Genomic DNA, 53,389 nt, shown 5'->3' with positions numbered 1-53,389 from the left:
CCCCCGCTCCCGCTCTTCGGGCGCGTTGTCGATGTCCTCGAATTTCTTTACGTCCGCAAGCCCTTTATTCGACAGGCACCGCGTGATCGCCGATGTCAACGTGGTCTTCCCGTGATCCACGTGTCCAATGGTGCCTACATTTACGTGCGGCTTCGTCCGCTCGAATTTTTGCTTGGCCATGTATTGCCGCCTCCTGTCCTTTCCAAATATCTTCCTTCAGGAAGTTATCCAGTTATCCTCTCGACAATTGAATCAGCCAAGGTTTTGGGCATGATCCCATAGTGAGAGAACTGCATTGTATAGGTTGCCCGTCCTTGTGTTTTCGACCGCAGATCGGTCGCGTACCCGAACATTTCTGCCAGTGGAACGAGGGCGTTCACCAGTTTCGTGTTCCCGCGGGTCTCGATTCCCTCGATGCGCCCCCGTCGGGAGTTTATATCTCCGAGCACGTCGCCCATATAAACTTCGGGCACGACGACTTCGACCTTCATAATCGGTTCGAGCAACTGCGGGTCGGCTTTTGAGCCGGCATCGCGAAAAGCCATTGAGCCGGCGATCCTGAATGCAAGATCGGAGGAATCAACCTCATGATATGACCCATCGAGCAGCGAAACCTTGACGTCCACGACTGGATATCCGGCGATAATACCGTTTTCAAGGGCTTCTTGGACCCCTCGTTCGATCGAAGTGATATATTCTTTGGGAATGGCTCCGCCGATCACGTTATTGATAAACTCGAATCCCTTCCCGCGATCCTGCGGTTCGACCCGCAGTTTGACATGGCCGTACTGTCCGCGCCCGCCGCTTTGCCTGATGAATTTTCCTTCTCCCTGCGCGGCTTTTGTGACGCTCTCTTTATATGCGACCTGGGGTTTTCCGACATTCGCTGTGACCGAGAACTCACGCAGCATGCGGTCGATAATGATTTCCAGATGCAGTTCCCCCATGCCCTCGATAATTGTCTGGCCGGTCTCCGTGTCCACTTTGACTTTAAAAGTGGGATCCTCATCGGCCAACTTCCTCAGGGCCGTCGCCAATTTTTCCTGGTCTGCTTTCGTCTTCGGTTCGATAGCGACCGAGATGACGGGTTGCGGGAATTTCATGCTTTCGAGGACAATCTGATGATTGATATCGCACAGGGTATCCCCGGTAGTGGTGTCTTTAAAGCCGACTGCCGCCACGATATCTCCGGTCCGTACCACCGTCACGTCCTGCCGCTTATTTGCATGCATCAGGAGGAGTCTTCCGATGCGCTCTCTCCCTCTGCGAACGGGGTTATAAATCATCTGACCCGTTTTCGCGGTTCCGGAGTAGACACGGAAGTAAGTCAACTTTCCGACAAACGGGTCGTTCATAACCTTGAATGCGAGAGCGGCGAAAGGTTCGTCATCGCTCGGGTGCCGGAGTTCATCCTTCTTCTTTGTGGGAGAAAATCCTTGCACCGGTAATACGTCTATCGGGGCCGGCAGATATTTTATGATGGCGTCGAGAAGAATTTGGATGCCTTTGTTCCGGAAGGCGGCTCCGCACAGGACGGGGAACAGTTTTCCGGCAAGCGTGCAGCGTCTGAGGGCGGCCTCGATCTCCTCCTGGGGTATTGTTTTTCCTTCGAGGTACTTTTCGGTGATTTCGTCATCTTCTTCGGCCAGTATCTCTATGATGGCGTGGTGTCCGGCCTCGGCTGCAGCCGCAAGCTCGGCGGGCACAGGGATTTCATCATATGTTGCGCCGAGACTCTCATCATCGTAATGATAAGCTTTCATAGAGACGAGGTCGACCATCCCGGAGAAGCTTTCCTCGCGGCCCACCGGCATCTGTATGGCGACGGGTTTGGCGCCCAGGCGGGTACGCATCGATTTGACGCACATGTCCATGTCTGCGCCGACGCGGTCCATTTTGTTGACGAATGCGATGCGGGGAACCCGGTATTTATCGGCCTGCCGCCATACTGTTTCCGTTTGCGGTTCGACTCCGGCAACGCCGTCAAAGACGGCAATGGCGCCATCGAGCACTCTCAGAGACCGTTCGACTTCGACCGTGAAATCGACGTGGCCGGGCGTATCGATGATATTGATGCGGTGGTTTTTCCAATAGCAGGTGGTCGCAGCGGAAGTGATGGTGATACCCCGCTCCTTTTCCTGTTCCATCCAGTCCATCTCTGCGGCGCCTTCGTGCACCTCGCCCATCTTGTACGTGCGGCCGGTATAGTAGAGGATCCGTTCGGTGATCGTTGTCTTGCCGGCGTCGATGTGAGCCATGATTCCGATATTGCGCGTGTGTGACAGAGGATGGCGCCGATCCATTTTATCTCGTGAAGGCATACCAGACTGCGTGCGCCCACGGCCGACCGTTGGCGTATTTCCTTTGCCGTTTATTTTTCCTGCTGCTGCGTTATCCATAATTAATATCTGTCAAAGCCGATTACCAGCGATAATGGGCAAATGCCTTGTTCGCTTCGGCCATCCTGTGGGTATCCTCTTTTTTCTTAATTGATGATCCTTCGCCCTTATAGGCGTCCATAAACTCGCCTGCCAATTTTTCCTGCATGGTCTTCTCATTTCGCTGGCGCGCGAAGCTGATGATCCAGCGCATGGCGAGGCTGGTTCGCCGTTCCGATCTCACTTCGACGGGCACCTGATAGGTAGAGCCGCCGACGCGGCGGGATTTCACTTCGAGAACGGGCTTCACGTTATTGAGCGCTTTGTGAAAGACGTCCAGGACGTCGGTGTTCAGGCGTCGAGCCGCGATTTCGAGTGCGGCATAGACGGTCTCCTCAGCAATGCTTTTTTTTCCGCGCGCCATGAGGGTACTGATAAAGCTGGAAACCAGCTGGCTATTGTATTTCGGGTCGGGCAGAGGCGCCCGTTTTACTGCTGCTTTCCTTCGAGGCATCTGGCTATCTCCTGACAATAAAAATCGGCATCACGTACGTTGCTCACTTCGTGTGGGATCCCGTAACTCCCGGCGCCGTGAGGGCAACTCGTGGTGCCGTAAAAAATAAGGCTTCGCGTCCTTACTTGGGACGTTTCGCTCCATATTTCGAGCGTCCGCGGCGGCGATCCTGCACACCCATCGTGTCGAGAGTTCCGCGCACGATATGATAACGAACGCCCGGAATATCCTTAACTCGCCCGCCCCGCACCAGGACAACCGAATGCTCTTGCAGGTTGTGACCTACGCCCGGGATGTAAGCAGTGATCTCGATCCCATTGGTAAGTCGAACCCTGGCGACTTTTCGGAGGGCCGAATTAGGTTTTTTAGGAGTCACGGTGTAGACCCTGGTACAGACGCCGCGCCGTTGGGGACATCTCTGCAGGGCTGGCGCCGCCGTTTTCACTTTCGGCTGTGAGCGCCCTTGTTTCACCAATTGACTGATTGTGGGCAATGTAAGTTCTCCCACCTCTAATGGTTTTGCGCTCCCGGCTGCACGTGCAATGCCGGGAAGGGCTACAGTTACACCCGCATGGGGCACAGATTTCTAGTATACTGATTCGAGAGCCTCTTGTCAAGCCCCTTCTTCTTGTTCTAATCTTGTTCTACCTGTTCGCTGGTTTCGGCCTGGGCCTCGCCGTCACCGGCCGGAACGAGCGGCGGCTGCTCGGGCACAGGCACGGCAATGACCGGCTGCTCGAAATCGATCGTCAGATCCTTGTAGAATTTCGAGCCTGTGCCGGCCGGCACCAGATGTCCGATGATAACGTTCTCTTTCAGCCCTCTGAGCTCGTCGATGCGGCCGCTGATTGCGGCTTCCGTCAGAACGCGCGTGGTCTGCTGGAAGGCTGCGGCTGCGATGAAACTGTCGGTTCCAAGTGAGGCCTTAGTGATGCCGAGAAGGATCGGTTTCGCGGAGGCAGGTTCTCCGCCTTCGCGGATGACGTGATCATTCTCCTCCTGGAATTTGGTCTTATCGACCTGTTGATTGGTGAGGAAGTTGGTATCGCCCGGGTTTTCAATTTTCACTTTTTTGAGCATCTGGCGGATCATGATTTCGATATGCTTATCGTTGATGCGCACACCCTGCAGCCGGTAGACTTCCTGAATCTCGCTCAGGAGATACTCCTGCAGGCGCTTTTCGCCGGAGACTCTCAGAATGTCCTGGGGGACGACCGGTCCATCGATCAACTGTTGCCCTGCGACGACGCGGTCGCCGGTATGAACGTTCAGGTGTTTTCCGTGCGGAATCAGGTACTCGCGCTCTTTTCCGGTTTTCGGGACGATCTTGATTTTGCGCAGCCCTTTCTGGTATCCGCCCAGTTCGATGATTCCATCGATTTCGGAGATGATCGCGGGGTCCTTCGGCTTGCGCGCCTCGAACAGTTCCGCGACTCGAGGAAGACCGCCAGTGATGTCTTTGGTCTTGCTGAATTTTCTGGGCGTCTTCGCCAGGACTTCGCCGGCAAAAACCTGTTGGCCATCGTCCACGGTGATGTGAGCACCGACCGGGACGGTGTAGAAGTCGAGGACTTTTTCAGGGTGTTCGGCGTCCACGATTGAAATCTGCGGATGCTTGTCCTCTTTATGTTCAATGATGATTCGGTTGCGCGATCCGGTGACGAGATCGAGTTCCTCGTGCATGGTCAGCGCTTCAATAATATCCTCGTATTTCACCTTGCCCGAGGTCTCCGTCACAATGGAACGGATATAGGGGTCCCAGACGGCGAGCAACTCGCCCTTCTTGATCCTCTGTTTTTCCTCCACTTTGACGACGGCGCCGGCCGGCACTGCGAATCGTTCGAGTTCGCGATCGTTTTCGCCGACAATGATGATATCTCCTCCTCGTCCGGCGACCACGGTTTCGCCCTTCACGTTCTTGACCGTACGCAGTCCGACGTACTGAACGATACCGGAATTCAGGACGCGAATCGTTGATTCTTCAACCTGGGTGCTCGCGGTTCCGCCGATATGGAACGTGCGCATGGTGAGCTGAGTTCCCGGCTCTCCGATGGACTGAGCGGCAATTATGCCGACCGCCTCGCCCTGTTCGACGAGTTGTCCGGTGGCCAGGTTCCGGCCGTAACATCTCACGCACAATCCTCGTTCGGATTCGCAGGTGAGCACGGAGCGAATTCGCAGATTATCGATACCTCTGGTTTCGATTTCGTCGGCATCTTTTTCGTCGATTTCCTTGCCCGCCTCGACCAGCACTTCTTTCGATTTCGGGTCCATGATATCGTCGAGTGCGACGCGGCCGATGATCCGCTCCTTATAGCGTTCAACCTGTTCCTTGCTCTCGAGCATGGCCTGAACGGCAATCCCGTTGAGCGTGCCGCAGTCGATTTCGTTGATGATCACGTCCTGAGCCACGTCAACGAGTCGACGGGTGAGGTAGCCCGCATCGGCGGTTTTGAGAGCGGTATCGGCAAGTCCTTTGCGCGCTCCGTGTGTGGAGATGAAGTATTCGAGCACGCTCAGGCCCTCTCGGAAGTTGCTGCGGATGGGGTTCTCGATGATTTCCCCGGACGGCTTCGCCATTAATCCGCGCATACCGGCGAGCTGACGTATTTGCTGTTTGCTGCCGCGGGCGCCGGAGCTGGCCATCAGGTAGATGCCGTTAAACCCGTTCTTGTCGGTCTTAAGTTCTTCGAACATTTTGTCCGCGACTTTTTCAGTGCAATGGGTCCACGCATCGATGATTTTATTGTAGCGTTCTCCGCCGGTGATCAGGCCGCGCTGGTACTGCGAATCGATTTCATCGACCAGCTTTTCCGTCTGCGCGACCAACTCCTTCTTGTCTTTCGGGATCACCAGGTCGTTGACCGCGATCGAGATGCCGGCGTTGGTAGATTCGCGGAATCCGATCTCCTTGAGGCGATCGAGCACCTCGACGGTCTTATCGTGCCCGAGACGCTCATAGCAGTCCCCGATGAGGCGGCCAAGATCCTCCTTGCTCAGTTCGGTATTGACAAACTGGAGTTCTTTCGGCAGTCCGTCATTGAAGAGCACGCGGCCGGCGGTGGTTTCCAGAAGTGCTCCGTTGCTGCGCAGAAAGATCCTGGCGTGCAGGTCAACGATTCCGTTATCGAGCGCCAGAAGTACTTCATCCTTGTCGCGGAATCTTCGTCCCTCGCCCTTGGCGCCTTGTCTTTCTTTTGTCAGGTACGAGATGCCGAGCACCATGTCTTGCGAGGGCGTCACGACTGGCCTGCCGCTTGCAGGAGAAAAGATGTTGTTGGACGAAAGCATGAGCACGCGTGCTTCGAGTTGAGCCTCGGGAGAGAGCGGCACATGGACGGCCATCTGGTCGCCGTCGAAGTCGGCGTTAAAGGCCGCGCACACGAGCGGATGAATTCGAATGGCTTTCCCTTCAATGAGGACGGGCTCGAACGCCTGGATGCCGAGGCGGTGAAGCGTCGGAGCGCGGTTAAGCAGCACGGGGTGTTCGCGGATAACGTCTTCGAGGATATCCCACACCTCGTGTTTCGCCTGGGCAATGGTTTTCTTTGCCGCCTTAATAGTGGTGGCGAGATTGCGTTCGCGGAGTTTCTGCATGATAAACGGTTCGAAGAGTTCGAGAGCCATCTTTTTCGGCAGGCCGCACTGGTGGAGTTTGAGTTCGGGTCCGACGACGATAACGGAGCGGCCGGAGTAGTCGACGCGTTTGCCGAGCAGGTTCTGCCGGAAACGGCCCTGCTTTCCCTTGAGCATGTCGCTGAGCGACTTGAGCGGGCGGTTTCCTGCTCCGAGTACGGTGCGCCCGTGGCGTCCATTATCGAACAGAGCGTCTACCGCCTCTTGCAGCATTCGTTTTTCATTGCGAACGATGACATCCGGCGCCTTCAGCTCGATGAGGCGCTTGAGGCGATTGTTGCGGTTGATGACGCGCCGGTACAGATCGTTCAGATCGCTGGTGGCGTAGCGTCCGCCTTCGAGTGGAACAAGCGGCCGCAGGTCGGGCGGGATGACGGGGACGACGTCGAGGATCATGTGGGACGGCTTGTTGCCGGATTGGCGGATAGCCTCTGCGATCCGGAGGCGCTTATTGATTTTCTTCTTCTTTTGCTTCGAATTGGATTCCTTGAATTCGGCGTGGAGTTCCTTGGTCAACTTATCGATGTCGATTTCTTCGAGAAGCTGTTTGATGGCCTCCGCCCCCATTTTTGCCTCGAAGTCGTAGCCGAATTCTTCGCGCGCCTTGCGATATGCGTCCTCGGAGAGAGTCTGCATCTTTTTCAGGGGAGTTTTTCCGGGATCGATGACGATGTATTCTTCAAAGTAGAGGACCTTCTCGAGGGAGCGCACGCTCAGGTCAAGCATGTTTCCGATGCAACTGGGGGTTGTCTTGAAGAACCAGATGTGAGAGACGGGCGAGGCGAGTGTGATATGTCCCATTCGCTCGCGCCTGACGCGGGCTTCGGTCACCTCGACGCCGCACCGGTCGCAGGTGATGCCGCGATGTTTGACTTTTTTGTACTTCCCGCAACTGCACTCCCAGTCTTTGACGGGCCCGAAGATCTTTTCGCAGAACAGGCCGTCCTTCTCAGGCTTGAAGGTGCGGTAATTGATGGTTTCCGGCTTCTTCACCTCGCCGCGCGACCATTTGCGGATGGTCTCGGGAGAGGCGACTTTAATCATGATGGCGTCGAATTTCTCACCGGCTGTTAATGCATAATTCGCCAAGGTTTCTACCCCCTCAAAAATTATCCTATATCAGGAGAGGTCTCCGCCGAAGGGTCCGACTATGCGTGGCGGGGTATCCTCTCCATCTTCGACTTTTTTCAGTTTTTGAACATCGAGGCACAGCCCCTGCATCTCATTGAGAAGCACGTTGAAGGATTCGGGCGTGCCGGTCTCCAGATGTTGCTGTCCTTTCACGATCGCCTCGTACGCTTTGGCGCGGCCGGTGACGTCGTCGCTCTTGATGGTAAGCAGTTCCTGGAGGATATTGGCCGCTCCGTATGCCTCGAGCGCCCACACTTCCATTTCGCCGAATCGCTGACCGCCAAACTGCGCCTTTCCGCCCAGCGGTTGCTGGGTGACCAGGGAATATGGTCCGATAGCGCGGGCATGGATTTTGTCGTCGACGAGGTGCGCCAGCTTCATGATGTAAATGTAGCCGACGGTGATTTCCTGGTCGAACGGCCTTCCAGTGCGTCCGTCGGAGAGCACGGTTTTGCCCTCTTCCGGTAATCCGGCCTTGGAGAGGAATGCCCGGATTTCCTGCTCATTGGCGCCGCTGAATACGGGCGATACGACCCTCATATCCAGTTTCTTGGTTGCCCATCCCAAGTGAGTTTCCAGGATCTGGCCCACGTTCATCCGCGAAGGCACGCCCAGCGGGTTCAAAATGATTTCCACCGGCGTTCCGTCGGGAAGGACGGGCATATCCTCCTCGGGGAGGATCTTGGCAACGACGCCCTTGTTTCCATGGCGGCCGGCCATCTTATCGCCGACCGAGAGCTTGCGTTTTGCGGCAACGTATACTTTCACCATTTTGATGACGCCGGGCGGGAGTTCATCTCCTTTTTTCAGCAGGTCGAGTGACTGCTCCTTGTGAGCGAGCAGCACATTTTCTCTTTCCTGGGTCTGAAGCAGAAGCTTTTCCAGGCCGGCTTGAATGTCCTTATCCGAGACCTTGAGCTGGTACAAGTGTGCGTAGCTCGCCTTTTCAATATCCTCGGCGCGAATGATGTGGCGCTGCTTGAAGACAACCTCTTCGGTCTTTCCGTCTACGACGTCATTGCTGGCGCGGGATCCGTCCAGTAGTTTCTTGGCAGCCTCCATGCACTCTGCATGGAGGCGCGTGATTTCATACTCGTATTTTTCTTCGATCTTTCTCTGTTCGCGCTTCTCGCTGACTTTTGCTTTTTCGCCCTGTCCCCGTTCTTTCCGGGAGAACACTTTTACGTCGATGACGGTGCCTTCCACTCCGGGAGGGACGCGCAGGGAGGCGTCGCGCACGTTTTCCGCCTTTTCGCCAAAGATTGCGCGCAGCAGCTTCTCCTCGGGGGCCAGCTCGGTTTCGCCTTTCGGGCTGACTTTGCCGACCAGGATGTCGCCGTAGCGGACTTCCGCGCCAATGCGAACGATACCGTCTTCGTCCAGGTCTTTGAGCGCCTCCTCGCTGACATTGGGGATATCGCGGGTGATCTCTTCGCGACCAAGCTTGGTGTCGCGCGATTCGATCTCGAATTCCTCGATATGGATCGACGTGAACATGTCCTCTTTGACGACTTTTTCGCTCACCAGGATGGCGTCTTCAAAGTTGTATCCTTCCCATGGCATGAAAGCGACCAGCACATTGCGGCCGAGCGCGAGCTCGCCGCCGTCGGTGGCAGGCCCATCTGCGATAATCTCATCCTTCTTGACTTTGTCCCCTTCCTTCACGATAGGACGCTGGTTAATGCAAGTGCCCTGATTGGAGCGGACAAACTTCTGGAGCCAATAGATGTCTTCCTGGGCGACGCTTTCGCCGGGCGCGGTTCCGCGCCTCCGGACAATGATGCGTTCGGCGGTGACGCTTTCGACGGTTCCACTGTGGTGGGCCACGATGACTGCGCCCGAATTCTTGGCCGTCACCATTTCCAGCCCGGTGCCAACGAGGGGAGCCTCGGCGACCAGGAGCGGAACGGCCTGGCGCTGCATGTTTGATCCCATGAGAGCACGGTTGGCATCGTCATGTTCGAGGAAAGGCACCAGCGCGGCGGCGACGCTTACCAGTTGTTTCGGCGAGACGTCCATGTAGTCGATCTTGTCGGCCGGCATCAATTTGAAGTCGCCCAGGTGCCTGCACAGGGCGTATTCATTGACGAACCGGTTGCGTTTGTCCAGCGGCGCATTCGCCTGCGCAATGACGTAGCGGTCTTCTTCGTAGGCGGAAAGGTAATCGATTTTTTCGGTGACCCGGCCTTTTTCTACTTTACGGTAAGGCGTTTCGAGGAACCCGAACTTGTTGATTCTGGCATATGTGCTCAATGACGCCATCAAGCCGATGTTCGGCCCTTCCGGCGTTTCCACCGGGCAGATGCGGCCGTAGTGCGTGGGATGCACGTCGCGCACTTCGAAGCCCGCCCGCTCCCGGCTCAGACCGCCGGGTCCGAGCGCGCTGAGGCGGCGTTTGTGGGTGAGTTCAGCCAGCGGATTGGTCTGATCCATGAAGTGCGAGAGCTGGCTCCGTCCGAAGAAATCCTTGATAACGGCGCTGACCGGCTTCGGGTTGATCAGACTCTGCGGAGTCACGGCGTCCATTTCCTGAAAGTTCATGCGCTCCTTGATGGTGCGTTCCATGCGGACGAGCCCGATGCGAATCTGATTTGCCAGCAACTCCCCGACCGAGCGAACGCGGCGATTGCCGAGGTGGTCAATGTCATCGATCGAGCCTTCTCCGTTTTTCAGGCGGATGAGGTAGCGGATAGTCTCAATGACGTCTTCCGGCCGGAGGGTCAGCGTCTCCATCGGGATATCGAGATTCAATCTTCTGTTGATCTTGTACCTCCCCACCGGCGAAAGATTGTAGCGGGACGGATCAAAGAAGGTCTTTTCGAAAAGGGTTTTAGCGGTGTTGACGGTCGCCGGATCGCCTGGACGCATGCGGCGGTACATTTCGATAAGTGAATCGCTGGTTGTCTTAATATGGTCGGCGTCGAGCGTTTTCAGCAGCGCCATCGTCTCGTTAGGCGTTTTGAACTTCAGGAGCCAGATGTCTTTGATGCCGGCCTCCTGCATTGCAGTCAGCGTGCGCTTGGTTATCTTCTCTCGTGATGCGGCGATAATCTCGCCCGTTGCAGGATCGACGACGTCCTTGGCAAGCGTGCGATCGATCAGCGAATCGATATCGAAACGCGCGCCCTCCGTCATGGCTTTCACCTGGCCCAACCTGACCTCTTCGAAGTCGTACATCAGGTGCAGGATTTCTTCGTCCTTTTCGTATCCGAGCGCGCGCAGAAAGGCGGTGGCAACGATGCGGGTGCGGCGATCGATATGCATGTAAAGAACATCATTAATGTCGAATTCGAATTCAACCCAGGCGCCACGGTAGGGTATGATACGCCCGGACAAGAGCATTCGTCCCGACGGGTGCTGTTTTTCTTCAAAACAGACCCCGGGGGAGCGATGCAACTGGCTCACGACCACCCGCTCGGCGCCATTGATGATGAATGTTCCCTTCTCCGTCATCAACGGCAGCTCTCCAACAAAAACATCCTGCTCTTTTATTGCGATCGGCTGCTTATTGCCGGTGGAATCCTCTTCGTAGAGCACCAATCTGATTTTCGCCTTCAGCGAGGCGGCGTACGTCATGCCACGCTTTTGGCACTCAGCGACGGAATATTTTGGAGCACTCAGCGAATAGGAGACAAATTCAAGCGAGGAGAGACCATCATGCGAGATAATGGGAAAGACATCGGTGAATACCGCCTGCAGGCCCTCGTTTACGCGCGCGTCGGGCGGGGTATCCATTTGCAGAAAAGTATCGTAGGACTCCTTCTGAACCTCGATCAGATTCGGAAGTTCGATGATATCAGGAATTTTTGAGAACGTGTAACGTTCCTTAGACGTGGCTTTTTTTACTGCCATAAAGTCATGCCCCCAAATGGATTGATTAAAGTGGGAATAGATCCTTCAGCTGGAAAATTCGTGGAGCAAGGACACCAAGGCTCCTAGATGGATTACGCAAAAAGTCACTATACCACATTATTTTCGAAAAGTCAACTGCGGTTTTTTTCGGCCAATTTTTACGGCCCTAGATCTTAATAATATGCCATTTATCCGGCCGGGCTGCTAGAACGACGTGAAATGACGGCACCAATGACAATTTCCTGCTTACAGGAGATTTGTCGGCTAAGAAGCCCCTTGCGGATATTTGCGACAGGCGAATCAGGCTAAACCGGGTCCATTAACCCCAGGAATTCAAGGAATTCTTTTTCCGACCCGTGCTTTTTTCGACGATTCCAACGGTTAACCCTCGCCCAATACCGCGTATCCCGGTCGAGGTTCAAGAAATGTATTTTCTTCAGTTCACGCTTTGAAAGGTGACCCCGCCACGAATGGCCACACTCAGCCGCTTTGTTCAATTCCACAGAGAGAATTTTCCTGCCGGTCTTATCCATCCGCAGCACGAATGGATGTTCTCTGCAAACCGCCGGCCTGCTCTCATAGGCGATGCACCGGTTCGCCCGAAGCAAGAAGCAGGTGTCGTCGATTTCGCGAAGACACATCGCCTTCTTATCAGCTTCTGCAGGGCCGAACCGCACCCAAATTATCGAGCCCCGGGTGGCTTGAATCCTTGAAGATCCAACGAATTGGACGATTTTATCCGCAGGAAGAGCCGTGTGTTTCATGAGGCTGCGGACGTCCTCGTCGGTTACCGGCACCCAGAGCGAACAGCAGGAACCGCATTTTTCACAGGAGAAGCGAAAATGCTCGGATCCTTTGATCTGATGTTTGTTTTCTTGTTTCGCGGACGCGGATGAGATAGCTTTAACATCCCCCGCAACCCATGGCCGGGGCGGACTGGCGGTGTAAATCTCTTTGTAAATAACTCTACTATAAGAGTACAAGAAACAACCTGTTTTGTCAAGTCCCGCCCAACACCTGACTTATGTCATCAACCTTACAGCCAGCCCGCCCGCCGTGGAATCATAGTTTAAGAGGAGAAGGAATGTTTAATTTTGTCAAAAAGTGGCGCATAAGGAATACATAAAGGTAGCACGATGATGGAAAAGAAAATCGATTCCGGCTGGCTTATCGGGGAAGTTCTCCAGGAGTTTCCGGAAACTTTGCCGGTGTTTGAAAAGTATTTTGGCGAAACCTGTATCACATACCCGGGCGCTCATCTGGAGACCATTGAATTTGGCTCGGTAATGCATTCTCTCGATACGGACGAAGTGCTCAGTGAACTGAATAGATGTATCACCGATACCAAACCTGAATGAGCCTATGTCTGAGCCCCAGGTCTCGACAGATACTTTTGAAATTGTTTTCATCGCGTAGCGGCTTTTCCCACCTGCAGCCCGCATGTGAAAAACCGGAGCCCTATTTCGCGCTGCAAGCGGACCAAAAAGTGCGGTTGAGCGATGCGGTGTTAATACCTTTTTCATCCGCCCGCCGCAACTCCACAGTCGACGATAAAGACTGATCCCGCGGGCGTGCCTTGCGTTAAGGCAGACATGGTTACGCGGGCGAGAAGTGGCGCTGAAACCGGATTTTCCGCCGGCGCAAAGCCCCTCCAGCTTCCTTGCAATTTGTACCTGAAAGCGATAGAATGAAGTTGTTGCGCAACTTTCTTTTGAATGAATGTGAAAGACGTGCGGGGCGGCCGAATCGACCCATTCCAGAAATTGAGGAAGCAGGACTCGATGAAAGATTTAAAGCTCAATTTTCCCTTCACCGCTATTGTCGGCCAGGAGAAGATGAAACTGGCGCTCATCTTGAATGCAATCAACCCCAAGCTCTCGGGCGTTCTTATCCGCGGAGAGAAAGGGACGGCCAAATCAACCGCCGTCAGATCGCTTGCCGTTCTGCTGCCGACTTTGAGTGTCGTGAAGGGATGCCCATTTCACTGTGACCCGTCGGACATCCACAAGATGTGTTTGCAGTGTAAGGAGAAGGCGGTCAACAAGGTGAACCTGGAGGCGGAGGAGCGGCAAACGCGGGTGATAAACCTGCCGGTGAACGCAACCGAGGACAGGGTAGTCGGCACGCTGGATTTGGAGCACGCGATCAAAAAGGGCGAAAAGAAATTCGAGCCGGGCGTTCTGGCGGACGCGAATCGCGGGATCCTTTACGTCGACGAGGTAAATCTTCTGGACGATCATATAGTTGATGTGCTGCTCGATTCGGCGGCAATGGGCGTCAATTCAATCGAGAGAGAGGGCGTTTCCTACTCGCATCCGTCGGAATTCATTTTGGTGGGAACGATGAATCCGGAGGAGGGGGAGTTGAGGCCGCAGTTGCTGGACAGATTCGGATTATGCGTGAATATTGAGGGGATTGCAGATCCGCTGCAGCGGGTTGAGGTAGTAAAGCGTTGGGTGGCCTTTGAAGAAGACGCAAAATTATTCTTACGCGAGTGGGAGGCAGCCGAAACCGAGCTGCGCGAGAAGATTGTTTTTGCACGGGAGATCCTTCCCCGCGTGCGCATTTCGGACGACATTCTCAACAAGATCGCGCACATCTCGATCGAGATCGGCGTGGACGGGCATCGCGCCGATATCATCATGATGAAGACAGCCAAGACCGTAGCGGCATTTCATCAGCGGACCTCCGTCACGTATCAGGACCTTGAAGAGGCGGCGGAAATGGCGCTGCAGCATCGCGTGCGGCGGAAGCCCTTCGAGGAAGTGGTTCTCGATCGCGAGCGCATTTCGGCTGTTTTAAAAGAACACGCGACGCTAAGCAGGTAGTTATGAACAGCCGCAGCAAGGTTTGTGCCGCACCCGTCTACCCGTTCACCGCGATTGTCGGTCAGGAACAACTCTTGCTCGCTTTAATCCTGAACGCGATCAATCCGTCCATTTCCGGAGTGCTCATTCGCGGGGAAAAAGGAACGGCCAAATCAACCGCGGTTCGCGCACTCGCCGATCTGCTGCCCGAGATCGAGACAGTTTCCGACTGCCCTTTCAATTGTCATCCCCGAGACGTAGAGAACATGTGCCGCAGTTGCCGCCGTCGATTTTCGACCGGCGACGCCCTTCCCATATCCAGCCGAAAGGTCCAGGTCATTAATCTTCCTATTGGGGCGACAGAAGACAGGGTCGTCGGAACGATTGATTTTGAATTTGCGCTCAGGTCGGGAAAAAGGAGGATCGAAACCGGCTTATTGGCGGCTGCAAACCGGAACATCCTCTACGTCGATGAAGTGAATCTTCTGGACGACCACATAGTGAACCTCATGCTCGATACCATGATCAGCGGAACCAATATCATCGAGCGCGAGGGGATCTCATTCAATCATCCTTCCCGATTCGTGCTGGTGGGGACAATGAATCCTGAGGAGGGAGAATTGCGGCCGCAGTTGCTCGACCGGTTCGGCCTGTGCGTCAGCGTCGAGGGGATTACTGATATTGCAGCGCGGGTTGAGTTGATCAAACGACGAGAACAATTTGACTCCGCCCCGGAACAGTTCCTTTGCAAGTGGGAAGTGATGCAGGCTTCACTCGGAGAACAGATACGGCGCGCAATTGCCTTTCTGCCCCGGGTGGAGGTGCCGGAGAAAACGAGAAAATTTATCACGCAGATCTGTCTGGTCAACCAGGTGGACGGCCATCGCGCCGATATCTATCTGGAGAAGGCGGCACGCACGATTGCCGCACTGAACCAGCGAAGGACCCCCGTCCTCGACGATCTCAGCCGCGCCGCCTCTTTGGTGCTCCCGCACCGATCGCGCAGAACCGATCTCCCCAAGAAGACGCTCGAGGATTTTCATCGGATGCTGGCCGAGGAACTCGCAAAAGAGCAAGACCTGAAGGCGCAACGCCAAGAGCTGCCCGGGGAGGATGATTCGCTGGTCGAGGTCGAATCGAACGAATCCTCGCTCAATGGCGAAAGTGTGGATGAATCAGACGCAGCCGGATCCGCATGCGGATTGGGAGACGACGATAATTCCGACATGCAGGGTGACAGCGGCAAGCTCGAACCAGGAGCGCAAAGCGAAATTGTCGGAGCCTCTCAGGAGCTTCGGGAAAAAAATTTCAAGGAGCGCCTGTTTGGAGTCGGCGACGTTTTTCGGGTGCCGCCGCTCTTGCTGGAAAAGGACAGGAATTACCGGAGAAAGAGCGGGCGCCGGATGCCGACCAAGACGTTGCGCAAAACCGGACGCTATATCCGCAGCACATCGGAGCGCCGGAACGATGACATGGCTTTCGATGCCACTATCCGCGCCGCCGCTCCTCACCAGAAGGGTCGGCCGAAGGAAGAGGTCGCGATTGTTATTGAGGAATCCGATATTCGCGAAAAGGTGCGGGAGATGAAGGTGGGAAGCCTCCTGCTTTTCGTGGTGGACGCGAGCGGATCCATGGGGACTCGGCTGATGACCGAGACCAAAGCGGCAATGATCAGCCTGCTGCTTGATGCCTATCAGCGCCGCGATAAGGTGGCCTTGGTCACTTTCAAGGGGGATTCCGCGGAGGTGCTCCTGCCGCCCACCAACAGCATCGACCTCGCCAAGAAACTGCTCGAAGACCTTCCTGCCGGAGGAAAGACGCCACTGGGCCAGGGGCTCCTGAAGGCGCATGAGCTGCTGGTCAATTACCTGCGCCGCGACAGCCAGACGCTTCCGCTGATGGTACTGATCTCGGACGGTGAGGCCAATGTCGGTGTGAAAAGAGAAAAATGCTATGAAGGCCCAGGCTACGCAGCTCTCCTCGAGGAGCTATTCACGATCGCGAAGATGATCCGCGAAGACAAGCGAATCAAGACACTGGTCATCGATACCGAAGAACGCAGGTTTTCCGTCTTCCGAAATTCGGCTAGTTCGCCTTCAATGGCCCAGCGGATTGCAAAAGCAATGGGCTCTTCCTACTGCAAGATTGAAGATTTTCGCGCTGGCGGCCTCATCCGCGCCGTCAAGAAAGAATTGTAATAGTCGACTCCCTACCCTGCGACACAACCGTAAGCCCATCCATTTTGCAGATTAATTCACGGCCCCCTATGCGATTCCTTCATTTCACGAACTGAAAAGAAGTTGAAGCAGAGCTTGCCAAATAGAAAAAAGGCGGACTTTTTTATGGTCCGCCCATTACAGAAATGTTATCAGAATAACAACAGCGATTGTCGTTCCGGAAGCCGATCAGCTTATTTCTTGCCGTTCTTCTTCTTTGCCTGCCCCGGTGGATACTTTACCTTATGCTGTTCGAAGTATGTGTAGGGTTTGCTGGTATCCATGTCGATCCTGACATGCTTGCCCAGCTGCAGGTTCAAGTCAGTCGGCAGTGAAGCTGACATTCGCCATGCACCTGCGTCCATGTAGAAGTAAACGTTACGGTTCAAGTCAAAGTACACTTGGCCCTCCGGATAGTAATAATAGGCATATTTGGCTCTATATCCGTGCGCCGGCGCGTGAGGCGGCGGCCCACCGGTCTTCACCACAGGCGGCTCATCGCCTATGTAGACGCCGGTTGAACTGCACCCGCCCGCGACAAGACAAAACAGGGCGGTCAAGATAATAGCCGCAGCCTTATATTTTTTCCGCAATTTCATAAGCCTCCTCCTGTTCACTTCACTTCTCCCAAACGCCGGAATTCCGTTTTTTTGAGTCGTGGGGGGAGCATTGATTCCGCTAAAACAGTATGGCAAAACATATGCCAAAAATGGTTTCGTCGAAAAGGAGGACGGCGGATAAAAGCCGGTTCGAGACTTCATATCGACATTTGAAAAGACCTTCTCGAACCGCTGGCGCTTGTAATGGTGCGAGCGTCGATCTGGCAGTTGCTTATAAGTAATCGATCTTTCCCTCGCAGTCATTTACTGCCATATATAAAGAGAGGGAAATGAGCCCCGTTTTTTGCTCAAACACAGGAAGGAGGTTTTTTAGGTATGAGTCAGGCACTTGAAATATTTGATAAGACCTTTCATAAAACAAATCGCTGGTTACAGGAGATCATGTCTGAATTGAGCTGGGACGACCGGCACAAGGCGTACCTCGCGCTGCGTGCGACACTGCAGACCTTGCGGGATCGCCTGACGCTCGAGGAAGCCGTCCAATTTGGGGCGCAGTTGCCGATGCTGATACGCGGATTCTATTATGAGGGATGGGAACCGGCGAAGCCGCCTGTGAAGATGCATAAGGAGGATTTTCTCTCCAGGGTCAAGAGCCAGTTCGACGAGGAAATCGACGCCGAGCAGGTCGTCAAGGCTGTTTTCCGTGTCATCTCGCGCAGAGTGACTGAAGGCGAAATGGAGGACGTGAAAGCCGTTCTGCCTCAAGACCTGGAGAAACTTTGGCCTGCCAAATGAAAGCATTGGAATTCTGGTTTGCGAATGCGGGATCACAGGGCAGGGGCTTCTTCGAATTCGTGCAGAAACCGATTTTGCTGAATAAGGGGAGCATTCCTGCGCGATTGAATTCATCAACGTTCTCTGATAGAATGCAACATCATTCGCCTGTTTCTTGCATCTACCATCTGTGGGAGGAGCGCGAGATGATTGAAGGGGTCCAAAAGATTCCGCTGGTACGCCACGCCGACGACCGGGGATTCGTAACGGAAATCCTGCGGTCAGATTCACCCCATTACAATAAATTCGGACAGATCTATGTCGCCAGTTGCCGTCGCAATGTTGTCAAGGCCTGGCATTGTCACCGGAAGCAGACCGACCATTTCCATGTGGTGAAGGGAACGGCGAAAATCGGGCTTTATGATGACAGGCCGGAGAGTTCGACGAAGGGTGAATACAATCAGTTCATCCTTGGCGATGACGGAGAGAACGTCCTTCTGATCATCCCGCCGATGGTCTGGCACGGCCAGATGGGTCTCAGCGAGATGAGCTATCTCATTAACATTCCAACCGAGCCATATAACGCAAAAGACCCCGACGAACTGCGTAAGGGAATCGGCGAACTGGAAGATATCTGGACGATCAAGAACCGGTGACATCCGCCGGCAGATATCTGATGATGGTTGCTCCTTCGACTTCGCCGCGGATCTCTTGAAAATGCAATTTCATTTCAGGGGGGACATGGTGTTCTGCTGTCCACCGATCGAAATCCAACCGTGTCACGATCAGTTTGATTCCCAGCTTCTTCAGCGATTCGATGGTACGTTCCGGCGCGAAAGCCCTTTGCCAATAGTTACCGTGGTCGTCGTCCAAATAAGTTTGCGCATCGAGGTAATACGCAAGGTGCGGCCCGAGGTCGGTGAGAACCGGCTTTTCCTCGGGCTTGTTCAAAGCGCCCACAGCTTGCGCGATTTCGACAAAATTGAGTCGAGCGGCATCTTTTTGCAGAGAGATGCTGTGAACGGAGCTGAAATGATGCGCAAGAACAAGACCTGTACTCAACATGAGAGTCTGCGCAGCGAGGGGCAGCCAGCGGTCCTGTTTCCAGCGGCGGGCATAAACGGTGACAGACGATGCCCAAACCAGAGCGGCGAATGGCAGAGCCAACATCATGAAACGCTCATATCGGTAATACCAGAGGGAATGTATTGCGGCAAACAGGAGGAACAGGATAGCCGACGCCCGCGCCACGGAGCCCGTGCGTCCGGCGACCGCAGCGACTAACCCGCCCAAGAATAGGATTCCGCCAACCAGAAGCCATATCACTCCTGCAGTCGCAACTGCCGGCGCAAGCACAGTATTTACCTCCCCAAGGGAAAATTTATGCATCAGGCCGAAAGGTGCATAGATGTTGTAAACGAAGTTCTTCACGATATTGGCGCCGGCTAGCGTGTATCTGAACTCATTCACGTACGCAGGGGCGGAGCCCATCATGAAATTGAATTTAGCCCAATACAGGATGAGCGGAAGGAAAAAGAGAAGCCCGCCTCCCATGGCAGCCGATGAAGGTATCTCATGGCGCCTGCGAAACAGCAGCATACAGAAAACGACCAGGAGGAATGCCGCTTCGGCCCGCGTTATTAAGGCAAATCCCGCAAGAATCCAAGCGGAGAAATAGAACACATAATTTCTTGTCTTGAGCGAACGAAGCATTGCCAGGACCGCTGCGAGCGAAAACGCCAGCGCGGTCCCCTCGGCCATTGGGAGCGAATGCCACTTGATGACTATCGGGTTCGCAAGGAACGCAGTCGAGGATAATGCTTGCTCGATGGTATCCATCCCGATCTCTTTGCATATCGCGATGAACAAAATAACCGACAGCACATAGACGAGGAGTTGCACCGGCACATGGCCGCCTCCCAGAGAGAAGGATAATGCCAGCGCCAGTGAATATCCCGGGAAATATTTCGGGTCGATGCCGTCGTTCCATGAAGTCCTGAGACCCTCCCCGGCGGCGAACTGTTTTGCCTTCGACAGATAAAAATAGCTGTCGATGGTGTAGGTTGGCGTGTGCAGGGAATGATAGAGGATGAGAAGACATGCTGCGACCAGACCGATAATGATAAGAAGTTTCGGGGCGGATGAATGCGGCGAACGTGGTTGAGCCGATACGTCCGGGTCTGCGGTGTTCGCGGTTGGCAGGTTCATTCCTTAAGCTTTTCGAGCGCGTGCTCTCGATCCTTGCGCGCTTGCGCGGTCCATTGGCTTCGAGGATGCTCGTTGATCAGCTTATCATAGCGCCCCAGCGCCAATGAGTACTTCCGCTCCGACAGATAAGTTTTGCCGAAGGTGTACAGGCCGTCCGCAATGCTCTTGTTCGTAAGATGATCCTGCAGCATCCGATTTGCTTCCTCAAAGCGGGCGCTGGAAGGGTATTGCGCCAGAAATTCCTGCAGTCGAGGGATAACATCCTCATAGGAGAGGTCCGGCGACTGTTTTTGAATTCTTCGAAATTCTCTTTCCGACGCATCTGAAAGCAGAAGCTGCGCCTGCGCAAGATCAGCCCGGGCCGCCACGGCTGTCGGAGTGGCGGGATATTGGTTGAGGAGGCGTCGATAGATGTCGGCGGCTTCCTCATATCGCTCCATCTCCATGCGCTCCCTTGCCTGTCGGGCAAGCCGTGAGGCATCTTCCTCTTCTTGCTTCATGCGCTGATTAGTCAGGAGCCCCTCGATTCTTTTCAATTCTGCTTCGGCCAGCTTGGCGGTTTCAGTAGTCGGGAAATTCTCCACGATACTCCGCAAAAGGTCGATCGTGACGTTCAGATTGCCGTCTGAATAAATCTTTAACGCATATTCGAGTCTTTGGCGCGCACGTTCCTCGTTTTCGCGCAGACTCTCTTGATCCACCACCCGCTTCTCTTCGAGCGCGTTCTCGAGCAGCGGGAGGCGTTCCTGCGTGATCCGTGCCGCATCCGTTTCCGGATACAATCCGACCAAGGTTCTGGCAGTACTGACCGCTCCCTCCAACTGGCCGGCATTCAGTTGGTCCGTCAACTGATCGAGGAGCTGCCGCGAGTTGGCATCGCGCTCCTCCTGCATCTGCTTTGAGTAGATAGGCTGGCGCCGCGCGGTTTGAGGGGCAATTGAATTCAACTGATTACCGCGGATGGATGTTGCGGAACCCGAGCGGAATTGGCGAATTGAAAGTGAAATAGCCATAACCGACAGAATGAGCAACGAAAGCCCGACGAGCAGGCCCGACAATGCGAACTGTTTTGATCGAGAGGAAAGCTGTGTCGATCTCAGGTTGCCAAGTCCTATGGCGCCCAGAAGCGCCGCGAGAAAGGAAATGAACCCAACTGCAGGAGCCGCCGCCATTCTGAATCTTGGACTGATCATTAAGAATGAGCACAAGATCGCGACGACCGAGAGGGTAACGCTGGCAAGGGAGAACCGATTGACCCGTTGCGCCGGACGAACGCCGGGAATGATCTGTGCTACGGGACCGGCTGCAGCCAGACCCGGCTCCGCTCCCACCTGCTTCTCGGCGAGACATCTCCGGCAGTAAAGCTTGCTCTCGAACCGCTCGCCGCACTCCTTGCACACGAATTTGCCACATCCGACGCAGATTTCTGCGGCAGGTTGGCCGGGATGGTATGCGCAATCGGGTATCTTGATTTCGAGATCAGCGAATTCCACCGATTGCCTGGCAGATTCCCCAGACCGGTCTCCCGGCTCCTGTCGCTCGAAAAGATCAAAGAGGTCGAGAGCTTCGGCCGCGCGAATCCAGTCGCTCAGGTCTTCGTTGATGACGAGATCGTCCGCCTCGATCTGCCCGGTCTCGACCCAATGCCTTAAGACGCTCAGGTTGGCAGGCTCCAGGCGGCTACCATCGCTTTTTTGGACCTTCCAATCTTTGGGAGCCCTGGCTCCATCCGTACCCATTCGTGTTCCTTGTGTGTTTAGTACTACCGGCGCCGGGAAATCTTCTAAAGTCCATTATAGACAAGCGTTTGCGTAAGGTCAAGCAAAATTGGACAGGCAAGGAAATCATCGCGACAAGCCGGCATACCGGAGTGCGCTGAGAAACCCTTTGTAGAGTCTGAGCGCCTCGTGTGGCGATGTCAGCTTCCTCATTCGCATCAGCAGGTACGGTGGACGGAAATAGAAGGTGCGGTACGCGCGAGCGATGAGCCGGCGCAGTTGATCGGGAGTGAGCGAATGAGTCCCCACGACCGGTGCGCGGCTGGTATAGAGTGACCAGTCCTGTTTGAGCAGACCCTCACGTTTCAAGTATTCATAGTAGGGAGTTTCCGGATAGGGAGTGGCCGCCGTGAATTGAGCCGCATCGGGCTGCAATTCAATGGCAAGCCGGACGGTCTCGTCCACGCTCTCCGTCGTTTCGCCCGGCAGGCCGATGATGAAAAAAGCGAGCGTTTCGATGCCGGCCTTGCGGCACCTCTGGAAAACAGATGCCAGGCGGTCAATGGAAATCCGCTTCCTGCCGGCGCACGCCAGAATCTGCTCATTTCCCGACTCGACTCCGAAATTGATCCCCTTACACCCGGCCCGCGCGAAGGCATCGACCATCTCTTCAGTTAAAAGGTCGGCGCGTGTCTCGCACCGCCAGTCGACCGATATATCTCGTCGAGCAATCAATTCGCAGATGCGCAAGACTCTCTCCTTATCAGCCGTAAAAAGCGGATCTCGAAAAAGAATCTCGCGCACTCCGTATCGCCGAACGCACTCCTGGATTTCGGCGAGTACGTTCTCCGGCGAGCGCCCCCTCCACTCGACGCCGTGCCCGATGCGGTAGGGACAGTACGAGCATCCGTAGAAGCAGCCCCTGCTCGTAAGCATCGTTGTGAACGGCTTCTTTCCCCAAAAGGCAGACTGGTACTTCTCCATGGGGAGCAGGTGCCTTGCCGGCACGGGAAGCGAATCGAGGTCCGTAATGAGCGGGCGGTCGGCGTTCCGCCGGATGTTAACCTCATCTCTCACTGTCAGGCCCGCAATATCGTCAATGGGACGTCCTGAGGCAAGAGCCTGCGCGACATCGTTCAGCGTATTCTCCGGCTCGCCCCTGACAACCACATCCGCCTGCGACGCCTCAAGCGCGTCGCCTGCAAAAATGGACACGTGCGGCCCGAGCAGCGCAAGCAGGCTCTCGGGAAAGAGCAGCTTGATTTCTTTTGCAATTGCCAGATCTTCGGCAATAGAAGGGGTGGCGGTATTGATCGCGATCAGATTGAAGTTGCGCCGCTTGATCCAATCCAGCACCTGCGCCGGGCGCCATCGCATGGCGACTGCATCGAGAATCTCGACCTTGATTCCCGCCCTCTCAATTACGGCCGCGCAATATGCAAGTGACAGCGGCGGGATCATGTTGGTGCTCTTAATTTCAAACCCGAAGCCGCCCATGTGGTCGCGGCTGATTACGACGTCGCTGTCGGGCTGCGGATTTAAGAGAAGCACGTTCATGCTCACAGTGCGCGATCCCGTTTTACCCTTTGCCACATTGCATCAAAATCACCCCGCAGGTACCGAATACCGCCGATCGCGAATTGAATCAGAATGAGGACCATGACGGGCGCCGTTGTCAGCACGTCCAGCAGAAAACGGGCCGGCTCTCGCACGAGCGGAGCAAGCAGCATTGTTCCGGCAAGATAGCATGCGAAGGTCATGCCGGTCATCCCGATAAGGAGCGGAACCAGAACGCCTGGGTCCGCCGCCAGGGCGGAAAGGAAGGTTCCGACAAATCCCGCTATTATCAAGCAGGGTCGCAGAACCCGAAAGAGCGAGTACTCGGGCAAAATGAGCAATCCATACCATCCATAGCGCGGGTTGAAAAGCATGTCCTTGTGGCGAAAGATCGATTGTGTCATTGCTCCGATATTGCGTTGCTTCTGACGCGAGAAATCCTCGAGCGACTCGGCCGCGTAATAGCTCGCTTGTACGGAGGGTTCGAATCGGCATCGATAGCCGCGCCGCCTGAGCGTGATCCCGAACTCGCGGTCCTCATAGATTACATCTGTCCGGAAATCGCCGATCGCTTCGCGGCGCACCAGCGAGAACTGGCCGAAGAGTCCGCCGGCGCTGTCGAGCGAACTCTCGCCGAGTTTTTGCGCATTCTGAAGATCGAAAAGAAACTGGGCGATTCGCGTCAGATAATTGGTGCGCCGATTCCGTACGACCATTGCTGTCGAGACCGCACCCACGCGGGGATCTTCAAAATGAGACGCGAGCTTTTTCAGGGCATCCGGCGGCGCGAGCACGGTGGCATCGGTGATAACTATAATTGGGGCGGATGTGCGCCCAAAGCCGGTTTTCTGTGCGGTGATTTTCCCTTTACGCTCGGCCGTTTCGATGAGAACAACCTCTTCCCGCTCGAACTCCCGAACGATCTGCGCAGTGCCGTCGGTCGAGCCGTCATCCACCACAACAACCTCGAGCCGTTCACGAGGATACTCGGATTGCAAAACGTTCTCCAGCTTCCGCCGGATATGCCGCTCCTCATTGTGAACCGGAATAATAACGCTCAGTGGAGGAGTGAAAGCTGACGATTTTCTCTCCGAACGCGCGAGGCCGGCAATCAGCATGATCAGGTTATAAAGAACATATTCGCCAAGTGCAGCCGCGAGCACAAGAAGAAAAACTGTGATCATAAAATAAATCCGTAGCGACTACTGCATGCGTTCGACACGCATCCGCAGCAGGTATTTTCCGAAAAAGTTCCAGTTCGCGCTCAAGCTGATATCGAAGGCGAGCCGCTTTTCCTGTTGAAGGAACCCGTCAATCGAGCCGCCCATGATTCGCATGCTGTAGTCTGTTCCTCCGGCGAAGACGATCACGCCGTCTTTTGAAATGGATTTTACCGTATAATCGCCGCTCAGGTCGATCCGCACCTGTTCGACCGAAGCATCGCCGGCGAGCATTTCAATTGCAAATCCGATATCGTTGCCCGGCAAACCCCGATCATTCATTCCCGCAGCGTCTATCGACAGGATGATCGTACAAGAATCAGATGAATAAACGAAGCGCTGACGGCCGATACCGAAATGTTCGGCTCGTGCATGTTTGATCTTGATGTGATCGGCCGGCTGTAGCTCCGCTGATGGCGGATGAACGCGGTGTCTGCTCAGGAGGATCTTCAGCGCCGGCACAATTTTGAGCGCCGGGCGCAAAGGCTTTGTGCGAAATTTTCTATAAAGGAAACGGCGCAGCTTGCCCCCCGTGCTCATAAGGCCGCTGAATGCCGGCGCCAGCCGGAGTCTTCTGTCGACGATAAATTCCGGCTCTGTTTTCGAAAGAGCAACCAGGTTCTGTATCGGGGCGATCGGCTGCAGCAGCGGGAAGCTTTTCTCGAGAAGCCTCTTTCGCAATGACAACTCGTTGGCAATTTGCTCGCCGCCTGTTGCATCCAGCATAAATTCCACGAAGGCGTCGGTGACAAAAGTCGGTTCTATGTGTATGCTCTCGATTCCCTCAGGGAAGTCATAAAACCATGTCTCGCACAAGCCACCATCGCGTTCTTGCAGGTTGACCGTTTGTCCAAAAAGCCTCCATGCATGGCTCTCCCACCCCCGCTCACCGGACACGCGCCCCAGCCGGATCAGGGCCCGCCCAATAAGAAGCCCTCCCCAGACGTCGACGCGCGGAGTGATCGAGCGTGAGAGCCCATCAAAAGCCGGGCCATCTCCCTTATGCAGATGAAACGGCCGCACCCACTGAAGTGAGTAGCACCCCCATTTCTCCGCCTGCTCGAGAAACTGTCTTTCCCCGGTTGCCGCAAACAAATCCAGATTTGCGTGGATGCAGGCCTCGGCAGTAATGCCGTCGGCCTCGTTTGCGCCGACATCGCGAAGATACTGCCTGCACTCAAAGAAACTCTCATCGCGATTAATGTAACGAACAGCCGATTCGGCTGCTGTAAGATACTCCTGCTTCTCAACCAGCCGGTACGCCGCCAGCAGCGCGCATGCGCATTCGGCAGTGCTCGCGATGCAGCCGCCATCTTCTTCTCCGTCCTTTCGAAAGACCGCCGGCCACGAGCCATCCTGCCGCTCGAGTCGCCGCAACCACTGCGCTCCGGATTCGGCGATTCGCACAAGTGCTTTGTCGCCTGAAAGCGCGGCGTATTCGCACAGGCGACGCACATTTGTCGCCACCCCGCCGGGAAATCCCACAAAGCCCGTTCCATGGTGGGTGAATGCTTCGAGGACGCTCCCGTTGAAGTAGGTCGTACTATGCCAAATGGAATCCCCGTCGGACGTGAGGAGATAATCGCCGCCCTTGATTTTCTGCAAAAGCTCCCGTTCGCGCGTCAGCAGGTTTTGCCATCCGGCATTGATCAGCCTTCGATACAGAACCAGTTTGGTGAAATCATCGGTAATGTGCGAATGCTTGTATTCAATTGACTCGAACTCGGGGAAATTCTTGATCGGCAGATGCACATGCGTCTTATTCGTGTTGTCCCAGGTCCGTCCGTAGAAATGCAAGGTTCTCTCCAAGAGGCCGACAATTGGGCCGGTTTCCACTTTCTCCGCCTCTTCCGCCGGAAAAAGGAAATCTGCAGCCTTGCGCACACATTCAGGCCAACCGGTCGCGGCGAGGAAAGCCACCGAAACCTCAATAAGATGCTCATTGGAAAGATTCAATGTGTACCGCTCGGTGGATGATTGGGCGCTGAACCAGCCATAGGGTTTGCATTGGACCTCGAATCGATCCGGCAGCACCAGTGAAAACGACGCATTCTGTCCGGGCCCGCTAACTTGCAGAAATGCAGGCCAGTGTCGGTTGCTCAGCGCGACGAACTTCGGGAACACGATGGAGAAGGCGCAGTCCTCCCCCTGCCAGCACACAAGCGGCAACTTTGCATGAAGCGCGGCATCATACTCGTTAGCGGTTCGTATGCGGAACTTGTAGTAGGTATTATAGGGAAAGCCTTTCTCGCGAATGGGCGGACGCGGGGAAGCGGCGGATTCATAGCGCCTGCCCGAGATGAACATCGAACGCGGAACAAAGTCGGTCAGCTCCACCTTCAGCAATTCAAGCGGGGCCGCCGGCTGAGGGGGTTTCTTGATTTTCCATTGCACCTGCACAATTGTGATATCATCGCGCGATGAGACCGAAATTTGCGAGCGAATTCCTTCCAGCGGATGTGTGGAGATTTTTCCTCGAAATCGGCCGTTGCACACCAGCTCTTTGTCGCCAACTTCAATTCTGTGATACATTGCTTCTTCCAACCCACCAATATATCAAGCCCATAAGAGCGGGGACCCCGAGACCAAAAACGATGTACATGAGACTGACAAGAAGCGCCTGATTGTAAGTCGCTCCCAATTGCGGACGCTGGAGCAAGAAGACAAGGGCGGCCTCCCGCACACCGAAGCCGGAAAAACTGACTGGCAGCAGACTCGAGAGCAGAGCGGGCGGGACAGCCAGCGAGATGTGCCGGAGCGTCACGCCGAAAAGGGCGGCCCTGCAAAAACACCAGACTTCTGCAAAGACCATCCCCCAATAGAGCATGGTGATGCCGCCGGCCGCGAGCAGCTTCGAAGGCTTTGCCGTATCCCAGATATCGGCGGCCCTGACTCCCTTGCGTCTTGCATAGGCAAGCCCCAGTGGCACGCAGGCGGCCGTGCCCGTCAGGACGATCACAAGCGCAAAAAAAGTCTTTTGAAACGAGAACGAAAAGGAGGGGCCGATAAGCAAATAAACTCCAAGAGACGCCAGCGGCACGAGCAGCAGCATATCAAGCACGCGTTCGGCCACGAAACAGGCCGTCGCACGTCCAAGCCGGGTTCCTGTATCGGCCTGCAACATGTAGATTTTAGCCGCCTCCCCTATCTTGGCCGGAGATACGATTCCCGGCAGAAACGACACCATCTGAATACGCAGCACCTGAAAGAATCTTCCTTCGGCTGAGGCGCCGAAGATCATCAATGCCAGCCGGTAAGCCCGCGCCAGTTGCGCAAGCACGATCAACGCAACCGACGGCAAGATGAAGAACCAGTCGATGGCGCCGACGAAATGAATTCCCGTTTGCAGGTTGGCTTTTCTAAACAGGATGAGGAGGATTGCTGCGGATACGAGTATTTTTGCCGCCGTCGAAAACTTTCTCAATAAGCCTCTCCAGAAACCGCCGCAAAGATACCGCTCCTGCTACGGATTCCGTTTGTCTATCAAGTCCGCCAGAAGGCCGATCACCGCCACCTGAATTGAAACCGACATCAGGACGATCACGGTCACGTCCATCACCCGACCCATCACAAAGCCGCTGTACAACAGCACCGCAAGCGCCGCAAAAAGAAGAGCCGCGCTTATCGGCAAAAATATTTTCAACGGATTAAAGTACATGATGGTGCGGATAATGGTCAGGAAAAATCCGAAGGTGTCGGATATCGGCTTGATCTTGCTCTTGCCGGTGCGCGGGTGGTAATCGATCGGGTGGAACCGGATGCGGTAGTCGTTGCACAGCATCGCGAGCGTGATCGTGGTCGTAAACGAGAAGCCGCGCGGCAGGATATTCAGGAAGCGCGAGAGCACCGATTTCCGCATTACCCGCAGGCCTGAATTGAGGTCGGGGATGTCGGTGGCCGCCAGGTAATTCGCAAGACGCGTCAGCACCCATTTCGCCGGCCGCCTCGCAAGCGGTATCGAAACATGAGCGCCAATCCGCGCGCCGACCACCATGTCCGCCTCTTCCATCGCACTCACCATTTCCGGCAGCGCGGCGACCGGATAGGTGCCGTCGGCGTCGGTTATCGCGATCAGTTCGTGACGCGCCGATTTCAGTCCCTGTTTTATTGCAGCGCCGTAGCCGAGATTTACGCCTAGATCGAGCACGCGCGCCTTCGCCGTCGATGCCGCTCTTAACGTGCCGTCGCTGGAGCCATCGTTCACCACGATGATCTCGTGCTCGATTCCGGCCTCCTCCATCGTGGACGAGACCCCTTCAACCACGGCCCCGATGCTCAGCTCCTCGTTGTGAGCGGGAATAATTATGGATACTGGTCCAGGCAAGCTATCCCTCCTGAAATCAATATTATACCACGCTGGAACGGCGAATCAAAAAGGGGAGGTGTCTAAGGCTCCCGAGATATCAAGAAATGCGGTGATCCAAGTCAAATCGTTTTCAATAAAAGAGATGGAGTATTTATAAGATATGGGGACACAGACCATGTTTCTTTAAAAAGTATAGATAGTATATTAACAATAAAAATATGGTCTCTGTCCCCATATTTCAGCGCCAGGAGAGTTTGCGCCAGGCGTCGGGCAGGCAGTGGGTGATGTCGGTCGCGATCATTCCCCACATCGAATAGCGATGGGCGGCCACGTCGCCGGCCAGCCCGTGCAGATAGGTGCCGAGAACGGCGGCATCGGCGGCCTTCACTCCCTGACACAACAGCGCCGCCAGGATGCCCGTCAGTACGTCGCCGCTTCCGGCGGTGGCCATGCCGGCGTTGCCGGTGGTATTTACGTACGTTCGGCCGTCAGTGGTCGCCACAAGTGATGGCGCCCCCTTTATGACGAGTTCAACCCGCCATTGGTCAGCGAACTCTCGGGCGAGGCGCGGCCGGTTGTTTTGTATGTCCGCTATCGGCAACTGGGCGAGGCGGGAAAACTCGCCCGGATGCGGACAGATGATCGTCGGCTCCGTGCGCGCCGAAAGCAGTTCCGTCCGGCCTGATAATGCGTTGAGGGCGTCGGCGTCAATAACCATGGGCAGGTGAATATCTCTTGCAATTTTGCGGACGAGTTGTTGTGTCTCAGGATGAGTCGAGAGGCCGGGGCCCACCGCCATCACGTGCATTCTCTTTGCTAATTCGGCTATCTCATCAAAGGCGGAGAGGCTGAGGCTCTGAGCGGATGTTTCAGCAAGCGGTCGCGTCATTGTTTCCGTCAGGCGCGCCTCCATCGCGGGGTTCAAGGATCGCGGCACGCCGAGCGTGACCATGCCCGCGCCGGCGCGCAGCGCCGCTTCGCACGTCATGCATGCCGCACCGGTCAGCCCGACGGAGCCGGCAATGACAAGGAGATAGCCATATGTCCCCTTGTGCGAATCACTCGGCCGGGCGGGGAGCAAGGAACGCGCCTGCTGGAGAGTGATCTGGGCGATCATTGCAGCAACTCGAGCATCTCTCTGACGGCCCGGTCGAGTCCGACCAGGACCGCCCGCGCCACGATATTGTGGCCGATGTTGACCTCGTGGAGTTTCGGGATTTGTTTGATCGGAATGACGTTGCGATACGTGAGCCCATGCCCGGCGTGAACGCGCAAGCCGATCGTGACAGCGTGACGGCCCGCGTGAACAAGTCTTTCAAGCTCCGCCTGCTGGAGAGCCTCCGTCTTCGCATTTGCATAGAGGCCGGTATGCAATTCGATCGCGTCGGCATGGATGCGCCCCGACGCCTCGATCTGCGCACAGTCAGGCTCTATGAACATGCTCACGGGAATGCCTGCTTTCTTCAGACGCCTTACGGCATTGGCAAGGGCAGACTCGTTCGCGACGACATCAAGTCCGCCTTCGGTGGTCAACTCCTCGCGCTTCTCGGGCACGAGCGTCACCTGGTCGGGCTTCGTGTCGATCGCGATGCCCACCATTTCGTCGGTCGCCCCCATTTCCATGTTCAGCTTTGCCTTGACCGTCTGGCGAAGCAGGAGCAGATCGCGGTCCTGAATGTGGCGCCGGTCGGAACGCAGGTGGACGGTTATTCCGTGAGCGCCCGCAAGCTCGCAGATGACCGCCGCCGCCACCGGATCGGGCTCAATATCTCGCCGCGCCTGTCTTACGGTTGCTACATGATCGATGTTCACTCCGAGATGTATCATGTGGTGTCACTTTCATTCGCTGATCTGATATTGGGGTGTTTTTGAACTCGAATTGAATCCGGACTCAGCCTAATTCCGCGCGAATGGCGGCCGCGATCGATTCCGCAAGCTCGTGAATGAGGTTTGTATCTCTTCCCTCGACCATGACGCGCGCGAGCGGCTCGGTACCGGAGTACCGCACGAGGATGCGCCCGGAATCGCCCAGCCTGTCCTTCGCCATATCGATTTCCTGCTTTACCCGAGGGATGGTGTCGATGGGTTCCTTGCGCTGGACAGTCACATTGATGAGAACCTGCGGAAAACGCATCATGCACGAGGCGAGCTCGTTGAGCGATTTGTCTGTTTTCCTCATCAGGGCAAGTACCTGCAGGGCGCTGATCATGCCGTCGCCGGTGGTGTTATAGTCGAGAAAAACGATGTGCCCCGACTGCTCGCCTCCTACGGTGTATTTGCCCCGCAGCATTTCCTCGACAACATAGCGGTCGCCGACCTTGGTTTTAACGAGTTTGCCGCCGACCGGTTTGAGCGCGTGCTCGAGCCCGAGGTTGCTCATGACCGTCGTTACCAGCGTGTTCTGGGGCAAGCGGCCTTCTCTAATCATGTCGATTGCGCACATGGCCATGATCTGGTCGCCATCGACCTGCACGCCGTGCTCGTCGGCCAGAACCACCCGATCGGCGTCGCCATCAAAAGCCATTCCCACATGCGCCTTTTCCTGCTTCATTTTCGCGCACATCTGCTCCGGGTAGATCGAACCGCATTTCTTATTAATGTTGGTCCCATCGGGATTGACGTTCACGGGGATAACGTCGGCGCCAAGCTCCGAGAGGACGATGGGGGCAACCTTGTAACTTGCTCCATTGGCGCAGTCAACGACCACCCGTATCCCATCAAAAGTCATCCCTTTTGGGATCGATGTCTTGACGAATTCGATATACCGGCCGACGGCGTCGTCGATTCTGAAGGCTTTGCCGACTTTGCTGGCGGTCGGGCGGATGTGATCAATTTCGCCGGTCGAGATGAGATATTCCATGCGTTCCTCGATCTCATCGGGCAGCTTGAATCCGCTGCGGGAGAAAAACTTGATGCCATTATCCTCATACGGATTGTGTGAAGCCGAGATGACGACGCCGGCGTCGGCGCGAAGACTCCGCGTGATCAGAGCCACCGCCGGCGTGGGCATCGGTCCCACCAGGAGCGCATCAACGCCCATAGAGCAAATTCCTGCGACCAAAGCGCTTTCGATCATATATCCCGAGAGTCGCGTGTCTTTTCCGATCACGATACGATGCCGCCGGTCATTCTCCTGGAAAACGTGACCCGCCGCGCGTCCGAGTTTCAGCGCGGTCTCGCACGTCATCGGCTCGACGTTGGCAACGCCGCGGATTCCGTCGGTTCCGAATAGTTTTCGCATATGTGATGCTCCCGTCTGTGACTGATAAGCGTTCTTTGATTGATTTTCGGGTAGACTTTCGGAAACGGTTGAATCAAAGAACCGAGCCTATTATAGCATCTGTCATTTTCGAGACGCGCGCCATCTGCTTCACGTCGTGAACGCGAACGATATGGGCTCCACCCATGATGGAGACCGTGACTGCGGCGGCGGTTCCTTCGACCCTGTCCTCGAAACCCGTGCCGAGGATCTTTCCGATTGTTGATTTACGCGACGGGCCGACAAGGATTGGCCTGCCGAGCGCCTTTAACCGGGCGAGCTCCCTGAGGATTTCGAGGTTGTGTTCGACTGTCTTGCCGAACCCGATGCCGGGATCGACGATAATCTGCTCCGGATCGATCCCGCGCTGGAGCGCGAAATCAATCCGCGCTTGGAGAAACGAGATGATTTCAGGAATCACCGCGTCATAGCGCGGGTTCTCCTGCATGGTTTTGGGCTCACCCAGCATGTGCATCAGGATTACGGGACATCGATACTCTGCGACCACTTCCGCCAGTTGCGGATCAAACCGCAGCGCGGTAACGTCGTTCACCATTTGGGCGCCCGCATCGAGCGCTCTGCGTGCGATGCCGGCTTTACATGTATCGATTGAGATGGGAACCGTTGCGCGCTTGACTAGGTATTCGATTACAGGAATAACGCGGCGGGCTTCCTCTTCCTCGGAAACCGATTCGGCTCCCGGCCGCGTGGATTCGCCGCCGATATCTATGATGTCGGCGCCGTCCTCAGCCATTTTTTCAGCCTGGGCCACGGCGGCATCGAAGCGGTAGAATCTGCCGGCATCGGAGAAGGAATCGGGCGTGACGTTCAAGATGCCCATGATAAGGGTGCGCTCGGAGAGAGAAAGTGTTCCGCTGCGGAGCCTGAGGGTGAACCGGGTTGACGAGTATTGCTCAAGGGCGCCGGCGAAATCTTCGCAGTGAAGCATGCCTTCGACCGATTCGCCGAATTGAGTCGCACAGACTTTTTCTCGCGAACCCATGAAGATGCACATTTCCGATTGGCCGGCCTTGAAGACATAGGCGACTCCATCGGTTGCGCGGGCGGTGCCTTCCATCTGCTTCACTTGCTGTTCGGTCGGGTTTTCGACGACAAAAAGGCCGATCCGAGAGTTGCTCAGGATCGGCTCGATCAGCGGTCGCGCAACGACCGGAAGCCAGCATGGTGGTTCGGAGATTTCGCCAAGATACAAGACGTGACGCTTCCGAGGAGGACCCACCCTACTCATTGAGGATCTTTTCCAGTTGGCTTCCTTCTATGACTTCAAGTTCGATCAGCTTGTGAGCCAGCTTCTCGAGTTTCTCCCGGTTCTCCAGGAGCAGAGTGGTGGCTCGTTCATGGCAGGTTTCGACAACGGTTCGAACTTCCTTGTCGATCGCAGCCGCGATCTCTTCGCTGAAGTTGCGTTCTTTCAGGATGTCGCGCCCGAGGAATACTTCGTCGTTTTCACCAAACGAGACGGGGCCCAGCTTGTCGCTCATACCCCACTCGCAGACCATTCGCCGCGCCAGATGCGTCGCATTGCGGATGTCGTTTCCGGCGCCGTTCGTAATATCCTTCAGGATAAGTTCCTCGGCTGCGCGCCCGCCCATCATCATCGTTATGAGGTTCAGTATATAGGAGCGCGAATATGTATGCCTGTCCTCCAGCGGCAGATGCTGAGTCAGTCCGAGCGCTTGTCCCCGCGGGATGATTGTCACTTTATGGAGCGGATCGGTTCCCGGCAAGAGGTAACCGACAAGCGCGTGGCCGGCCTCATGATATGCGGTAGTTTTCTTCTCTTCGTCGCTGATAAACATGCTCTTGCGCTCGGGCCCCATCAGCACGCGGTCTTTGGCTTCGTCAAAATCGTGCATGTCGACCCTGTCCTTGCTTCTGCGCGCCGCAAGGAGGGCGGCCTCGTTCACCATATTGGCGAGATCGGCCCCTGAGAAGCCGGGCGTTCCACGCGCCAGCACCTTCAGGTTTACGCTCGGATCGATCGGGATGTTCCGGGTATGCACTTTCAGAATGCCTTCGCGGCCGAAGATGTCGGGATTATCAACCACAATGGAACGGTCGAACCGGCCGGGTCGCAACAGGGCCTTGTCGAGGACATCGGGCCTATTCGTTGCAGCCATCAGGATGACGCCTTCATTGCTGTTGAATCCGTCCATTTCGACGAGCAACTGATTCAGTGTCTGCTCGCGCTCATCATGTCCGCCGCCCAAACCAGCCCCACGCTGTCGCCCGACGGCATCCAGTTCATCAATAAAGATAATGCAAGGAGCGTGCTTCATGCCTGTCGCGAACAGGTCGCGCACCCGAGCGGCGCCGACGCCCACGAACATCTCGACGAAATCGGAACCGCTGATGCTGAAAAACGGGACCTTCGCCTCGCCCGCAACCGCGCGGGCGAGCAGCGTCTTCCCGGAACCGGGCGGTCCCACCAGGAGGACTCCCTTCGGAATTTTTCCGCCGAGCCGGGTGAACTTTTTCGGGTCTTTCAGGAACTCGATAATCTCCTGCAGTTCCTGTTTGGCCTCTTCGACACCTGCGACATCATCGAAATTCACTTTTGACTGCGACTGCTGGTGCAGCCGTGCGCGGCTCTTCCCGAAAGAGAGCGCCTTGTTGCCCCCGGATTGCATCTGTCGATAGGCGAAGTACCAGATGAGCAGGATAATCAAGGCGAACGGCAAAATCTGGATAAGGATCGTCTGAAACAGCCTGGGAGAATACGGCTTTTCCGCGTATTGAACGTTGTTCTCCTTGAGGATCGTGTGGATATCGGGATCGGTCGTGAAGGTCTCGAACGGTTTGTTTCCTGATAGTTCGCCCTTGATGGTAACGCCGGTATTTATACCCCCGGATTCATTCGCCTGAAGCGTTATTTCGGTCACCTGACCATTGCGTACGTAATCGAGAAATTCAGCGTACGTTATTTTCGTTGGCGGCGCCTGCTTGCTTTCGTGGAAAAACAGAATGGTGACCAGCAGAACGGCCATCAGAACCCAAAAAACAATGGTTTTATATTTATTGCTATTCATCTAACCCCTTAGCAGCCCTTTCGCGCGTGAAGATAAGCTATTAATCGCTTTGGAAACATATTTTACCATCTAATACTAACACAATTCACTAAAAATAACAATAGGTTTTGGGACGCCGGTCGCATCGCTCTAAGTCGTAAGTATATGAATATCGGGCAATTCACGATACCGCTCGTCACAGTCGAGCCCGTATCCAACCAGAAATCGATCGGGAACGACGAAACCGACATAATCGGGTTGTATCAGTTCCGTCCGCCTCTCGGATGGCTTGTCCAGCAACGTGCAGAGCCGCAATGAGGCGGGCTCGCGAAGTGAGAAATAATTCGTGAGAGTCCGATACGTGAGGCCGGTATCGATGATATCTTCTATAATCAGGACATCTCTTCCGCGAATGCTTGTGGAAAAAACGGGGGAAAGGCTGACCCGACCCATGCTACCTTGACGATGATAACTTGAGGCGGCAACAAAATCGATCAGAGGAGTTACCGTCAGCCGGCGTATCAAATCGACGAAGAAGAAAAAAGCCCCCTTCAGCACACACACCAGGACCAGATCCTTGTCCTGGTAATCTGCAGAGATGTTTTGTGCGAGCTGAGCGACCCTTTCGGCTATTTTCCGCTGTTCAAGGAACAGTTCCAGGCGCTGGTTTTTCATAATCCACTCGAAGCGCCGATTTTGAATTCGGCTTCAGCTTAAATCGTTTATCTATGGCATATCCCATTACCCACATAATTCTGCCCTCGGAAAGGAGGAGCGGAATTTGGTTTCGAATGAAACGCGGGATCTTCCTGTCAATGAAAAAATCCTTGAGCTTCTTGCTGCCATCCATTCCCAGCGGCCAAAAAATGTCTCCCGGCTTTTTCACCCTTATCTCAAGAGGAGCGCGGACTGCCTTCAGATCGAAATATTGGCGGGTGCGCGAGCATTGGCGTATCAGGCGCGCCGGCGACGAGATTTTTGGGAGAACGGAAGTCTTGACCAAAATGTTTAACTCTTTACTGTACTGCCGGCCCGAGAGCCTGATTGGAAAAGACCCTTTTATTGGAGCGGACAACGCCTTCGGGCTCGCAACAACCCCCACCTCTTCATTCAGCTCGAGGAACATGTCACCCGGCAGGTTCATCCTGCCTCCGGCAAGAAAAAGAGCATCGGCGGCGGCATAATGGAAGGCCTCCAGCATCGGCGGCGCGGGGCGCGCCAGCTTCACCAGGTGCGCGAAAACCCGAGCGCGCAGCGCCGGGTGAAATCGGCTAAGCATCTTTGCATCAAAGAGAACCCATTCCCTCTTGCGTTCGAGCAGAACCTCCCCCGCGAGCAGTCTTGTCTCCGAAGAGAGAAAATCATTCTCGATTGAAAGCGCTGAGGCGGTCGCGGCAAGGCGCCGCTTGATCTGGGCGTTATATTCCCTCATTAGGAGCGGGAGCAGTTCCAGCCTCACCTTGTTGCGGAAATATTCCGGCTCCTCATTCGAGACATCGGTTCTGTATTCAAGTTTCTGTTTCTGCACGTATTGAATCAAATCGTTGCGCCAAGTGTATATGAGAGGCCGGATGATACGGACGTTTCCCCGTTCGTCCGCAGTCCTTGCCGGGGGGATACCGGCCAAACCCTCAGGCCCGGCGCCGCGGATCAGTCGCATCAGGATGGTTTCGGCCTGGTCGTCGGCGGTATGTCCGAGAGCGATTTTGGTTGCGCCGATAGAAAGACTCGATCGAAAAAAGAATTCATACCGCAGCTTCCTGCCCGCATCTTCGACCGTCAATTTGTTTTCTTTCGCATAAGCCGCGACATCGGCCGAACTGGAAATGAACATCAGTTTGTTCCGGCCGGCGACTTGTTCCGCAAACTCGGCATCCTTCTCAGAGGCTTCTCCTCGAAGCCTGTGGTTGAAATGAGCGACGCCAAGGCGGATTGAATATTTCTTCTGCAGCTTCTGGAGGACGTCGAGCAGGCATACCGAATCCGGTCCACCCGAAAAAGCCACCAACACCATTTCTCCGCCCGAAAGCATCTCATGGCGATTTATTGTATGTTCTATATTTTTGAGGAATTCCCGCATGTTTTTTGGTGAACGGTGCGGCCCTGAGGATCTTGCGTTTTTGGCCATTTGCGATTCGCGTGCCGATCAGTACGGCGTTTCATTCACCTTTCTTCTTTACTCCACTTCCCCTTCTCTTTTTTCCAGCCTTTCAAAGAAAAAGTAACGCGCTTGATGCCCTTGGTTCTGAGGATGACTGACTCGAGCACCCATATGAACCTGGCGAGTTCTGAATCCTTCATCTGAGCGCCCATAAGTTTTCTTAATTCACCGCGAATCGTAACCGATCCCGACGCCGTGCTAATGCCAAGCTGCGACAGGTCAACGTTATATTCGGTGAGTATCTTGCGAACCTTCGAATTTATTTTCAGATCGGCTTCAGACATTTTGATACCCGGCGATAGTAACCGGCATGGATACGTGCGCGACATCGACCGCATGTTGCCGGAGCAGGGCGCAGTGCTCGAAGCGAGGACCGGCGCACGGAGCAAGACGATTTCCACTGTAACATTCAGTTGAGCGCGAGTCAAGCAGAAAGGCTCAGATGTTCTTTCGATCAGGGGCAAAAAGGCTGATGTTCACCCAGGGTCAAGGGCAATTTGTTCGGTTGTTTATAATTATCCACCAAACTTTCCGCAGTTTTGCCTGAGGATCCGATTGTTGCGGGGAATTCTGGGGGTCGACGAACGGGCAGAAAGAGCCGCCATCGTTCCTTGAGAAGACATGCTGATTCTGCTATAATTCAGCGAATTCCGCTGGTTTACCGTTAGTTTGCGAAAGGAACCGATGACATCAAAGTTGAGCCGCCAGCTTTGCCTTCCCGAAGACGTGGAGGCTATATACCGCGATTTCGACAACTATCTCCGGCACGACCCTGCGCGAATGCGCAAGGAAGTGCAGGATTATGAGAAGACGGCGGCCGAAAGTCATCTTCGATACGCGGGCATGGCGCTCCTGGTGGCTTTTTATCCATTTATTGTAACCGAAGAACAGGTGCAGTATATCTCGGGCGTCGCCGAATCGATGATCCGGCTGATGGAGAAGATAACCCATCTTTTCCTGAAAGAGCCGGCGATAAGGCGGCAGTTCAATTTCAGCGCCAAGCAACTCGAGTTGATCGAGGCCGATCCCGGATACAGGCGGGCCATTCCATGTGCGCGATTCGACTCATTTTACGACGGCGCCGGTCTCCGGTTCAGCGAGTTGAACACCGATGGCTCATCCGGTATGGACGGAGCGGATCGCATTGCAAGGATTTTCCTTTCTTCTCCGGCGATGAAGGAGTTTTTTGGCAACTCTAACCTCCGGTTGTTCAGCATCAACCAATGCGTGCTCGAAGCGCTTTTGACCTGCTACAAAGAATACAGCGGCCAGGCCGCGCCGCCGAAGCCCCGAATTGCAATCGTAGACTGGAAAGAAGTGCGCACGATAGAAGAATTCTATGGTTTTGCCGAATTTTGCCGCCAGAGCGGCTATGAAACTATTGTGGCCGACCCTCGCGAACTTGAATATGATGGCCGTTCTCTTTCTCACCGGGGGCAGAGAATCGACTTGATCTATCGGCGCGTCGTCTCGCGCGAGTTCGTTGAGCGACTGGAGGAGGTGAGGGCGATGGCGCGCGCCTTCGTCGACCAAAATGTGTGTGTGGTCGGCTCGTTCCGGTCGGATGTCGCCTTCAGCAAGCGGGCATTTGCAGTGGTTCAGAACCCGGCGCTCTATGAGTATTTCACGGAAGAAGAGCGCCGCCTGGTGGCAGCGCATGTGCCATGGACGCATCTGTACAAGGACGAGGAGATCGAACATGGCGGCCAAAGGATCAGGATTCCCGAACTCGCAAAGGAGAAACAAGAAGATTTCGTGCTGAAGCCGTCGTATCTGTACGAAGGCAGGGGAGTAAAAGTCGGTTCACTGACGAATCGGAAGGAATGGGAGGACCTCACGGTTTCGGCGCTCAACAATGATTATGTGATACAGGAGCGGATCGATATCCCGGCGATGCCGGTTGCCGTGTGGAACGATCAAATGAGAATGGAAGAGCGCTGGATCCATCTGGGCGAGTTCGTGTTCGGCGGCCGCTTCTGCGGGCTCTACTGCCGCGCGGCCAATAAACTGGTCATTGACAGGCGGAGCAAGGAACTCCTTGTCCCCTGTCTTATCATGAATCCATGAGGTCGAGGCAATGATGGAAACCGGGCAAACGAATCAGGAAATTCGGAAAGTAGTCGATGTGCACCTGCACATAAATTTTGAGCGGCCGCACTCGCAGGAAATTGCGAAAAAGGCGGGGATTACTTACACTCCGGACGGTCTGCTCGCGGATATGGACGCGAGCAATGTGCGCAAGGCATTGATCATGAGCGTCCCCGGGCAAACGAAAACCTCCTATGAATTCGCCCAAAGACATCCGGGCCGCTTCTGGGTCTGCGGCTCAGCCGATCCAAAGAACCTGACAGCCGACGTCCTGAAGTCGGTCGAGGCTGATATGGCCGAAGACAGAATCCGGGCGCTGAAGTTCTACATTGGTTATCAACACTACTATCCGGATGACGAGGACTGCGTTCCCTTGTATCAACTGGCTATCAAGTACGGGCTCCCGGTCATCTTCCATACCGGCGACTGCGTGAGCCCCATGGCGCGGCTGCGCTACTCGCATCCGCTCACCATCGACGACTTGGCTTTTCGCTTTCCTGACCTCAAGATCGTGATGGCGCACATCGGGAATCCCTGGATTTGGGACGCGGCGGAGGTCATCTATAAAAACGAGAATGTTTGCGCCGACCTGTCCGGCCTGATCACCGGCTTGCCCGCCGAATATAAGGAAGAGTATCGCGAATGGGTGAGGAGACAGGTTCAAGATGCAATCTATTACTGTGGCGCCGATAACATGATGTTCGGCACCGATTACTGCCTCATCTCTCACGCGGAGGCCATCGATTTCTTCTCGCATCTCAGGATTAAGCGGGAGGACCTCGAAAAGATATTCTCCCGGACCGCGCTGAAGCTGTTCGGTAAAGGGGAAACAATATAGAGCAAGTGAGAGAGCGTTTCTCGATATCAAATTTCCGAACGGGTGGCACGCCTTTCCCGTCGCTACAGGAACATAGAAGGGCTTCCTGAAACGAAAGGAAAACATCATGATCTTCAAGCAGATTCCGGTTGGGGTGATGGCGAATTTCACTTATGTCTTCGGCAGCGAGAAAACAGGCGAGGCGGCGGTCGTTGACCCGACCTCCAATCTTGCAGATATCCTGCGTTTCGCGGAAGAGAAAAACCTTAGGATCGGCCTGATTTTCGCCACCCATGACCATGCCGACCATACGTCCGGCATCAGCGCGCTTGCAAAAAAGACCGGAGCCAAAGTCGTCGCGCACAAAGCCGAGACGCAGGGACTGCGGAGAAAACATCTCCCCGTCGACATCGAAGTAGAGGACGGGCAGAAACTGAAGCTCGGCGACATCGAGATAACGATCATACACACGCCCGGCCATACTCCGGGCAGCATGTGCCTCCTGGCCGGCGGGAAGCTGATGACGGGAGACACGTTGTTTGTCGGCAATTGCGGCCGCACGGACCTGCCCGGCGGCAGTACGAAGCAGATGTTTGAGAGCCTCCACAAAAAACTGAAGGTGCTTCCCGACGACATCGAGGTCTACCCCGGTCACGACTACGGAGACCGGCCATCCTCCACAATCGGCCGTGAGAAGAAGACGAATCCGACGTTGGCTGCAGCCTCATTCGACGAATTTATGGAAGTGCCGTGATTGTGTTATAGGGAGATCGGAATGAAGCAAAAAGGAGAAAGCCCGGCCTTTATGAAAATAGAGGAGTTGTTTTCGGTAAAGGACAAGATTGCGCTGGTAACCGGCGGTTCGAGAGGTCTCGGGCTTGTCATCGCCCGCGCGTATGTTGAAAACGAGGCAAAGGTGTATGTCTCTTCACGCAAGGCAGACGCCTGTAAGAAGGCCGCGGAAGAGTTGTCCGCATTCGGCGAATGCATCGCGCTGCCGGCGGATGTTTCCCTCTCAAGCGATCGGGAGCGTCTGGTTCGCCAACTGGTGGAACGCGAGAAGCATCTGAACATACTCGTGAATAATGCGGGCGCCGCATGGGGAGCACCGCTCGAGGAGTATCCCGAGGACGGATTCGACAAGGTCATGGATCTCAACGTGAAGTCCGTCTTCATGCTGACCCGCGATCTGTTGCCGCTTCTGCAGAAAGCGGCCAGTCCGGACGATCCCGCACGAATAATCAATCTCGGCTCGATGGAAGGGATCATGGTGTCCGGCTATGACAATTATGCATACTCCATCAGCAAGGCGGCGGTCCATCACATGACGAAGGTGCTGAGCGCGAAGGTTGGGCCGAGGGCGATTACGGTAAATGCGATCGCTCCGGGTTACTTCGAAACCAAAATGACGAATTGGATGCTGGCGACGTATCGGGATGAGATCGTGGCCAATGCTCCATTGGGGCGGCTGGGAACGCCGCCGGATATAGCCGGGATAGCGATCTATTTGGCCTCGCGGGCCGGCGCCTACGTCAACGGTGCGATCATTCCGGTTGACGGCGGCACGTCCGCAAAATGAACGGCCACGAGTTTTGCTTGCAGCCGGAATGTTTAAAAACAGAAATAGTGTACGAGTTCCTTTGTCACGGTCACGAGATCCTCAATGTATACAAACTCATCGGCGCCGTGGGCGCGAAGATCCGTTGCGCGGGACACGCCGAAGTGAGCGACATCCAGCTTTTGCGGCTGCAGCGCATCCGCAACGCACGCCAGATCCGAGGAGCCGCTCATGCCCCCGAAGAGGAGCCCTTCCCAGCCTTTCACCGCCTTTATCGCCTCCTGCATCTTACGGACTGCAGGAGTGCCGGTATCAAGTTCGACCGCACCGTAGCCCCGCGTTATCTTCAGTTGCACATCCAGCAGCTTCGATTTCTTTCTACCGCGCTCAATCGCTTCCTCGATCTCCGCGATGACCTCGTCGGGATTCTCATCGGGAATATAGCGGCGGTTCAGCGTGAGTACGCATTCGGCCGGGACGACATTGGCCTTGGTTCCGGCATGGATGATATCCAGGTTGAACATGGGCGTCATCTTTCCATGAGCAAACGGCGACTGCGGATGCGGAAAGGCATCGAGCCGCGACTGCCGCTGTTCCACCTCTTCCTTGAGCGCCATGAGTTCCACAAGGATCGGCACCATCTGCTCGATCGCGTTGACGCCGAGAAAATTCATGCCGGAGTGACAGCTCTTACCCACCGCTCTCACATCAATCTGAATGCTTCCGGCCGTCCCCATCGTGTAGATAGGATCGACAGCGCCCAGGTCAAGCCAGATAATGTGATTCGAGAAGTACCCGTTTCGAGCAAGATAATCCGCTCCGGGCGTGTAGTGGCCGCCAAACTCCTCGTCAGTGCATAGCAGGCAATCAATATCAAACTTGGCAGCCAGGCCCATCTCCTGAATAATCTTCAAGGCGCCCAGCACGCATGCTATCGGACCTTTATCATCGACGGTGCCCCGTCCGTAAAGCCGTCCATCCACTACCTCGGCCCCAAACGGATCGTATGTCCACGAGGAATCCGCCGGCACCACATCCGTATGCGCGTACACCGAGACTTTCGGCAAATCGTTTTTCAGGCTGGCGACCAGGTTTTCGCGCGGGCCCGAAAGTTTTTCAGCCGCCATTTTGGGCGTATCATCCGGCACGAGAACCCGCTGCGTCTTCAGCCCGAATCGCTTGAATTCCGGCTCGACAAGATCATTGAATTTTTCGTAATTCCGGCCCGGTGGGACCGATGTGTCGATGCGGATCATCTCTCGTAAAATGTCAACCAGATACTGCTCTTCTGCTTCGGCTCGCAGGGATACCTCATGCCAGTCCATATGATCTCCTTCGTCTTCACATGATCAACTGAACGATGTACCTGAATGATTTGCCCATATCCCGCTCTTCCGTGAAACCAAGGTGTTTCCCCTGTTCCCGCGTGCTCTTGCAACGCATGACACATTCCCCGTATAAAGGCGTCATGTTCAGTTTCTTATTGAGCGTTTCCTGGCGGGCAACTATATTTTATAGGAAGTTGGTCCGAAAGACAAGTAATTTCTACCGGAGGAAAGCATAAAGGAGGGCTGGTCTTTATGGTAGATTCTGCTGCAAAACCCCCACTCTCGGGTTCAACCGCGCTATGGCAGGTGCGAATTTATTCGCACATTCAAGACTGGCCGAATGAATTCGGCCCTGCCAAAGGGGGGTTCTGCAGTGGAATCTATGGTATAGTATTCACACAAAAAGTCTTTGCCTCCGTCTTGGCCGGCAAGCCTGCTTGTCTTATGACGTTCTGCCGCGGCGGAATCAAAAAAGAACAGGAGAAAATACATGAAACCGGGGAAGGAATTCCGCAGCCGATTCCTCTCGAAGAATCCGATTCTCAGTTACTTGCCCGAAAGCGATAAATATCTATTCTCACTTGAGAAACCGAAATACAAGTTCAATATTATTGGCGCGGGTTTGATGGGGCTCGAGCATATGAGGCTGACGCTGATTGAAGGACGGGGAACGATCCACGGCGTCTTCGACCCGAACCCGCGCAGCATCGCGGTCGCCAACGAGGCGTATTCTCGCCTCTCGGACGGCGGCAGCCTGTACGCATACGATTCTCTCGAGGAAGCATGCAACGATCCGGCTGTCGACGGCCTGTTCATATGCACTCCCAACTATACGCACATCGACGTGCTCAGGGAGGCTGTCAAAGCGGAAAAGCACATCCTGCTCGAGAAGCCGATGGCGACCACTATCCGGGACGCTCACGAGATATGCCGGCTTGCGCAAAGTTACCGCGCGGTCCTGCAGATCGGGCTGCAATATCGATACAAGGCCATCTGTGTCGAGGCAATCCATGAGGCGCTCGAACGAAAATCGATCGGCGCGATCAAGACCGTCAGCATACTCGAACACCGAATCCCGTTCCTCGACAAGGTGAACCAGTGGAACAAATTCTCCAGGTATTCCGGCGGAACCCTGGTGGAGAAATGCTGTCATTATTTTGATCTGCTGAATTTGTTCGCCCAATCGAAACCGGCCGAAGTTTTCGCCTCCGGAAGCATGGCGGTGAATTTCCGCGATTTCGAGTATGAACGCGAGAAATCCGATATTCTCGATAACGCCTTCGTGATTGTCACGTATGAAAACAGCGTACGCGCTCGATTCGACCTGTGCATGTTCGCTCCGATGTTCTATGAAGAGCTGATCCTGTGCGGCGATGAGGGGCGCCTGCGAGCGACCGAAAGCGAGGACTTCATGCCCGGCCCGCGCGTGAAGTCGCACCTGGAAATCCTGTGCGGCGAAAACAAGCCTGCCCGGATAACGACGCCGTCCTATCCGCAGCATGTTCAGGAAACCGGCCACAACGGGGCAAGTTTCTTCGAGCATATCCGATTCATTGACAATATCGAAGGGAAGCCGACCGATACGGCCACGGCGGAAGAAGGGTTCTGGTCGATCGTCGTTGGAGTCGCCGCCGAAGAGTCGGTGAGAACTGGGAATGTGGTAAGGATCGCGGAGTTACTGCAAAGGGAAGGCGTGTCTCCTTAGGACGCCTCCGCGACAGGAGCTTCTCTGCCGTCATTCCTTAATTTTCGGCTGTGGCGCTGTGACGGGTGAACTCAGGTTTCAGGAGCAATGTCGTTTGCTCGGTTGTGGGTAATCCCATTACGTCACAAAGTTTTCACAGCGCACATGCCATCATCTTCTTTGCATTCAGTTCCAGCCCGAGGCCCGGCTTCTGCGGAACGTATAGATATCCGTCCTCCAACACCAGCGGCTCCTCGAAAAGATCATCAAGATACAGATTTTGTCCGCTGTATTCCTGCGGACGGGTGGCGCCGGCGTGGGCGGCGACGACATGCAGGTTTGCTGCAGTTCCTATCGTCGGCTGTGTCTGATGCGGGACGAAATGCTTGTTGTAGACTGAACCGAGCACGGCGATTTTCTGCATCTCGCTGATGCCGCCGCATTTGACCACGTCGGGCTGAATGATATCCACCTGCGCCTGCTCGATCAGGTCGCGGAACTGCCATCGGTTGTATTCGTGCTCGCCGGCTGAGACCGGCACATCCAGCGCATTGGCGACTTGCGCTATCCCCCGATAATCAAATTGGGCAACCGGCTCTTCGTAATGATAGATACCAAGCTCCTCGAATCTGCGTCCCTGTGCGATCGCGGCGCTTACGGAATAGCCGTTGTTTGCGTCGAAGCTCAAGGGGATATCGTCGCCGATCAACTCCCTGATCGCCTTGAACATTTCGTAATCCTTCTTTAAATCCACATCCTGCGCCCCTGCGGTCGAGCCGACGTAATCCATCCGGATCTTGAAAGCTTTAAATCCCTTCTCGAGGAATTGTTGGACGTAAGCGGCCATATCTGAGACCGCCATGTGTGCGCCGCCGCCGATGCTGGCATACATCAGAACCTTCTTCCGGCAGCAGCCTCCGAGCAGGGTATGAATTGGCAGGCCTGTCACCTTCCCCTTGATATCCCACAGGGCGATATCGATGCCCGCGATCGCTTCCGGCTGGACACCCTGCACGCCGAGCTTATACGTGCGGAAGGTCATATTGTTCCATAATCTCTCGGTCTCCAAGGGGTCCTCATTAAGAATTATGGGCTTCAGCGCGGTCTCCACGAAATGAGACAAGACGAGTGGATTCATCGGACTGCATTCGCCGATGCCGGTGACGCCTTCATCGGTCAATACCTGCACAAAAACGGAATGCGTGCGCAGTGGGGTCGCCTTCACATCGATGATTCTCATCTGTACCCCCGTCCTGCCGGTCTGTGACCGGTCCCTCAACCTATAATTTGAAGCGCGTGAACATCAGGTACTGGATGGGCTGAGCTTCATCGCTGTACTCGTGGTATGCAACGACTACGGTTCCGTCATCCAGTTGGGTCACGCTCGGGTATCCGATGTGCCAGTACTGCATCATGTTAAGGGAATTAATAAGAGGATTGATGCCGCTGGCGGTCGCCGGCTTGGCTATGCCGCCCTCCCTGATGACAAACTCATTGCTGACGTCCCAGGTCAAACCGTCTTCCGAGATGCAGCCGCGCACGCCGTACGGCGCCTTCCGATACCCGTAGACTGCCAGAACCCGGCCGTCCCTTAGCTGCATGACGTCAGCCGGGTAACCCCACAGGGAGGTTCTCTTCGGTGAGCTCCAGGTGACTCCGTCATCATTCGACCAGGTGAACCACAGGTTATCCTGCCGGTTTGGCTTGTGGTGTGTCCTCATCAAGCAGACCAGTTTCCCATCCTTGAGCCGCGCCATGCCGGGCTCGGAGAAGCTGATAATGCTTGCAGAATCATACGCGACGGTGGACCAGTATTCCCAATTATTCCCGCCATCATCCGATCTCAACAGGAAGCACCGGTCCGTTTCGGAGCCGGTCCCGGGCTCGCTCGCGGATGAGAGCGTTCCCCCCAACGGCATAAGCAATCCGCCGTCGGGAAGCTGGATGATGTGCCCGGCTCCCGAGCCTCCGCAGGCATAGGGAGATAACGATGAGCTCGCAATAGGGCTTGCGTTTACCTCGATGGGACTCGTCCACGTGACGCCGTTGTTTCCGGACTTCAGCAGAGCGTAGCCCGTCTGCCTCTTGAGGCGTTCGGGCATCCCGGGGGGCGGCATACCGAGCGCCTGGTCTCCTTCAGAATTGATGCCGCGCGGAGCCAGGAAATTACAGACTCGAGTGTGCATCAGGATAGTACCGTCGGCGATCTGTGCAAATGCGCAGTCCCAATTACCCTGCGATTCGGTATAAGGCCAGATGACTCGTTTCGTGGAAGCATCCCAGGTCTTTCCCCCATCCGTCGACTTGATGAAGCACGACTGACCGCTGTCTGCGTGGATGGGATATCTCTCCTCGTTGAACCCAAGGAAGAGCTCGCCGTTCTGCAGCAAGACAATACTGACCTGATTGCATGCGTGGGCCAGACCCGAATCCTTATAGACGACCACGTGCTCGACATCTTTAATGCTTCCCATTCTCTTCCTCTCCATGTTGACCATGTTGCCGGCGGCCGCTCCGGCGCTGGCGGCATTCAGGGTGCTTTCCGCGTCTGTCGCCCGTTTCCCTGCAGCAGGAACTTCTTCTGAAGCCCCCGTGTAAGCCGGGGTTGTAAAACCTGCGAAGACTAATAAGACCGCCAAAATTGTTATCCTGTTCACAATGCGTCTCCCCCCAATTTCATTAATCGCGTTCCACATTCAAGGTTGACAGAGTTCTCCCTCGTTTTGTCGGATCAGGATTCTGAGTTAAATCCTTCACCTGCGATTTGTTGGAATTCAGATGATCATCCCGGGCTGATCGATCAACTGCTGCACTCTCTGTTTGGCGAATTCGTTCAGTTTATTCTGTTCGGCCTGCGACAGCCCGACGTTCTCGGGAATGCCGTTGCGCGTCCTGAACTCAGTTTCCGCGGTCGCAATAATCTGTTTTCGCCGGCTATTCCATTTCCTGAATTCCGTAACCGATCGCAGCCGTGGAGTTTCTTTGACGGGCGGGAGACTCATGTAAAACTCGTAGGCTTCCTTCTCCGGCATCCGTTTCCAGTACCTGATCTCGGTTTTCTGTTTCCATCTCTCCGGAAGAGGAATGCCTTCGCCTTTTACGATGCCATGATCGAGCGCGTCGACGCCCCTTAGCTTGTCAAGTTTCCGCCGTTTCCACCAATCTTTGACCGTCATGATCTTTCCCCCCCCCAGGAAAACATTAGACGACCTGAAATTCTATTTGCCTGCTCCTCTTCGGAGCAGATAAACTTCTCGCTCACAGGAAGGAAAGATATCAACGGGAATCAAGCGAACGACTTTGATGACTTTTTATGACTTTCGCCTATCGTATGATTGCCTTATGTTAATAAAAATGGCAGGCGAACGCAAGTGTGATCGGAAGCGGAAGATTTGTGATGACCCTTCGCTTCCTGATATGATGCTCCAGCGGGAGAAAACAATCAGAAACACACGGGAGACTGGAAAAGCAAGAAGAGAGGAGACTGGCATGCCTACGCAAGCAGCGCAGCAGGCGCTGGACATTCTGAGAGATAGCAGTCAGTTCAAGTGGTACGTGATACCGCTTTTTGTGCTCATCGTGTACGTGTACGCGGTCGAAATCGAGAAGCGGAACTGGAGTCTGGTATTTGCGGGGCTGGCGCTCTGGGGGGCCGATTGGTTCAACGAAATCTGGAATGCGCTCGTATTCCACTTCACGAACCATGCCCCGGTGTGGGGCGCGCCGGGCGGCGGTACCGCCTATCTCCTTTTGATAGGGCTCAACATAGAAATCTCGTTCATGTTCGCGATTCTGGGCATCGTTTTCATCAAGATGCTGCCGGCCGACAGGAACCTGAGGATTTTCGGAATTCCGAACCGAATTTTTTTCGCGTGCGTCGATGCCGCCATCTGCGTGTTTATCGAGATCCTGCTGAATCTTGCCAACGCGCTTACATGGGACTATTCGTGGTGGAACGTGCGCGCGCCCTGGCTCATTTTCCTGATCGGCTACCTGTATTTCTTCCTGATCGCTTTCTGGGTGTATGACATGAAGAGCGTGCGGAACAAGGCGATAACGGTCAGCATCATTCTTGGGGTCGACGCCGCGGCGCTGATCGTGTTCGGCGTGTTCCTCGGATGGATCTGAGCGGAGAGTTCGTTGCAGCGCCAGGAATTTCTCTCATGCGCGGGCGAGTGTAATGCACAAGAAAATCGGCATTCTCGGCGGGCTTAGCCCCGAGTCAACGGTGACGTATTATCAATATATCACCCGGGAATACACCCGGCGCTTCGGAAATCATGCGTATCCCGAGATCATCATCTACAGCGTGTGCTTTCAGCAATACGTCGATTGGTGGACCGGGGATCGCTGGGATAGAATCACCGAAAGTATGATTGCGGCGGCCCGTGCGCTGGAGAAGGCCGGCGCCGACTTCGGCATCATCGCGACCAATACCATGCATATCGTGTTTGATGACGTCCAGAGGGCCTCCCGTTTGCCTTTTTTGAATCTGATCGACGCGACAGCCGAAGCAATCCAGGCGAAGAAAATGACAAAAGTAGGTCTTCTGGGCACCAAGTTCACCATGAACAAAACCTTCTACAGAGACCGGCTGGCGTCACACGGGATTACTGCGCTGGTGCCGGATGAGCCAAGCGCGGACGATGTGCATACCATCATAATGGAAGAACTTGTCCAAGGGAGGCTTCTGGATACTTCTCGGCTGCGAATTCGGGAGATCATATCCAGCCTCGCTGGGCGTGGCGCCGAAGGCGTCATCCTCGGGTGCACGGAAATCCCGCTCCTGATTTCAGAAACAGATTCGGCCCTTCCGCTATTCGACACAACCACCATCCATGCGCGAAAAGCACTTGAATATGCGGTTTCCGGAAAATGAAGCAAAAGGCGTCGGGTAACCGGCTCGGGGTATATTGATCGTCCATCACCCACACAGCGACCGATTCCACCGAGACGCGTGTTCTTATGCAGAAAATCAGACATTACGCCGCAAATGCAGATTTGACAACGCCTATCGAATGTGATATATCTTGCTCTACCAGTCAGATCTGCATCTGATAGTTCCGTCCGCCCAAACTCCGCAGATAAATCACTTACATGAAAACCTTTCGATTGCTGATTGCTGCCGCAGGAATAGTCTCGCTGTCTATAATCTCATATTACGTTATCGTCGTCGTGATGGCGCGAGACTATACCAGAGACGTCATCATAAAAGACCTGGAGTCCAAATCGTGGCGCCGGCCAAATGGCTCCGTCAACGGCTTTCTGCTGAGCGCAGGAGACATGACCCAGAGACAACTAGACATCCTTCTTGCGGTTGAAGACCCGACTTTTTTTGAACATAACGGGATGGACCTCAGGACGCCCGGCGCCGGCATAACAACGCTCACCCAGGGCCTGGTCAAGATACTGTATTTTGAAAACTTCAAGCCCGGCATCCGCAAGGTGAAACAGACACTGATAGCAGTCTTCGCCCTTGATCCACTGATATCCAAGGAAGATCAGTTGCTTTTGTCCATAAACGCTCTCTATCTGGGTCATGAGGATGAGAAAGAAATTCGAGGGTTTGAGGAGGCGGCGCAATCTTACTACGGGAAATCATTCGAATCACTGACCGAAGATGAGTATGTATCTTTGGTGGCTATGATCATTGCTCCTAATTCATTTCATGTGCTGAGACACCCTGAGGAAAATGCCGAACGGGTGCGCCGAATAAAAAAACTCGTTGCCGGCGAATACAAGCCGAGCGGACTGATGGATGTATATTATGAGAAACATTGAAAGGCCTTAAGGTGCCGTGTCCCTTACATTTCCCGGTCAGTTACCCATTTCCTGTGAAAGGAGCACTCGATTTTCCCCCAAAAATCCGTATCCTGCTTCCGCACGGCTTCTGTGGGGGAGGACTGCTGAAACTCTTTTTAGTTGCCAAATGTGCGGTCCCTGCCATACAATCTCCATAGGTAGGAAATTTTTTCCCATGGCCTCAATCGTCCCCAAATAGAAGAAAAAATGAGTCGCAGTACCTGCCCAAAAGCTCTTCTCGTGCTGTTCGCGATATTCATGTTCGCGCCTTCGCCTGTTGCCGGCTCAGAAGAGTATCGGGACGTCATCATCGTCATCGATATCAGTACCAGCATGTCGGACCGCATCGAGATGGCGAAAACGGAGGCGATAAAGGTAATCTCTTCCGCCCGGCCGGGAGACAGGGTAGCCATCATCACGTTCGGCAGTTCCGTGCACCTCCTTGAGCGAAGACGTATCAACTCCCGCACGGACATCCTGGCGCTTGCATCGGCGGTAGACCCCTTGCAGGCAGTTGATGTAAACACCAATTTGCCGCTGGCGATGCAGCGAAGCCTGCAGGAATTACATCAGTTATATGAAGACAGCGCCGACCGCAACAGAGTGCTTGTCTGGCTCAGCGACGACAGAAACAACCCGCCGCCCGATCTTCCCGAACCTATCACCTTCAAAACGCTGAAACAGAAACAGCTCGAACAACTCCCCGATGAAAAGTGGTTCGAGTTTTCGCCCGCCATCGAGCCGGAAGTCGAATCGGACATGGAATGGTTCGTCGGATGGGCGAACCGGAATCCCATGGAGCTGCGCGTAGAAGCCGTCGATGCAGACATGGGGATCCTGTTCACTTCCGATCTGCAAAGACATCTTTCGGTTTCGTTCACTCCCGATAGCAAGGCGGTCTGGGGGACAATACTCATGGTCACCGGAGAGATAACCGACGGCGCGTCCCGCACCCCGGTCGTGATAGACCCGCCGGTGATCGTGTGCGACGGCGCCGAGTGGTCACAGGACCTCTCCATCCTTTTCCCAAGGAAGCCGGGAAACTATACCTGCACCATTCGGTTCTCTTCGCCTGCGGAGAAAGCACTCCGCATCTCGCCGGCTGAAATCGTCCTGAAGGCGCGAATTCAGCCGGAAATGAAAACCATTGCCTCCGCGACCAACGATTTCGCCGATACGGCATCGGAATACGATGTCCCTTCCAGGATAAGGCCGCTCACAACGCGCGGGCAAATGGGCTCTCCCGAAACGGCCGAAGATTTCGAGCAGTTGGCGGCTGAGGAAGGGCTGCTGTTTGAATCCATCAAACCGGGTAACCGCTACACGCAAAGGGTCCATCTTTATCCGACGGAAAATGTTCCAGTCGAATCCATTGAAATGAAGACCAACCTTGCGCTGCCGGCCGGGCTGGGCATCCAATCCGCGTTCAGCGTAGTGGACGGCGTACTTGTGGCCGATATGGTGCTCGCGGCCGCGGATAACTGCCAACTGCCCGAGGACTGCGACCTGCGGGGCAATGTCTCTTTCGTTTCCTCCGTCAGCCGGGCAGAAATCTTTCCCGCCTCCGTCCCGGTACGCATAACCACAAAAGAGAAAGGAATGCCGGCGGATATTCTTGAGCCTCCCCCGCCGGTCGCCAAGACCCGCCGCTTCTCGATCGAAAAATCGTTTTTTGCGCTCCTTCCGAAGGTACCGATCTTCCTGGCCGTTGTACTCCTGGTGGCCGGCGTGTTGTACACCGTGAAACAGGTTATGTTCCGACCGAGACTGTTCGGATCGCTCGAAAGAATAAACAATACGAACGGGGCGGCAAGCCATTTCGACCTGCAGAAAATTGGGAAGCGAGGCTCGATCGTGATCGGAAAAAGCGAGAATGCCGATATCACGCTGACCGAACCCGGTGTCGATGAGCTGCATGCGCTTCTGGTGCCGATGGTGACCAGGGCGGGGAATACGATGTTCGTGCGCCCGCTGAGCCAGAGCAGGGTGCTTGTCAACCGCGTCCAATACGCACAGCCGAAGGAAATTGTTAACGGCGACTTCATCACGATCGGTTCGGCGGTGTTCGTCTATAAATGCCGGCCCGTATCCAGGGAGGCGATCGTCGAGTTCCTGACTGGGAATTGCATGCGCGGAACCCTCATCTCATGGGACGTCGATGCGCCGGAATTCAAATTCCTTCCAAAAGACGCCTCCTCTGACGATGAGGCGCTGGTGATCAGCTTTTCGGAAATCAAAACGATCTCCTTCTTGAGCAAGAAAAGCAGATTCCCGTTCAATCGTTCGGGCAAAGCCAATCAGCGAAACCGGGGAAGACCGCTCGAAGTGGTCCTGCAGGACGGACAACTGCTCGAAGGCTATGGCACCATCGAGTCGAACACCTGGAACAAAAGGTTCTATCTGATTCCCAAAGAGACACGTGAAATCGCGCTCATCCTGATCGAACGCGCCTCGGTCCAGCACGTCTTCGAACAGTCCATGTTTTAGGCTTCCGCGATAAAGAGATTTATCAAAAAAGGCAGTTGATCCGCAGACGAATGCCGGTACACGCCTATTGCTGAGCGAAGCGAAGTACTGCTTTAGCAGGATCATCCTGAGCGACCGCGAAGGATCTCTCTTCTTCCAACTTTGAACTTTGAACCTGGAACATGGAACTCATTTTTGGACCACGGATTTTCACGGATTTTCACGGCGCAGCGTAGCCGCAACCAATAAAAAAGAAGAAGAGACGGATCATGGATGTCCTAAATGTCGCAAAACACAAGACGAACTAGACGAATGAACCA

42 protein-coding genes are annotated in these 53,389 nt (G+C 55.0%); 14 read left to right on the top strand and 28 right to left on the bottom strand.

Annotation, left to right across the window (positions count from 1 at the left end; translation table 11 throughout):
- The 7 genes from tuf to C4520_03750 form a co-directional block, all read right to left on the bottom strand.
- Positions 1-180 (bottom strand): elongation factor Tu (gene tuf, locus C4520_03780; GenBank protein ID RJP24678.1); only part of this gene is annotated, 180 nt, incomplete at its 3' end.
- Between the two features lie 44 nt (positions 181-224).
- Entirely contained in the window at positions 225-2,303 is a 2,079-nt protein-coding gene (gene fusA / locus C4520_03775; protein RJP24677.1) for an elongation factor G, read from the bottom strand.
- Positions 2,304-2,421: 118 nt separating this feature from the next.
- Entirely contained in the window at positions 2,422-2,892 is a 471-nt protein-coding gene (locus C4520_03770; protein ID RJP24676.1) for a 30S ribosomal protein S7, read from the bottom strand.
- Positions 2,893-3,013: 121 nt separating this feature from the next.
- The gene (locus C4520_03765; GenBank protein ID RJP24685.1) at positions 3,014-3,385 is read right to left on the bottom strand and encodes a 30S ribosomal protein S12; all 372 of its coding nucleotides are present in this window, start codon (positions 3,383-3,385) and stop codon (positions 3,014-3,016) included.
- 140 nt (positions 3,386-3,525) lie between these two features.
- Entirely contained in the window at positions 3,526-7,572 is a 4,047-nt protein-coding gene (gene rpoC / locus C4520_03760) for a DNA-directed RNA polymerase subunit beta' (GenBank protein RJP24684.1), read from the bottom strand.
- 75 nt (positions 7,573-7,647) lie between these two features.
- Positions 7,648-11,511, bottom strand: coding sequence for a DNA-directed RNA polymerase subunit beta (gene rpoB, locus C4520_03755; protein ID RJP24675.1), 3,864 nt, complete (start codon positions 11,509-11,511; stop codon positions 7,648-7,650).
- Positions 11,512-11,816: 305 nt separating this feature from the next.
- Positions 11,817-12,494, bottom strand: a complete 678-nt coding sequence (locus C4520_03750) for a YkgJ family cysteine cluster protein (GenBank protein ID RJP24674.1) — start codon at positions 12,492-12,494, stop codon at positions 11,817-11,819.
- Between the two features lie 153 nt (positions 12,495-12,647).
- On the opposite strand from C4520_03750, the gene C4520_03745 reads away from it, so the two are divergent.
- The 3 genes from C4520_03745 (at position 12,648) to C4520_03735 (ending at position 16,516) form a co-directional block, all read left to right on the top strand.
- On the top strand, positions 12,648-12,869 hold the full coding sequence (locus C4520_03745) for a DUF1858 domain-containing protein (protein ID RJP24673.1): 222 nt from the start codon (positions 12,648-12,650) through the stop codon (positions 12,867-12,869).
- A gap of 423 nt (positions 12,870-13,292) precedes the next feature.
- On the top strand, positions 13,293-14,339 hold the full coding sequence (locus tag C4520_03740; protein RJP24683.1) for a magnesium chelatase ATPase subunit I: 1,047 nt from the start codon (positions 13,293-13,295) through the stop codon (positions 14,337-14,339).
- A 2-nt stretch (positions 14,340-14,341) separates the two neighbouring features.
- Positions 14,342-16,516: a VWA domain-containing protein gene (locus C4520_03735; GenBank protein RJP24672.1), complete on the top strand. Its 2,175-nt coding sequence runs from the start codon at positions 14,342-14,344 to the stop codon at positions 16,514-16,516.
- A gap of 212 nt (positions 16,517-16,728) precedes the next feature.
- On the opposite strand, the gene C4520_03730 is transcribed toward C4520_03735, so the two are convergent.
- Positions 16,729-17,133, bottom strand: coding sequence for a hypothetical protein (locus tag C4520_03730; protein ID RJP24671.1), 405 nt, complete (start codon positions 17,131-17,133; stop codon positions 16,729-16,731).
- A gap of 336 nt (positions 17,134-17,469) precedes the next feature.
- Here C4520_03730 and C4520_03725 point away from each other — a divergent pair, with 336 nt between their 5' ends.
- Entirely contained in the window at positions 17,470-17,889 is a 420-nt protein-coding gene (locus C4520_03725; protein ID RJP24670.1) for a DUF2267 domain-containing protein, read from the top strand.
- A gap of 185 nt (positions 17,890-18,074) precedes the next feature.
- Positions 18,075-18,524, top strand: coding sequence for a dTDP-4-dehydrorhamnose 3,5-epimerase (locus C4520_03720; GenBank protein RJP24682.1), 450 nt, complete (start codon positions 18,075-18,077; stop codon positions 18,522-18,524).
- Here C4520_03720 and C4520_03715 read toward each other — a convergent pair.
- The 15 genes from C4520_03715 to C4520_03645 all read right to left on the bottom strand — a co-directional run bounded on the left by C4520_03715 (position 18,511) and on the right by C4520_03645 (position 37,727).
- On the bottom strand, positions 18,511-20,076 hold the full coding sequence (locus tag C4520_03715) for a hypothetical protein (protein RJP24669.1): 1,566 nt from the start codon (positions 20,074-20,076) through the stop codon (positions 18,511-18,513). The genes C4520_03720 and C4520_03715 overlap by 14 nt on opposite strands.
- A complete protein-coding gene (locus C4520_03710; GenBank protein ID RJP24668.1) occupies positions 20,073-21,815 on the bottom strand; it encodes a hypothetical protein in 1,743 nt (580 codons plus the stop codon). Before C4520_03710 ends, C4520_03715 begins: the two co-directional genes overlap by 4 nt.
- Positions 21,816-21,920: 105 nt before the next feature.
- A complete protein-coding gene (locus tag C4520_03705; GenBank protein ID RJP24667.1) occupies positions 21,921-23,351 on the bottom strand; it encodes a radical SAM protein in 1,431 nt (476 codons plus the stop codon).
- Positions 23,352-23,353: 2 nt separating this feature from the next.
- Positions 23,354-24,535: a glycosyltransferase gene (locus C4520_03700; protein ID RJP24666.1), complete on the bottom strand. Its 1,182-nt coding sequence runs from the start codon at positions 24,533-24,535 to the stop codon at positions 23,354-23,356.
- 18 nt (positions 24,536-24,553) lie between these two features.
- The gene (locus C4520_03695; protein ID RJP24665.1) at positions 24,554-27,103 is read right to left on the bottom strand and encodes a hypothetical protein; all 2,550 of its coding nucleotides are present in this window, start codon (positions 27,101-27,103) and stop codon (positions 24,554-24,556) included.
- Positions 27,087-27,995, bottom strand: coding sequence for a UPF0104 family protein (locus tag C4520_03690; GenBank protein RJP24664.1), 909 nt, complete (start codon positions 27,993-27,995; stop codon positions 27,087-27,089). The genes C4520_03695 and C4520_03690 overlap by 17 nt, the downstream gene beginning before the upstream one ends.
- A 39-nt stretch (positions 27,996-28,034) precedes the next feature.
- Positions 28,035-28,895, bottom strand: coding sequence for a glycosyltransferase family 2 protein (locus C4520_03685; GenBank protein RJP24663.1), 861 nt, complete (start codon positions 28,893-28,895; stop codon positions 28,035-28,037).
- Positions 28,896-29,115: 220 nt separating this feature from the next.
- Positions 29,116-29,994 (bottom strand): NAD(P)H-hydrate dehydratase, encoded by an 879-nt coding sequence (locus C4520_03680; GenBank protein ID RJP24662.1) that lies wholly within the window; start codon positions 29,992-29,994, stop codon positions 29,116-29,118.
- Positions 29,991-30,704, bottom strand: coding sequence for a pyridoxine 5'-phosphate synthase (locus tag C4520_03675; GenBank protein ID RJP24661.1), 714 nt, complete (start codon positions 30,702-30,704; stop codon positions 29,991-29,993). The genes C4520_03680 and C4520_03675 overlap by 4 nt, the downstream gene beginning before the upstream one ends.
- Positions 30,705-30,768: 64 nt before the next feature.
- Positions 30,769-32,118 (bottom strand): phosphoglucosamine mutase, encoded by a 1,350-nt coding sequence (locus C4520_03670; GenBank protein ID RJP24660.1) that lies wholly within the window; start codon positions 32,116-32,118, stop codon positions 30,769-30,771.
- A 73-nt stretch (positions 32,119-32,191) separates the two neighbouring features.
- Entirely contained in the window at positions 32,192-33,085 is an 894-nt protein-coding gene (gene folP, locus C4520_03665) for a dihydropteroate synthase (protein ID RJP24681.1), read from the bottom strand.
- A 292-nt stretch (positions 33,086-33,377) separates the two neighbouring features.
- Complete coding sequence (locus C4520_03660) at positions 33,378-35,186, bottom strand: ATP-dependent metallopeptidase FtsH/Yme1/Tma family protein (GenBank protein ID RJP24659.1); 1,809 nt, start codon at positions 35,184-35,186, stop codon at positions 33,378-33,380.
- A gap of 129 nt (positions 35,187-35,315) precedes the next feature.
- On the bottom strand, positions 35,316-35,840 hold the full coding sequence (gene hpt / locus C4520_03655; GenBank protein ID RJP24658.1) for a hypoxanthine phosphoribosyltransferase: 525 nt from the start codon (positions 35,838-35,840) through the stop codon (positions 35,316-35,318).
- Complete coding sequence (gene tilS, locus C4520_03650; protein ID RJP24657.1) at positions 35,809-37,293, bottom strand: tRNA lysidine(34) synthetase TilS; 1,485 nt, start codon at positions 37,291-37,293, stop codon at positions 35,809-35,811. Before tilS ends, hpt begins: the two co-directional genes overlap by 32 nt.
- 35 nt (positions 37,294-37,328) lie before the next feature.
- Entirely contained in the window at positions 37,329-37,727 is a 399-nt protein-coding gene (locus tag C4520_03645) for a hypothetical protein (GenBank protein RJP24656.1), read from the bottom strand.
- Positions 37,728-38,010: 283 nt separating this feature from the next.
- Here C4520_03645 and C4520_03640 point away from each other — a divergent pair, with 283 nt between their 5' ends.
- From C4520_03640 to C4520_03625, 4 genes are all read left to right on the top strand, one after another.
- Positions 38,011-39,393, top strand: a complete 1,383-nt coding sequence (locus C4520_03640; protein ID RJP24655.1) for a hypothetical protein — start codon at positions 38,011-38,013, stop codon at positions 39,391-39,393.
- 10 nt (positions 39,394-39,403) lie between these two features.
- Positions 39,404-40,252 (top strand): hypothetical protein, encoded by an 849-nt coding sequence (locus C4520_03635; GenBank protein ID RJP24654.1) that lies wholly within the window; start codon positions 39,404-39,406, stop codon positions 40,250-40,252.
- Positions 40,253-40,358: 106 nt separating this feature from the next.
- Positions 40,359-40,985: an MBL fold metallo-hydrolase gene (locus tag C4520_03630; protein RJP24653.1), complete on the top strand. Its 627-nt coding sequence runs from the start codon at positions 40,359-40,361 to the stop codon at positions 40,983-40,985.
- A gap of 51 nt (positions 40,986-41,036) precedes the next feature.
- Positions 41,037-41,810, top strand: coding sequence for an SDR family oxidoreductase (locus tag C4520_03625; protein ID RJP24680.1), 774 nt, complete (start codon positions 41,037-41,039; stop codon positions 41,808-41,810).
- Positions 41,811-41,842: 32 nt separating this feature from the next.
- On the opposite strand, the gene C4520_03620 is transcribed toward C4520_03625, so the two are convergent.
- Together C4520_03620 and C4520_03615 are read right to left on the bottom strand one after the other, a co-directional pair.
- Positions 41,843-43,114 carry a M20 family peptidase gene (locus C4520_03620; GenBank protein RJP24652.1) on the bottom strand — a complete coding sequence of 424 codons (1,272 nt, stop codon included), beginning with the start codon at positions 43,112-43,114 and terminating at the stop codon, positions 41,843-41,845.
- A gap of 300 nt (positions 43,115-43,414) precedes the next feature.
- Positions 43,415-43,609: a hypothetical protein gene (locus C4520_03615; GenBank protein RJP24651.1), complete on the bottom strand. Its 195-nt coding sequence runs from the start codon at positions 43,607-43,609 to the stop codon at positions 43,415-43,417.
- Between C4520_03615 and C4520_03610 the strand changes: the two genes are divergently transcribed.
- On the top strand, positions 43,608-44,822 hold the full coding sequence (locus tag C4520_03610; protein ID RJP24650.1) for a gfo/Idh/MocA family oxidoreductase: 1,215 nt from the start codon (positions 43,608-43,610) through the stop codon (positions 44,820-44,822). The genes C4520_03615 and C4520_03610 overlap by 2 nt on opposite strands.
- A gap of 133 nt (positions 44,823-44,955) precedes the next feature.
- Here the strand turns inward: C4520_03610 and C4520_03605 are convergent, their stop codons facing one another.
- The 3 genes from C4520_03605 to C4520_03595 form a co-directional block, all read right to left on the bottom strand.
- Positions 44,956-46,041, bottom strand: coding sequence for a mandelate racemase/muconate lactonizing enzyme family protein (locus C4520_03605; protein RJP24649.1), 1,086 nt, complete (start codon positions 46,039-46,041; stop codon positions 44,956-44,958).
- A gap of 40 nt (positions 46,042-46,081) precedes the next feature.
- Entirely contained in the window at positions 46,082-47,497 is a 1,416-nt protein-coding gene (locus C4520_03600) for an exo-alpha-sialidase (protein RJP24648.1), read from the bottom strand.
- Positions 47,498-47,575: 78 nt separating this feature from the next.
- Entirely contained in the window at positions 47,576-47,977 is a 402-nt protein-coding gene (locus C4520_03595; protein ID RJP24647.1) for a hypothetical protein, read from the bottom strand.
- 313 nt (positions 47,978-48,290) lie between these two features.
- Here C4520_03595 and C4520_03590 point away from each other — a divergent pair, with 313 nt between their 5' ends.
- From C4520_03590 to C4520_03575, 4 genes are all read left to right on the top strand, one after another.
- Positions 48,291-48,929, top strand: a complete 639-nt coding sequence (locus tag C4520_03590) for a hypothetical protein (protein RJP24679.1) — start codon at positions 48,291-48,293, stop codon at positions 48,927-48,929.
- 52 nt (positions 48,930-48,981) lie between these two features.
- A complete protein-coding gene (locus C4520_03585) occupies positions 48,982-49,680 on the top strand; it encodes an aspartate/glutamate racemase family protein (protein ID RJP24646.1) in 699 nt (232 codons plus the stop codon).
- A gap of 218 nt (positions 49,681-49,898) precedes the next feature.
- On the top strand, positions 49,899-50,582 hold the full coding sequence (locus tag C4520_03580) for a glycosyl transferase family 51 (GenBank protein ID RJP24645.1): 684 nt from the start codon (positions 49,899-49,901) through the stop codon (positions 50,580-50,582).
- A gap of 228 nt (positions 50,583-50,810) precedes the next feature.
- Positions 50,811-53,090, top strand: a complete 2,280-nt coding sequence (locus C4520_03575) for a VWA domain-containing protein (GenBank protein ID RJP24644.1) — start codon at positions 50,811-50,813, stop codon at positions 53,088-53,090.
- Positions 53,091-53,389: the final 299 nt, after the last annotated feature.

Source organism: Candidatus Abyssobacteria bacterium SURF_5, assembly GCA_003598085.1.
In the GTDB taxonomy this organism is placed as follows: domain Bacteria; phylum Abyssobacteria; class SURF-5; order SURF-5; family SURF-5; genus SURF-5.
Note: the sequence above shows the minus strand (reverse complement) of the source record. Positions and strands in the feature narration are given on the sequence as shown.

Coding starts and splice junctions, on each gene's coding strand:
- C4520_03735 (RJP24672.1), top strand. CDS start 14,342: ATGAACAGCCGCAGCAAGGTTTGTGCCGCACCCGTCTACCCGTTCACC.
- C4520_03595 (RJP24647.1), bottom strand. CDS start 47,977: ATGACGGTCAAAGATTGGTGGAAACGGCGGAAACTTGACAAGCTAAGG.
- C4520_03680 (RJP24662.1), bottom strand. CDS start 29,994: ATGATCGCCCAGATCACTCTCCAGCAGGCGCGTTCCTTGCTCCCCGCC.
- hpt (RJP24658.1), bottom strand. CDS start 35,840: ATGAAAAACCAGCGCCTGGAACTGTTCCTTGAACAGCGGAAAATAGCC.
- tilS (RJP24657.1), bottom strand. CDS start 37,293: ATGGCCAAAAACGCAAGATCCTCAGGGCCGCACCGTTCACCAAAAAAC.
- C4520_03695 (RJP24665.1), bottom strand. CDS start 27,103: ATGTATCACAGAATTGAAGTTGGCGACAAAGAGCTGGTGTGCAACGGC.
- C4520_03585 (RJP24646.1), top strand. CDS start 48,982: ATGCACAAGAAAATCGGCATTCTCGGCGGGCTTAGCCCCGAGTCAACG.
- C4520_03605 (RJP24649.1), bottom strand. CDS start 46,041: ATGAGAATCATCGATGTGAAGGCGACCCCACTGCGCACGCATTCCGTT.
- C4520_03660 (RJP24659.1), bottom strand. CDS start 35,186: ATGAATAGCAATAAATATAAAACCATTGTTTTTTGGGTTCTGATGGCC.
- C4520_03670 (RJP24660.1), bottom strand. CDS start 32,118: ATGCGAAAACTATTCGGAACCGACGGAATCCGCGGCGTTGCCAACGTC.
- C4520_03590 (RJP24679.1), top strand. CDS start 48,291: ATGCCTACGCAAGCAGCGCAGCAGGCGCTGGACATTCTGAGAGATAGC.
- C4520_03740 (RJP24683.1), top strand. CDS start 13,293: ATGAAAGATTTAAAGCTCAATTTTCCCTTCACCGCTATTGTCGGCCAG.
- C4520_03730 (RJP24671.1), bottom strand. CDS start 17,133: ATGAAATTGCGGAAAAAATATAAGGCTGCGGCTATTATCTTGACCGCC.
- folP (RJP24681.1), bottom strand. CDS start 33,085: ATGCTTCACTGCGAAGATTTCGCCGGCGCCCTTGAGCAATACTCGTCA.
- fusA (RJP24677.1), bottom strand. CDS start 2,303: ATGGATCGGCGCCATCCTCTGTCACACACGCGCAATATCGGAATCATG.
- C4520_03710 (RJP24668.1), bottom strand. CDS start 21,815: ATGGGTACGGATGGAGCCAGGGCTCCCAAAGATTGGAAGGTCCAAAAA.
- C4520_03580 (RJP24645.1), top strand. CDS start 49,899: ATGAAAACCTTTCGATTGCTGATTGCTGCCGCAGGAATAGTCTCGCTG.
- C4520_03725 (RJP24670.1), top strand. CDS start 17,470: ATGAGTCAGGCACTTGAAATATTTGATAAGACCTTTCATAAAACAAAT.
- C4520_03575 (RJP24644.1), top strand. CDS start 50,811: ATGAGTCGCAGTACCTGCCCAAAAGCTCTTCTCGTGCTGTTCGCGATA.
- C4520_03720 (RJP24682.1), top strand. CDS start 18,075: ATGATTGAAGGGGTCCAAAAGATTCCGCTGGTACGCCACGCCGACGAC.
- C4520_03620 (RJP24652.1), bottom strand. CDS start 43,114: ATGGACTGGCATGAGGTATCCCTGCGAGCCGAAGCAGAAGAGCAGTAT.
- C4520_03625 (RJP24680.1), top strand. CDS start 41,037: ATGAAAATAGAGGAGTTGTTTTCGGTAAAGGACAAGATTGCGCTGGTA.
- C4520_03600 (RJP24648.1), bottom strand. CDS start 47,497: ATGTGGAACGCGATTAATGAAATTGGGGGGAGACGCATTGTGAACAGG.
- C4520_03635 (RJP24654.1), top strand. CDS start 39,404: ATGATGGAAACCGGGCAAACGAATCAGGAAATTCGGAAAGTAGTCGAT.
- C4520_03610 (RJP24650.1), top strand. CDS start 43,608: ATGAAACCGGGGAAGGAATTCCGCAGCCGATTCCTCTCGAAGAATCCG.
- C4520_03640 (RJP24655.1), top strand. CDS start 38,011: ATGACATCAAAGTTGAGCCGCCAGCTTTGCCTTCCCGAAGACGTGGAG.
- C4520_03770 (RJP24676.1), bottom strand. CDS start 2,892: ATGCCTCGAAGGAAAGCAGCAGTAAAACGGGCGCCTCTGCCCGACCCG.
- rpoC (RJP24684.1), bottom strand. CDS start 7,572: ATGATTAAAGTCGCCTCTCCCGAGACCATCCGCAAATGGTCGCGCGGC.
- C4520_03705 (RJP24667.1), bottom strand. CDS start 23,351: ATGAACGTGCTTCTCTTAAATCCGCAGCCCGACAGCGACGTCGTAATC.
- rpoB (RJP24675.1), bottom strand. CDS start 11,511: ATGGCAGTAAAAAAAGCCACGTCTAAGGAACGTTACACGTTCTCAAAA.
- C4520_03715 (RJP24669.1), bottom strand. CDS start 20,076: ATGAACCTGCCAACCGCGAACACCGCAGACCCGGACGTATCGGCTCAA.
- C4520_03700 (RJP24666.1), bottom strand. CDS start 24,535: ATGATCACAGTTTTTCTTCTTGTGCTCGCGGCTGCACTTGGCGAATAT.
- C4520_03615 (RJP24651.1), bottom strand. CDS start 43,609: ATGTATTTTCTCCTGTTCTTTTTTGATTCCGCCGCGGCAGAACGTCAT.
- C4520_03745 (RJP24673.1), top strand. CDS start 12,648: ATGATGGAAAAGAAAATCGATTCCGGCTGGCTTATCGGGGAAGTTCTC.
- C4520_03675 (RJP24661.1), bottom strand. CDS start 30,704: ATGATACATCTCGGAGTGAACATCGATCATGTAGCAACCGTAAGACAG.
- C4520_03630 (RJP24653.1), top strand. CDS start 40,359: ATGATCTTCAAGCAGATTCCGGTTGGGGTGATGGCGAATTTCACTTAT.